This is a genomic window from Nocardia sp. CC227C (genome assembly GCF_030767025.1).
Classification (GTDB): Bacteria; Actinomycetota; Actinomycetes; order Mycobacteriales; family Mycobacteriaceae; genus Nocardia.
The window spans coordinates 283,075-339,449 of record NZ_JASITE010000004.1 but is presented as its reverse complement, the minus strand read 5'-3'; the positions used below and the strand labels follow the sequence as shown (position 1 = coordinate 339,449).

Here is a 56,375-nt window from a genome sequence, read left to right as displayed (position 1 = left end):
CTGGGCGACGGTTCCGGTGTGCGGGCGGCCTATTCGGCCGATATCGGCTGCGTGCGGATCACCGAGCGCTGCCTGCGCGGCGATCCGCCGACGCCGGAGGAGGTCGCGTCCGGGCGCTTCTTCGCCTCCGAGCGGCTGGCGCAGGCGTTCGGCGTGGTGCCGGTGGAGCGCGCCCGCACCTGGGTCGGCGTGGCCGGGACCATGACCACACTGGCGGCAGTCGCCCTCGATCTGCCCGAATACGATTCGGAGAAGGTGCATCTCACGCGCCTGACGCTGCCGGAGGTGCGGGCCGTCTGCGATCGGCTGATCGGTATGACGCACGACGAGCGGGCGGCGCTGGGCCCGATGCATCCGGGCCGGGTGGACGTCATCGGCGGCGGCGCGGTGATCACCGAGGTGCTGGCGGACGAGTTGGCGCGCCGCGCCGGAATCGACGCGCTGATCGTGAGCGAGCACGACATCCTGGACGGCATCGCGCTGTCGGTCGCACCCCGGCGATAGGATCGCTCTATGGCCGCGACCGCCCAGGTCGCGGCCCATTTGTGCGGTTGAACAAGCGGTGACGGGGGTGCGTCCCCGATGTTGCTGTTCAATTGCCCAATATGGGAGGGTGACGCACATGACAGCTACACCTCTCGCGAAGGAGGGATCCGAGCGCACCCTGTTCGGACACCCCATCGGCCTCGCGAATCTGTTCGGCGTGGAGCTCTGGGAACGCTTCTCGTTCTACGGCATGCTCACGATCCTGGGTTACTACCTGTACTACTCGACCACCGAGGGTGGTCTCGACATGCCGAAGGCGACCGCCACCGGCATCGTCGGGGCGTACGGCGGTCTCGTCTATCTCTCCACCGTGCTCGGCGGCTGGCTCGCCGACCGGGTGCTCGGCATGGAGCGCACCGTCTTCTACGGCGGCGTCGTCGTCGTGGCGGGCCATATCGCGCTGGCGATCATCCCGGACCTGGCGGGCGTCGCGGTCGGCCTGGTGCTGGTGGCGCTCGGTTCCGGCGCGCTCAAGGCCAATGCCTCCTCGCTGCTCGGCACCCTCTACGCCAAGGGTGACGCCCGCGCGGACGGCGGCTTCACCCTCTTCTATCTGGGCATCAATCTCGGTGCCTTCGCCGGCCCGCTCATCACCGGTCTGCTGCAATCGCATGTCGGCTTCCACTACGGCTTCGGTGCGGCCGCCATCGGCATGGCGCTGGGTCTGACGCAGTACGTGGTCTTCCGCCGCAATCTCGGCGACCACGGCCGCGAGGTGCCGAATCCGCTGCCGCGCCCCGAGATTCCGCGCACGGTGGGTGCGGTGGTCGTATTCGCCGTGGTGGTCGTGGTCGCGTGGGTGACCGGGCTGCTCACTCTCGGCAATCTGCCCGACGTCACCACCGGGGTGATCGTGCTGGCCTCCATCGCGTACTTCGTCATCATGCTCACCAGCGCCAAGGTGGAGCCGATCGAGCGGGTGCGGGTGCGGGCCTACATTCCGCTGTTCATCGCCAACGCGGTGTTCTGGTCGCTGTTCCAGCAGATCTTCACCGTGCTGGCGGTGTACTCCGACGAGCGCATCGACTGGAACGTCTTCGGCTGGACCGCGCCGTCGAACTGGGTCGGCTCCATGGAACCGGTGTGGATCATCGCGCTGTCGCCGCTGTTCGCCGTCATGTGGACGCGGCTGGGGAACCGCGCGCCGAGCACGCCGCGCAAGTTCGCCATCGGCGTGATCGGTATGGGCGCTGCCTTCATGCTCTTCACCCTCTTCTCCGGGACCGAGGGCAAGTCCGTGCCGATCCTGTTCGTCTTCGTGGTGCTGGGCGCGTTCGCGGTCTCCGAGTTGATGCTCTCGCCCATCGGCCTGTCGGTGACGACGAAGCTGGCCCCCAACGCCTTCCGCGCGCAGATGATGGCCCTGTACTTCTTCTCCGTCGGCATGGGCACCTCCATGTCGGGTGTGCTGTCGAAGTACTACGACCCCGCGCACGAACTGGCCTACTTCGGCATCACCGGTGTGATAACCATCGCCGTGGGTGTGGCCGTCTGGTTCATCGCACCCCGGGTGAGCCGCCTCATGGAGGGCGTGCACTGACCGATCCGGCGCCGGAGGTGACGATCGCGATCGCCACCTCCGGCCGAACGGATCGTTAATACCTGCGCAAAGCACTTTCGCGGGAAGCCTGAAGTTCGCTACGGTCGGTTCGGCCGTCGGCTGGGCGTGGATGTCCGCAATGTCGCGATCCACGCGGTGTGGATGTTTGATCCGCTGCGTGCGGAGAACTCGAGCAAGGAGTGTGGCCTTGTCGTTGCGAGCAACTGGGCTTCGGCGCGGAACGCGTGCGTTCCGTATGGCCGGTATCGCTGTCGCGGCCGCGGTGGCGGCGGGCATGGTGTGGGCGACGGGAGCACCCCGCGCGGAAGCCGCGCCGGGTGATTGCCCCGCCCTGAACGTCATCGCGGTGCCCGGCACCTGGGAGACCTCCCGGGAAGACCCGAAGCAGGGCATGTTGTCCCTGGTGACCAACGGCCTGCCCAGCAGCGTGCGCACCGACTACGTCAGCTACGCGGCCACCGCCCTGCCCTGGGAGGGCGAGGTCTACGGCCGCTCCAAGCGGGAGGCCGTCGATGCCGCACGTGCCCTGATCGCCGACCGGGCGGCCCGCTGCGGCGCAACACGTTTCGCCCTGCTCGGCTACAGCCAGGGCGCGGACGCCGCCGGTGACCTGGCCGCCGAGATCGGCACCGGCCTCGGCGTGATCCCGCCCGACCGCGTGGTCGCAGTCGGCCTGCTCTCCGACCCCCGCCGCTCACCCACCGACATCCTGATCGGCCCGCCCGTCCCCGGCGCCGGTGCGGGCGGCGCGCGCGTGGGCGGCTTCGGCTGGCTCGCCCCCAAGGTCCGCACCATCTGCGCCGCGGGCGATCTCTACTGCTCGGTCCCCACCGACGACCTGGCGGGCCGCTTCGCCGGCTTCCTCACCCAACTCTCCGCCCCCGACCCCCTCCAGTTCGGCAACTACGCCCTCACCCTGCAAGCCATCCTCGGCGAGGCCCTCACCCCCGGCTGGAACGCCATCCTCACCGCCCCCGCCGACGACCCCGCCAGCGAACAGTGGGCTCGCCAGGTGGAGGAGTTCTACCGCTCCGGAGTCCACCACTCCTACCCCGCCTACGTGGTGGACGCCAACGGCACCACCGCCACCACCTGGCTCCGCAACTGGCTCACCGGCATAGCCCGGACCGCCTGACCCGCGCACCCGTGCCGGGTGCCAGCCCGGCACGGGTCGGCACCCGGCTGGCGCACCCAACAACGCCCCCCGGCCGCGACCCCACGGCGCACCTGAGACACCCACCCGAATCCACCCCCAGAAGATTCCGGCACAACCGTACGGCTCGGTAGGCTGACCCCGCGCCCCCGTAGCCCAATTGGCAGAGGCAGCGGACTTAAAATCCGCCCAGTGTCGGTTCGAGCCCGACCGGGGGCACGAGACGGCTCTGGGAGACGCTCGAGTCAGCGGGCGTTCGTGTTCGTCGCGCCGTCGAACGACGCGACCGTACCTGCGCCCCTAGGCCACATCGGCCCGGCAGGTACGGTACCCCGTCGGTTTCGGCACGCCTCGACGGCCGCCTGCCTCGATCCGGAACGGGGATGCCCCGGGGTGGCGTAGGGTCGAGGCAACGAGGCCGTCGAGGCCTTCCGAACAAAGGACCAACCAGTTGTCCGACAAATCTCCGCGTAGCAAGATGTCCAAGGCTCAGGGCAAAACCCTGAAGGAGAAACGAGCGGAGAAGAAGGCCAAATCCACCAATCCGCAATCCGCGATCGAAGGCTTCGAGAAAAAGGGTGGTAAGCACCGCTGACCTGCGGTTGGCCGCGCAGAGGGGGCTGTCGTAGAACCCCGTTCGTCCCTGAATCTCATCACGGATTGGTGAACTGTGTGGCGAACTCCCCGACGGGCTCGATCTCGGTGATCACGTCGATCAGCACACCGTTGGGGTCGGCCACGATGAAGTGTCGCTGCCCGAATTCCTCGCTGCGCAACTCCAGTTCGGGATGGAGTCCTTCGTTGACGACGAGCCGTTCCCACTCCGCGTCCACGTCCTCGACCTCGAAGTTGAGGAGCAGCCCCTGTACGGGTTTGCGGTAGGCCTCGGGAACCGTCGGGTGGGTGTAGTCGAGCAGGGCCAGTTCGTACGGCTGCTCGCCCTGCCGACGCAGGCTCACATACCAGTCGGCTTCGAAGGTGACGTCGAACCCGAACAGCCTGGTGTAGAAGTCACGGGACTCCTGGATTCGCGATGTACCGATGACCGGATAGAAGCTGGTGAGTTTCATGAGGGTATCCCTTAGTTCGTAGGTGTATGGTGTTGCCGCCCTGCATGTCCGGGGCGGGGGTGTAGTTGATCCGGGTCCCGATCTGTCCCGCAGCGGATTTCGTGCGAGCCGAACTCGAGACTGCCCGCTACGCGTAGCCGGAACAACACGGAAATTCCGTAGCTGGTGATTACATCTGCTTATCCATCGTGCTCCCGGCGGCCGGGCCGAGACGACTGGGCCGTCGCCGAGCCGACGGCGGGCTGACGCCTGGTGCGGTAACAGTCGCGGATGTCGGCGAGCAGCAGGTCCGGCGCTTCCATGGCGGCGAAATGCCCGCCGCGGTCGTACTCGGTCCAGGCGACGATATTGTTGGCGCGTTCGTCGTAGTCGCGGATGGCGACATCCTGGATGGTGAACTGGGCAACGGCGGTCGGCACGGTCGACGGTTCGGGCAGGCCCCAACCCGCCCCCGAGTGCGCATCCTCGTAGTACGCGGCGGCCGATGAACCGGCGGTGCCGGTGAACCAGTAGATGCTCACCTGGGTGAGCAGCACATCGCGGCCGACCGCATCATGCGGCAGCTTGTCCAGATTGGTGAAGTCGTTGTACTTGTCCACGATCCACGCCAACTGCCCGATCGGTGAGTCGGTGAGCGCGTAGGCCAGCGTCTGCGGCCGGGTCGATTGGATGGCGAGGTAGCCGCTCGCCTCCTGCATGAATTCGTTCATCCGGTCGATACGCGCGCGTTCGGCATCGCTGAGCCGGGACACCTCCTCATCCGTCAGCTGCGGATAGGACAGGCCACCGTTGACATGCAGCGCCACCACATGTTCGGCATCGATCAGGCCGAGTTCGCGGCAGATTCCCGCACCGATGTCACCGCCCTGCGCGCCATAGGAGTCGTAGTCCAGGCGGTTCATCAGTTCGGCGAAGGCCGCCGCGATACGACGCGATGACCAACCGGGATCGGTAGCGGGACCGGAGAACCCGAATCCCGGAATCGAGGGCACGATGACGTGGAAGGCATCCGCGGCGTCACCGCCGTGCCGCACCGGATCGGTCAAAGGCCCTATGAGTTCTGTGAATTCGGCGATCGAGCCCGGCCAGCCGTGTACCAGAAGCAGCGGCAGCGCATCCGGTTCCGGCGATCGGACGTGCAGGAAATGCAGCTTCTGACCGTCGATTTCGGTGATGTACTGCGGGAAGGCGTTGAGCCGGGCCTCCTGCGCTCGCCAGTCGAATTCATCGCGCCAGTAGTCGGCTAGTTCGCGCAGATAGTCGGCGGGTACGCCCCGGCTCCAGCCGACGCCGGGAATCTCTGCGGGCAAACGGGTCCGAGCGAGGCGGTCGATGAGGTCATCGAGAGCGGGCTGTGAGATATCGATCTGGAACGGGAGGATCTGCGTTGTTTCGCTCATACCCCGATCCTGTTGATCAGCCGGCCGGTTACCCAGTACCCCGGTACACCCCGGTCGAAATATCCTAGGTCTGCCGGTACCAGGACGACGGCAACGGTTATGGTCGTCGCATGGAGCGGTGGGCGGAGTTGGGCGCGTTTCTGAGGTCTCGGCGCGGTCGCCTCACGCCCGAGGACCTGGGCATCCGGCCGACCGGAAATCGCAGGCGAGTCACCGGGTTACGCCGCGAGGAACTGGCGTCCCTGGCCAATATCGGCGTCGACTATTACACGCGGCTGGAACAGGGCCGCGTACACGGCGTCTCCCGGGAGGTGCTGGAGGGGGTGGCCGACGCGCTGCGGCTGAGCCGGGACGAGCGCGAGTACCTCAGCAATCTGAGCAGCCCGGCCCGGACGACCCCGCTGGGGCCGCGCACCGTCCGGCCCGCGCTACAGCATCTGCTCGACTCGACACCGGAGACACCCGCCTATGTCATCGGCCCATTGGCCGACGTCATAGCGTGGAACAGACTGGCGTGCACAATGTTCACCGATTTCGACGCACTGAAGGCCGAGGATCGGAACTGGTCGCATTTCCTGTTCATCGATGAGGACATGCAGGCGCTGTTCGACGACCCCATGATCGGCCGCAAGGAGAATGTCGCGTTCCTGCGACTACAGCTGAGCCGCCACCCGGGCGATCCCGACATCACCCACCTCATCGAGCACATGCTGGCGAGGAGCACGATGTTCCGAGATATCTGGGCCACCTACGATGTCGCCGACAAGGCGCACAATCACTTCCTGTTCCACCATCCCTTGGTCGGCGATCTGACCCTGGCCTTCCAGGCCGCCAGCCTGCCCGGGGAGCCCGGACAGATGCTGATCACCTACACCGCCGAACCCGAAACCCGATCCGCGGCGGCATTGCGCGAACTCGCCGAGATCGCGCATTAGCCCGGCACACAGCGCCCGCGCGGGGTGGCGCCGAGGAGCCCGCAGACGCGGGACTACGGTGCGGGTGTCGCCACCCGCACCGTAGAGACGAATTCGACCTCCTTGTTCAGCGGTCGCGCGGCCACGCCCTCACAGCACGACGAACGCCAGCGTCGTCGAGGTCGCCGCGGCGAGGGATGCGGCGGCGAGGGCGAGGGGGAGTTGGGTTCGCACGTGGTCCATGACGTCGCCGCCGCAGGCGAGGGCGGAGAGGATCGTCGTGTCGGAGATGGGGGAGGCCTGGTCGCCGAAGACCGCGCCGCCGACGACGGCCCCGAAGCACAGGTGCAGGTAGATCGGGTTCGGGTCGATGGCGTAGGCGAGCGGCATCGCGAGCGGGAAGACGACCGCGAAGGTGCCCCAGGAGGAGCCGATGGAGAATGCCACCACCATGCAGATCACCATGAGGATGGCGGGCAGCAGCGGATCCACCACCCAGCTCGAGGTGGTCTCGACGATGTAGTTCGCGGTGCCGAGCTGCTTGGACACGTAGCCGAGCGTCACCGCCAAAGCCAGGATCAGCGCGCCGACGGTCACGCCCTTGCAGCCGTCGACGAAGCCCTCGATGGCCTCGCCGAGAGGGAGCCCCTTGATCAGCGCCAGCACGATCGCGGTGATCACCGCAAGTCCGAATCCCTGCGCGATGAGCACCTTTCCGGTCAGGGCATAGGAGCCGACGACGACGGAGAGCAACACTCCCATCGGGACGGCGAAGTCGGCGACGCTCGGCGAGTAGTCCTTGGGCAGCTTCATGGTGACCAGCTCGTCGGAGGTGATCGGCTTGGCGGTCGGTGCGTTGAGCTGTCCGGTGGTGCGGGCGCGGTGGATGGCCTTCTTCATCGCGCCGCCGACCCAGGGCAGCTTCCCCCAGGCGAACAGCAGCGTCGCGATGAGCGCGAAGATCGCGTAGAAGTTGAAGGGGATCGAGCTGATGAAGAACGCGACGCCGTCGTCCTCGGTGGCGAACAGCGGCGTGGTCCCCACGATCAGGCCCGCCACGTAGAGCGGCCAGGCGTTGAACGGCAGCACGGTCGCGACCGGCGAGGCGGTGGAGTCGACGATGTAGGTCACCTCCTCCTTCGACACTTTGTGCTTGTCGGTGAGCGGGCGCACGGTGGTGCCGGCCAGGATGGTCGAGATGGTGCCGCCCTGGTGGAACAGCACGCCCACCAACCAGCCGAAGATCCGGGCACTGACGGGGCCGCGTACCAGGGTGCGGCCCGCCATCTCCGCGAAGGCCTGCGCGCCGCCGGTGCGCGTCCACAGGCCGATCAGCCCGCCCAGCGCCCACAGGTAGACCAGCAGGATGGTCGCGAACGAGACGGTGCCCAGCGACGGGAGCATGAAACCGTCGACGATGTTGTACTCCGCGCTCACGACGCCGCCGGTGACGACACCGAGGAACAGCGCGGCCACCACGTTCTTGGTGGCGAACACCACGACCAGCGTGACCAGGGCGGGCAGCAGGCTGAATGCGCCCACATGCTCGCCCTCACCGGGAAGCCTGCCGGGGGAGAGGAATCCGAGGGCGATCAGAACGACCGCGATCACGATCACCCCGATGAGGCCGCTCGATCCGCCGAGACGCCCGGCGAACGACGGCTTGCCCGGCGGCGCGTCGGTGCTCGGTTCGGGAACGGGCGCAGCGGAGTCCACGCTCGTTTCTCGGAGCTCGGACATCGAATCTATGGAATCCGTGGACATGGCGACCCTTCCGATGCGATCTGGGGCGGAGCCCCGCTGGGAGACGGCCGCTGTCCACGGATTCACCTTGTGCCGCAGTGATATCCGCGCCCGGGGAGGCCGCGCTGGTGCTATGCGACGGCCGAGGAAAGCTTCCCGCTGTATAACGTGCCGCCACATAGTGGCACGATATTTGGTGTGACAAAGGAGCGCGCGACCCACACTTCCCGCTCCTGGGAAAAGCCTGTTGCGGATATCACCCGTCGATTCGGTCAGCGCGTCGGAAGCCGCCGCTCACGTAGCACGATCGTGAGCGGCTCCCTCATCGCAGACAGCGGAGGCGCGCGGCCGTCCCGGCGGCGCTGACCGAGCCGAATGTGCTGGGATGCGGGCGATTACGCGCCGTCCGGTGATCCGAACCAGTGCGTGAGCGCCGCGCGCAGCGTGTTCGCGGCGGTGGCGGCGGGTTCGTCGATCGCCGCCACCCAGGCCAGATGGCCGTCCGGACGGATCAGCAGGGCGTCGGCGGGCTGGTCTTCGGCTTTCCCGCTGCGGATCTCCGCGACATCACCCCACTCCTGAGCGATCGCGCGCAACTCCGGCCGGTCGGCGAGTTCGAGGAATACCGGCCGCGCGTTGTGCATGAGTTCGGCGACACTGGTGACGCCGGCTTCGGTGTGCAGGGTGAGATCGGGTGCGAAGGTCCCGGCCAGCGGGTGTTCGATGCCCGGCATCGGATAGCGAATGTCGCTGTGGCCGACCAGTTCACCCATCCGGCGCAGCGCCGGCTCGTCGCGCAGCAACTCCTGCATGAGCTGGCGCAGCGCTTCGTCGGCGTCGTCGCGGCCGCGACGCAGCGCCACCTGCGCCCGGGTCTGCAGCCGGGCCCGGCCACCGGCCATGTGCCGCTCGTGGTGGTAGCTGTCCACCAGACCTTCCGGTGCCCGGCCCCGCACGGCCGCCGCCAGTTTCCAGCCCAGGTTCACCGCATCGAGCATCCCGACATTGAGCGCCGTGCCGGTGGCGGGCAGCAGGTGTGCCGCATCGCCGGCCAGCAGAATCCGGCCGTGGCGATACCGCTCCGCCTGCCGATCCTTGAAAGTGAAGCGCGAGAGCCGCTTCGGGTCCGTCATCGGGAGGTCGACGCCGAGCACCCGGCGCACACTGTCGCTCAGCTCGGCCAGGGTCGGCGGCTCCTCGTCGTCGTATTCGGTGGTCTCGTTCTCGGTGGCCATCAGGCTCGTCGTCCCCGATTCGGGGTCGATCGCGAACGCGAACACGCCCCGTTCGTTGCGGGTGAAGCCCGCGGCGACCCGGCCCAACCCGGGCACCTCGATATCGCCGTTGTCGAGCACGGTGACCGCGTCGCCCAACCGGACCTGTCCCAGCCGATTGACCTCGGGATAGGTGGTGCCCGGGAACGGAATTCCGGCCAGATCACGGATCCTGCTGCGGCCGCCGTCGCAACCGACCAGGTAGCCGGCGCGAAGCTGGTACATCCCTTCCGGACCGCGGACCGCCGCGGTGACCTCGGCCGCGTCCTGGGTCACGTCGAGCACCTCGTGCCCACGGCGAATCTCGGCACCCAGTTCGCGAGCGCGTTCGTCGAGTAGCCGCTCGATGACGTGCTGCGGGATCGGCATCGCGCGCATCGGCGGATCGGCGAGCTGCGTGAAGTCCAGTTGCAGCGTGCCGAACGGGAACCGGGGCGCGATATTCGGGTCGCTGCTGGCAGCTTCGAAGCGCTCCAGCAGCCCGCGGTAGCGCAGCAGGTCCAGGATTCGCCCGCCGATTCCGCTGGCCTTCTGGGTTTCCCGGGGCACCAGATGCTTCTCCAGCACCAAGGGGCGCACGCCGGCCAAGCTCAGTTCGGTGGCCAGGGTCAGCCCGGCCGGACCGGCACCCACGATGATCACGTCATAATCCGGCATTCGGACAAGTCCCTCTTTCCACAGGCGTTGGCGTAGCCGGGCAATTCTGCGGCATGAGCCGGGTCTTGCCGCAAGCCCCCGGGCACGCTATACCTTGAGAAGGGCAAACGATCGGGCGGCCGGGAAGATCATTTCTCCGAACCTTTCCGAGTGGTGTTCTCGGATGGCTCGAGCACCACTTTGCCGACGACAGTGCCGGATTCGGCGAGTCGCATTGCCTCGGCCACCTCCGACAGCGGGAATCGAGCAGCCACCCGGGTCCGTATCCGGCCCGTGACGGCCAGGTCGAAGACACGGCCGAGATCCTCCCGCAGCCGTGCTCGATACCGCGCGATGTTCCTGTGGCCCTGCCAGAGGTTGAAGAAGTGCGCCTTCCTGTTGTTGGGCAACGCATTCCACCACAGCAGCCGGGCGAACAGCTTCAGCACCGGAAGCCGGGAGTTGCCCCGGTCGTCCTTGGTCGACGCGGTGCCGTAGGCCACCAGCGTGCCGCCCGGTGCCAGCAGCCGGAACGAATCGACGATGCCGGGCCCGCCCACGTGGTCGAAGACCGCGTCGACACCTCCGGGAGCCACCGCGCGGACCTGCGCGGGGATATCGCCGCGATAGTCGACCCAGTGCGCGCCCAGTGCGCGCACCGCCTCGGCATGGCGTTCGGACGCGGTGCCGACCACGGTGATTCCGGCCGCCCGCGCCAGCTGGACCAGGGTGGAGCCGACCCCGCCGTTGGCGCCGTGCACCAGAATCGTTTGTCCACTTCGAGTTTCGGCGACCCGGTGCAGCATCCGCCAGGCGGTGACCCCGTTGACGATGAGTGTTTCCGCCGTGGCGGCGTCGAGGCCGTCGGGCACCGGAACCAGGTCGGCGGCGTCGAGCAGGATGTGGCTGCGCCATCCGCCGACCTTCGTCAGCGCCGCGACGCGCCGGCCGAGCAGGGCGGGTGCCACCCCCTCGCCGACAGCGACGATCTCACCGACGAGGTCGTAGCCCGGCACGAACGGGAACGGCGGCTGGTCGAAATACTTTCCGCGACGCATCTGCTGCTCGGCAAAGGAAATACCCGTGGCCTGCACGCGAACCAGCGTCTGACCGGTGCCGGGAGCCGAGAGCTGACGTGTGACCAGCTTAAGACCGTCCGGTTCGACTCGACCGGGCAGGACGACCTCCTCGGTGGTGACCGTCCGTGTGGTTTCGGGATTCATGGGCTCTTCCTCCTGCGGTGTGTGACTGGTCAATCACTCTGAGTGAATGGGAGAAGCTCGAGTTCGCAGAGTCGTCGAGCGGCTAGTTCTGGTGGCGGGTGCCGGGCCTGTTGGGATGGCGGATCCCGGCGGAGAGGATCTCCGCCCAGGTGCCCTGGTGGTCGTCGATGTCCAGCGTCGTGATGAGGTGGCAGAGTTGTCCGAAGGCGATGAACCGCTGGACCTGTTCGTCTTCGGCGCCCGAGCGCGCCTTGGCGAGTTCGGTGACTCGCGCGAGCCCCCGGCGCATGGCGTCGGCGATTTCGGGGACCTCGGCGACCGACTGCGCGTGGACCTGGAGCATCAGCAGCTTGTTGTCCGCAATGAGGTCGGCGTAGGCGCCGCCCATCCGGTACAGGATCTCCTCCGGAGCGTGGCCCGCGGATGTCGCGGCCGCGGCGGCCAGGGCCTGCTCCACCAGTTCGAAACACCGATCCAGCGCCGCGACGAACAGTGCGATCTTGCCGGGAAACAGCTTGAACACATAAGCGGGGGAAATCCCGGCCCGGGTCGCGACGTCGGCGATGGGCGTGCCGTGGTAGCCGGCACGCGCGAACTCCTCGATCGCCGCGTCGACAACAGCCGCACGCCGCATCTCGGCTGTGGAGAGAGTGGCTCGCCTGGTCATGTGAGTGACTGTACACTCACTCTTGGTCGCTGTCACTCCCGCTGTGTCCACCGGGTGATCGACAACGCCGGTCGTGCGCTCGGAGTACTCCGGTCAGGGGCCCTCCGGCGCGATCGGGAGATCGGCGCAGGGCTGACGGTATTCGATGTCCACGGAAACCCATTCGCGCCAGGCTTTTCGGCTCATATTCTCGGACAGCTTGCCGCAGAGTTCCGCCGGGACGGATTCGAACACCGGCCATTCGCGGACGATCCCCTCGATATCGGTCGCCACGAAGGCATTGCCTTCCGGGCGGAAGGCAAGGACGTTCGACAGCGAGTCGAGGATGTAGCGGGAGCTACCTTGGGAACTGCCCCTGGCGCTGCCCGTTTCGGCGTCCCAGAGCCGAGCGGCTCCATCCTGGTCGACCGTAACCAGCCACTTGCCGTTCGGGCTGAACGCGGCGTTCACCACGCCGCCGCGATGGCCGGACATCGGTCCGGCAACGGTCTCACCGGTCTCCACCTGCCAGATCCATACCCTGCCATCGCTCCCACCGGTGGCAACGCGCTCACCGTCCGCGCTGATGGCGAGCGTGCCCAGTGGGGCCTCCGGGGTGATCGGCTGTCCCCGACCGCGACCGCTCTCGGCATCCCAGATTCGGATGAGGGCGTCGCCATCGGCGGTGGCGAGCCATCGGCCACCGGGACTGAGATATGCCCTAGACGGGGCTCACCATCCACATGTTCGCCTTCGGAAGACTGTCGCCCTTGATCGAGTCGCAGTCGGAGTCCAGCCGTATGCCACCGACGGTGCCGCTCGGTCCGTCCGCGGAGGAGAACGCACTCCAGCACTTGAGGGCGCCGCGTCCGAAGTTGCGCTGGTGGATCACGCCCCGATCCGAGTACCCCTGGACGTGGACATATCGCCACTCCTGATTGCCGAGCCTGGTGTCGCGGCAGTCGACGGTCCGGAAGGTCACGCCGTTATCGGTCTCGTACAACAGGCAGGTGCGGGTCGCCGGGTTCCCGAGACGGGTCGAACTCGTGCCGTCGAGCGCCGTCCAGGTCTGGTCGGCGCTGACCGGTGTCGTGCACGGCTTCAGCCCCACCTGGTCGCCCACCACGCTCACGCATGCGTCGGCGACACCCACACTCGCGATACGGAAACTCTGCTGGGAGGCCGGCCAATCCGCCGCCGCCGGACCGGCCGTCACCATCCCGCCGAGCATGATCGCCCCGGCAGCGGACGCCACCACCCAGCGCCGCGTGAGCCTACGAACCGAGCGCACCATGAACAACCTCCAACCCTCGTCGACGGGCAAGCCACTTCCAGAGCATTCGATGCACACCCCACCCCGGGATGGGAACCGGAATCGACACGATCGCGCCGCCCGCCGCGGATAGAACGTGTTCCCTGAGGACGCCGATGTGAAGCCCGCCCGGGGCGCGGATCGTGTTCCGGGGCGAGCTAGCCGGTGCGGCGCAGGGGAAGGCTTCGCCGCGCGGTGCCGAGCGCCGAGCATGTCGTGGTGGATGTTCCTACACCGACATCGGATGCGATGTGTAGATTCCACTAGGTGTTGACCATCAGCCGACTTGTCGCCGACCCCGCCCTGGGATTGCGGGTGGTGACACCGGAACTCGCCGAGGCGCTGGTGGCGGAGATCCACTGGTTGCACACCACGGAGTTGCCGGATCCGTCGCCGTACGTGCGGTCCGGGGAACTGGTTTTGACCAATGGGCTGTGGCTGCCGCACGTTTCGGCGGAGCGGTTCGTGGCGGCGGTGGCTCGGGCGGGCGCGGCCGGACTGGTGTTCGGGCTGACGGCGCAGACCCCGGAGCTGCCCGAAGGGCTTGCCGCGCTGTGTCTTTCACACGGTCTGCCGCTCGCCGAACTGTGTATCGGGGTGCCGTTCGCGGCGCTCACCCGCGCCGCCGCCCGCATCCAGAACGAGGTGTTGCAGACCGAGTTGACCGCCACCGTCCACCGCGGTGACGCGCTCGCGACCGCTCTGTCCCGGGGCGGCGGCGCCGCGAGCGTGCTCGAAATCCTGCGTGGGGAAACGGAATTGCCGCTGCTGGTGGTGGACCGCAAGGGTCGTCTGCTGGCGAGCATCGGCTGTGAGCCGACCGACGAGCAGGTGCGGCTGGCCGCCGCCGCGCTCCATCGCACGCCACCGCCGATCGAGGTGGAGCTGGGGACCGGATCGGCGGCGCTGTACCTCGTGGCGGGCGCGATGGGGGAGATCGACGCCGGACTGTACTGCCTGGAACCGGCCGCCACGCTGGCCGCGGCCGACCGGGAGGCGCTGGCGCAGGCGGCCCGCTTTCTCAGCCTGGAGGTCACCAAACAGCAGGCCGTGCACGCCATCGAGGCGCGGTTCGCCGCCGAGCTGTTGGAGATGATTCTCTCCGGACCGCGCAGCGGCGGTGAGGTGATCCGGCGGTTGCGCGCCTACGGGATTCCGCCGGACCGGCGGTTGGGGGTGCTGGTCGCGGCGCCGACCGCGGCCGACGCCCCGCCCGATGACATCGCGCACGCGGTCGGCGCGGTCTTCGCCACCCACGGGATACCCGTGTTCACCGCGGCGGGCAGCCGGGATGTGGTGTCCATCTTTCTCTGGGAGCGCTCGGCCGACGAATTGGCGCGCTTCGCCCGCGAGTTGGGGGCCGAGGTCGGCAGGCGTACGTCCGGCGAACGTGTGGTGATCGGCGTCGGCGACATAGCCGCGGCCGGTGCGCTGCGGGAATCGCTGGTGCGCGCCCGGGAGGTGTGCCAGGTGCTGCGGACGCGACCCGGCCCCGTCACCGCAACATTCGCCGATGTCGCGACCTTCCGGATGCTGCTGGGCCTGCTCGACGATCAAGTGCGGCAACGGTTCTCGGAGCAGGTGCTGGGCGTGATCCGCGAGCACGACGCCCGGGCCCACACCGAACTCGAACACACCCTGCGCATCTTCCTCGCCCATGACGGACAGTGGGCGGTCACGGCTGCCGCCCTGCACGTCCACGTCAACACCCTGCGCAACCGCATGGCCCGAATCACCGAGCTGACCGGCCGCTCGGTGGGCCGCCTCGAGGACACCGTCGACCTGTACCTGGCCCTGGCGGCGGAATCGCCGGACCCCGCCACCGGCGCGGTCACTCGCTGACCGGCCGCGAGCGGTCACGGGGTCGTAGGTCGCGTCGGTGCGCCGGGCCGGACCCCGCCGTGCGCGCGGTACCGCGCGGCTGGCGCCGAATGCTCGGTTCGGGTCGCGCCCGTCGGATGTCGTCGGTGCCTGACACCGGACGCCCGCCAGGCGAACACTCCCTCGCCAGGGTGGCGCCGTGCACACATCGCCCACCACGCGGCCGGGCCATCTCGGTGGCGGCTCACGTCAGCGTGGATAGACGTCCGCGTCCACGTCGTAGATCGGCAGCGGACGGCTCGGGGTGCCGGTGTCCGCCCGCGCCCACGCCGCCACATCCCGGCAGCGGGCGAAGGTGACGTCGCCGCACTCCAGGGCGTAGGTGATCAGGTTGCGCAGGGCGAGCATGCGGCCGGGGCGGCCGGTGAGGAACGGATGCATGCACACGTTGAACAGGCAGCCGTAGTGGCGCATGCCGTCGAGTTCGGCCCGCCACATCCGCTCGACCTTGACCGGCGATTCGATGACCGAGCCGATGCGGGGTGCGGGCAGGTACGCGTACTGCTCCCAGTCGTCCAGCGACCAGTGCACCGGCAGTTCCACCACCGCACCGTCCACCAGGTACGGCCGGTCGTCTCCCATCAGCGAGGAGTCGTAGGCCAGGCCGTACTCCGCTATCAGGGACAGGGTTTCGCGGGTGGCGCTCCACAGCGCGGCGCGATGCCCGGCGATCTCGATGCCCTGGGCCGCGAAAACGTCCAGGGCACGCGTGAAGTCGGCGCGTTCGGCGCCGGCGGGCAGCGAGGTGGGCGGCCGGTGGCTGTAGGAGTGGTGTGCGACCTCGTGTCCGCGCTCGACGATCGAGGCGGCCAGCTTCGGCCGCTGCTCGGCGACCCAGCCGGGTACGAAGAAGGTCGCGGGAACGCCCATCTCGTCGAGCAGGTCGAGAATGCGCGGCACGCCCACATCCGGTCCGTACGCCTGATGCGACATCACCATGGGCTGCTCGGCGTAGTGCCGGCCTTCGGCGAGGACGGGCGTTTCCGCGTCCACGTCGAAGGTCAGCGTCGCCACCGCGGCCGCGCCGCGGGTCCAGGTCCGTTCGCTCATTCGCCGGATCGTTCGCGCCAGGCGGCGGCGCAGTCCAGGGTTGCCATGGGGTGCAGCATCTCACGGTCGAACGGTGCGAGCGCGGCCCCGGTCTCGACCCGGCGCGGCAGGTCCGGATTGGCCAGCGCGCCGGTACCCAGCGAGAGCACGTCGGCGTGCGCGCCGGTCAGCACGGCGGCGGCCTGCGGCAGCTGGTGCATTCCGCCGTTGGCGATGACCGGGCGGCCGGATACCTCGCGGGCCAGCTTGGTGACGGTGGTGCCGCTCGGGAGGGTCGCGGTCTCCAGGAAGTCGCGGCCCTCGCTGGCGATGTGCAGGTAACTGGCCTCGGTCAGGGCCGCGAAGATGGTTCGCGCGTCGGCCTCGCCGCCCGGCCAGCGATAGGTGAAGTCGTTGACCTTGGTCTGCGACAGCCGCACGCCGACCGGGAAGTCGTCCAAGGCATTTCGTATCTCGTGCAGAACCCGAGCGGTGAGTCTGATGCGGTTGCCCACCGTTCCGCCGTATTCGTCGGTGCGTCGATTGGTGTAGTCGGTGAGGAACTGATCGAGCAGATAGCCGTTCGCCCCGTGGATCTCGACACCGTCGAATCCGGCGGCACGGGCATTCTCGGCCGCGGCGACGAAACCCGCGACGGCGGTGTCGATGTCGGCGGCGGTCATCTCGCGGGGCGCGCTCCACGGTCCGCCCGCGCCGCCGTAGTCGACCATCATCTGCCCGCGCGGCCGCACCGCGGACGGTCCGATGGTCTCGAAGCCGTACGCATTGCCCTGCGAGATGGCCCCGGCGTGCATCAGCTGCGCCACGATGGGGGCTCCGGCCGCGTGCACCGCGTCCACCACCCGCCGCCAGCCCGCGACGTGCGCCGCGGTGACCAGGCCCGGCTGATTGAAATAGCTCTGGCTGTGCGTGGCGTCGGAGTAGATGCCCTCGGTGATGATCAGGCCGAATCCGCCGACCGCGTACGCACGGTAGTAGTCGGCCATCTGTTCGGTGGGTGTGCCGTCGGGGGTGGCCGATATCCGGCTCATCGGTGCGACCGCGAATCGATTGCGCAGCGCAAGGGTGTCGAGCGTGTACGGCTCCAGTGCGGGGTGGGTCAGTTCGGTGCTGGTCATCGGTGGTTCTCCTCGGTGGGCAGGGTGTGCGATGGAAGGATGGTCAGGGCCAAGGGGGTCGGTGCGGCCCCGTTGATGGCGTTGTGGTCCTGCGGGCAGGCGGAAACGACTATCAGGCAGTCCATTTCGGCACGGAAGGTGATCGCGTCGCCGGGTGCGGTCGCGGCGGCGAGCCAGCTCAGGCTGTCGTCCGCGGCGACCGGAATGCGCATGAACACATTGATCGGCTGCGGAATGAACGGCGGCGCATCGTATCCCAGTTCGGTCAGCGCCCGGCACAGGTTCTCCGCGCAGCTGGCGTGATCCAGATCGCCGTATGCCGCATAGCGTTCCGGGTCGCACGCGGCGATCAGCATGTCGTGCATGCCCGGCGAGGTGTCGGCCAGGTAGGTGAGGATGGGCCGCCGCCGGTTGGTCACGAAGCTCTGGCCGAGTGCCGGAAACAGCCGCTCGGTGTGCGTGCGGGTGTGCGAGGCGCTGTGGTGTTCGGTGAGGTCGTGGCGGTTGTAGGCGAACACATCGCCTACCTGGCCGCCGTCGACGTCGGTGATCCGCAGTCCCGCTCCGGCGCGCAGCGTCACCGCGCGGCCCTGCCCGGCCGGGATGGTGACCGGCTCCGGATAACTCAATGTTGTCATGAGTGCCAGTCAACCGAACGATCACGCTCGGCGAAATGGATGAATACACACTCCTGATCGCCTGTCATGGATGTTCATACATGACGAGTGGGGAATGGTGATCGGTAGCGTCGTCCCCATGACAACCGCCATCGCCATGGCCCGGGCTCTCGCGGCGGGCGAACCGATCGCGCCGCGGCTGACCGCGGCAGCCATCGACCGCGCGCGGCAGCCGGATTCGGCCGCGACCCTGATCGCCGTCACCGCCGAGCGCGCCCGATACCAGGCCGAGGCCGCCCAACGCCGTCGGCTGCGCGGTGCCCGGCGCGGCGCGCTCGACGGGGTCCCGATCGTCTGGAAGGACGTCTTCGACATCCAGGGCACCGTCACCACCCTCGGGTCGGCCAGCCACCTGCACGACGAACCCGCCGTCGTGGACAGCCGCCTCGTGCGGCGCGCGCACGACAGCGGGCTGGTCACCGTCGGCAAGGCCAACCTCAGCGAATTCGCCTTCTCCGGTCTCGGGATCAACCGCTGTTTCGGCACCCCGATCAACCCGGTCGATCCGGAGCGGATCCCGGGCGGATCGTCGAGTGGCTCGGCGGTGGCGGTGGCACGCGGCATCGTGCCGCTCGCGGTCGGCACCGACACCTCGGGTTCGGTGCGGGTGCCCGCCGCCTACTGCGGCATCGTCGGCTACCGCGCCAGTCCGGGGCGCTACGGCGCGCACGACTTCGCGCCCCTGTCCGGGACCCTCGACAGTGTGGGGCTGTTCGCGACCACGGTGGCCGACATTCGCGCTCTCGACCGGATATTCGCCCCCGCGCGAGCGGCGGCCGATCCCGCGCCGGGCCCGCGCTACGTCGTGCCCGCGGGGGAATGGACCGAGGACGTGGCCCCCGAGATCGCCGCCGCCTTCACCGCCTCCGCCGATGAACTCCGTCGTGCCGGAGCCGATATTCGCATCGATGACGTGGCCTCGCTGACGGCCGCCCAGCGGTTGCTGGACCGCTACGGCACCATTGTCGGCGCGGAGGCGTACCGGGAGCACGGCCACCGCCTCGACTCCGCCATGCCGATCGAGCCGGCCACCCGCCGCAGACTCGAAAGCAACGCGCACACAGCGCATTCCATCGAACCCGTGTACGCGGCGATGGCCGGACTGCGTGAGCGGTTCGTGGCCGAACTCGACGGCGCGATCCTGCTGTGCCCCACCGTGCGCCACCCGCCGCCGCGCCTGGCCGAACTCGGTGACCCGGCAGCGTACGACCGCGCCAACGCCAGCACGCTGCGCACCACCATGGCGCTCAGCTATCTGGGCAGCTGTGGAATCACGCTGCCGGTACGGGGGTCGGCGTCGGGACCGGCGAGCGGACTGCTGCTGTCGTCGCCGTCCGGGGGTGATGACGGTCTGTTGGCGCGCGCGGAATGGGTGCGGCGTCGACTGGCCGGGGCGGCGGTCGGCTAGGTCGGCGTCGCACCGGGCGGCGATCGGCGCGCACCGGCCGATAGTGCACCGGGAGTCGGCCCCCGCCGCCGAACCCCCGTCGCCGAACTCAGACCGCCGAACTCAGACCGCGGCCGGGGCCGGGACGGGCAGGGTGCGCGCCCATTCGCGCGCCATGTCCTTGGCCCGCACCCCGGTCGAGGCGTCGTGGCGGCCGTGCTCGCCGATCTGGGTCGCCCCGCACGCGGTCAACTTCTCGGCCGCGATCTCGCCGCCGCGGTTGTAGGTGTCGCCGTACACGGTGTCGCCGAGTCCGAAGACCGCGAAGCGCAGCCCGGTGAGGTCGGGTGTGGTGGCGTCGAGTCGGTCGAAGAAGGGTTCCGCGCCGGTGGGCAGGTCGCCGTCGCCGTAGGTGGAGCAGACGATGACGTGGAAGTCGTCGGCGGTCAGGTCGCCGGGGTCGAAGTCGGTCATGTCGTAGACCGAGACGTCGTACGCCGACAGTTCATCGGCGACGCACTCCGCGACCGCCTCGGACGTGCCCATTTCGGAACCGAACAGAATGACGACGCGCACCGACGTCTCCCTTCTCGATTAAGTAAGCCTAGCCTAGGCTAACTTAGTCGATGGGGGTCTTCCGGCGACGCAGCAGGAAGGGCAGACTCGCCAGCCCCACCGGAATGAGCAGCACCAGGATCGAATCCCGGAAGGCGGAGACGAACACCGTCCCGGCCAGGCTCTCCGAGGACTCGCGGACCGCCGTCGCCACCTGCTCGCGCAGCGCCGAATCGCCCTGCTGTTGCGTCGATTCGGAATGATCGCAGCCCGCCGGAGTGCGCTCCGGCGTCGGCGACTGGAGTTGCAGCGTCGCACACCGGGAGAACTCGTCGGCAATGGTGGGCGCGAAGGGCGTCACCGCCGTCAGCCGCTGCTGGAGTTGGTCCCGCTCGGTGCTTACCGCGGCCGGCGCGCCGGTGGCGACGGAGTGGAAGAACAGAATGCCGATCAGCGCCACCCCCAGTGAATTCCCGACCTGCTGCGCCGTGGGCACCAGCCCGGACGCCGAATCGATCGACCGCGGCGGCACCGCCGCCACGACCGCGATCTGCAATCGGGCCGCCGCCACCCCGACGCCGAAGCCGCCGAGCAGCAGCGGAACCAGCAGCACCGGCCACGACAGCCCGGCCGGGGACGGATCCAGGGCCAGCAGCCAGCCCACCAGCAGCACCCCGAACAGCACGCATCCCACGCCGACCATCCGATTGCCCAGTGCCCGCGCGAATTTCGGTGCGATCAAGGCCCCGGCCACCGCTCCGGCCGAGAAGGGCAGGGTGGTCACACCGGTGCGCAGCGCCGTATACCCGAGCCCGAACTGGAGGGATACCGACATGGTGAACAGGTAGGCCGCGAACACCCCGTACACCACCAGACAGGCCACGATCCAGTAGGCGAAGCGCGCCGAGACGAACAGTCCCGGATCGACCAGCGGCGAACCACCCCGGGCGGCCGTCCGGCGTTCGTGGCCGACGAAGGCCGCCAGCACCGCCACCGATGCCGCCAGCATGACGAGGATCGGTGTCGACCAACTGTGTTCGCGGCCGATCGACAGGCCGTAGACCAGCAGGAAGAGGCCGATCGCCGCCAGTATCGCACCGCCGACGTCCACGGTGCAGCGCTCGGAGGCCACCGAGCCGCGCAGTTGCCGGGCGGCCAGCACCAGCGCCACCGCGCCGGGAATCAGATTCACCAGGAAGATCGACCGCCAGGACAGGTCGAGCGGATTCGCGCCCAGCAGCAGCCCGCCGGCCAGCGGTCCGAGCATGGCCGCCGTACCCGCGGTCGCGCCGTAGAGCGCGAAGGCCAGATTGCGGCGGCCGGTATCGGCGAACCGCGCGCTGATGATCGCGATGGGCTGGGCGGAGACCGCCCCGGCGGCCGCGCCCTGGAGCACGCGCGCCGCGATGAGCGTGAGCGGGGTGGGTGCGATGCCGCAGAGCACCGACGCCCCCACGAAGACCGCGAGCGCCGCGGTGAAGAAGCCGCCGCGCCCCCACCGCATCCCCAGCCGCGCGCTCGGCAGCAGCGAGCAGGCCAGCGCGACGGTGTAACCCGTGAGCATCAGCGAGGATTCGGCCGAACTCGCGCCGAGTTCGCGCACGATATCCGGAATCGCGACCGTCACGATGGTCGCGTCCAGCATCTGCATGAACACGGCGATGAAGACGGCCGTCACCGCGAGCCAGGCCGAGGAGTGCGCCGCGGGGGCGGCGGCGTCCCGCGATACGCGCAGTGCGCTCATGGGCTGCCCCTACGCGACATCGAGTGAGAGCGGGGCGGTCTCGGAGTGCGTGATCGACTCCATGACCTCGGTCAGCGCATCGCAGTAGCGGGTCATCGAGCGGGCGGCGATATCGGTCTCCGGGAACAGCGACGCCATCCAGATCATGTCGTGCGTGCGCTGCACCCAGGAGTACACCTCCTCGGAGGTGCCGCGGCTGCCGAAGAAGGAGAAGTTGAGCGCGGTGAACAGCTCCGCCCCCGGCAGCTTGCGCATATCCAGGAACGACAGCATCGGGGCGACCCAACCGCGCTCGACCTCGAATCCCGCTTGGGATTCCAGCAATTCGACGACCCGGTGCAGTGACACCTCGGACAGGCAGCGGCCGTCGGTGAAGGCGGCATCGGCGCGGCGGGCGGTATCGACGAAGCTCTCGGCGGGATCGAAGTCGAAGGCGATCGGGATCAGGCTCGCGTACCAGCCCACCGATCGGCGTTCGGCCGCGCTGACCCGGGTGTTCTTCGGCGACAGTGTGAAATACCGGGTACGACCGGACAATTCGTATTCGGCGCGGGCCGCGGCGGCGAAGATGCCGGACACCAGGCGCACACCCGCCCGCCCGCATTCGGCCTCGAAGCGGTCGGCCGCACCGCCCGACAGCAGTACCCGGCGGTCCGAGGCGGCCGACGCCGACTCCCGCGTACCGGGTTCGCGCAGCGGCAGCGGGAAGCTGGGCAGCCTGCCGCCATTGGCCATGATCCGATCGGCCCAGGCCACGATCTGCGGGGAGCGTGCGTCCAGCGCCGCCGCCCGGGACCGCTCCCGGCCGCAGTGTTCGCGGTAGCTCGCCGCGGGCACGGCGTCCAGGTGCTGCACACCGCCGGTGTCGTAGTAGAGCTGGACGAGTTCACCGCTGATGATCCCGCCGGAGACGGCATCGCAGTTGATGTGATCGGAGGCGACGACGAAGGTGAACGAGGTGCCGTGGTCGATCACCGCGAAGGTGAAGCAGTCCCAGCTGGTCGGCCCCGGGGTCAGCCGCTGGAGAATGCGGCTCACCAGCGGGCCGTCGATCTCACCCCAGGAATCGGCGGTGAGCTCGATGTCGCCGGGCTCCAGCACGCGGCGCTGAATGCCGAAATCGCCGTCGATTTCGAACCAGCTGTGGAAGGAGTCGTGCCGGCGCACGATCGTGGTCGCGGCGCGGACCAGCGCCGGAATATCGGGAGCGCCGTCGAGGGTGAAGGCGCACAGCACCAGCCGATCGAATCGGCGACCCGACCGTTTCGCGGTGCGCGCCATTTCCAGGTACGCGTCCTGCTGGAAGGACGGCGGGGTGGCGTCGGTGCGGGCGCGGAATGCCGCCGCCCGCGAGGTTTCGCTGGGACGGATGACGGTCAACTGGCCGCCTTTCGGCCGCCAATCGTCGATGAGTCCGCTCTGCATCATGGCAAGGAATCCTCTGAAATGGTGGAAGTCGAATTCAGGACGCGATTTTCAACAGCGATCCGATGGGCGGCCGCTGTTGCGCGTGCAGGTCGAATTCGCGGGGTACGAATCCGTCCACACCGAGTGGGAACTGGACGATGCCGGCACCGGAATCGGGGAGGCCGCAGCGTCCGAGCGCGGTCGCGACGATCTGCCGGCTCATGACGCCGAGTTCGTGCAGGGGCCGGTTGCGGTGCTTGCGCACGCCCAGGTCGACCTGCCCGATGCCCTCCGCGCCGTACTGGTCGAAGATGTCGATCAGCAGGCCGATCTCGACGCCGTAGTGCGGCGCGAAGGCCAGCCGCTCGAGCGCCTGCCGGGTGGCGGCGTACTCCCCGCCCAGCGGCTGCACCACGTGGCGCAGCCCCGGGCGCAGCGCGGCCAGCAGCGGGCGGGCCACGAGTTCGGTGACCCGGCCACCGCCGGATTCGTCGAACGACTCGCCCACCAGCAGCGGTCGGCGGTAGTAGCCCTTGGAGAAGACCAGCGCCGGGTCGAGCAGCAGCGGGCCGATGAGCTTGGGGACGAATTGCGGATCGGGATCGATGAGATCGGAATCCATGAACATCACAATGTCGCCGGAGGCGACGGCGAGGGAGCGCCACAGCACCTCCCCCTTCCCCGGGACGGGGGGATGGTCGGGCAGTACCGATTCCCGGCTGACCACGGTGGCGCCGGCTTCGGCGGCGACGCGCATGGTGGCATCGGTGGACCCGGAGTCCATGACGATCAACTCGTCGACCAGGCCGATCGGCAGGCGCCGCACGGCCCGGACCACCTCACCCACGGTGGCTTCCTCGTTCAGTGCGGGAAGCACTACGGAGACGGTCCGCCCGTCCTTGGCGGCGATCAGGTCGCGCGCCGTCCACTCCGGGTTTGCCCAGGTGCGGATGCCCTCATCAGATTTCGCGAACAGACCGGTCATGTCGACCACCTCTTCTGGTGCTCGGAATGCGTTGACACTGCGAATCGCGGCGTTGCGATGAGGAGAAGCTACAACGCCGCTGAGCGACTGACCAGATTTAGGTAATAGGTTTCAGGAGGCAGTAACCGAGCATTAACTTATTTAGGGGTAGACCTCGCAAAACAGGCATGCTCGGAATCCAATTCGGTGATCTGCCTCGCATTTCTGCAATTTAGTGACGGGCGTCGCTGTGGCGCAAGTATTTTTCGTCAGGTAATTCCGATGTTTTTCAGCATAACGCGTGAATTGCTTATTGTGCTAAATGGAGCGTCAGCGCCTTCCCGATATTAACTGAAAGATTGCTGAGCCGAATCGAAAGAGACCGCCTCTGACGTCACGTCCCGGCGCGCTACGGCGCGCGACCCGGCGCTCCCGGCCGACACCTGCGTTCCGGGTGGGTCGCGATTCCCCCTTGTGGCGCGCCCGTTATCGAAATGTAACGTGGAGAGAGGACCGAGACGCCGAGGCAAGGAGTCCTGACACCTTGGAAGATGTATTGCGGCCGCTCATAGTCTTCGGCGGCACCCTCGCCGTCAGCATCATGGCCGGACTGTTGATCGACCGGATCCTGCGGTACAGCGCGAACCGGCACCCCGGTTCGGGCGCGGCCACGCTGCTGCGCCGGATACAGCTGCCACTGCAGGCGTTACTGGCCAGTGCCGGACTGCATTTCACGTACCCGCTCGCGGAACTGGAACTGCGGCAGGACGCGGTGATCCGCAACGTGCTCGCCACCCTGGCCATCCTCGCCACCGCGTGGCTGGCCATGCGCGCCGCCGACACCGTGGCCGGGAACACTCTCGACAAGTACGCCAACCGGACCGCCGACACCGCGCGGGTGCGGCGGCTGCACACCCAGCTCGGCATGGTGCGCCGGATCGTCACCACGGTGCTGGTGGTGACGACGGCCGCGGTGGCCATGCTGATCCTGTTCCCCAACCTGCGCACCCTCGGCACGTCGCTGCTGGCGTCGGCCGGTGTCATCGGCATCATCGCCGGTGTGGCGGCACAGTCCACGCTCGGCAATCTCATGGCCGGATTGCAGATCGCGTTCGGCGATTCGGTGAAGATCGGTGACACCGTCGTGGTCGAGGGCGAATGGGGCACCGTCGAGGAGATCACCCTGGCCTTCCTCACCGTGCGCATCTGGGACGACCGCCGCCTCACCATGCCCATCTCGTACTTCAACAGCAAGCCCTACGAGAACTGGTCCAAGGGCGGCCCGCAGATCACCGGCACCGTCTTCCTGTACCTGGACCACAGCACCCCGGTACCGGAACTGCGCCAGCACCTGTACGACTTCCTGCGTGGCCGCGAGGACTGGGACGGCCGCAAGTGGAACCTGCTGGTCACCGACAGCACCCCGACCGCCATCGTGGTCCGTGCCTCCATGTCGGCCCGCAATGCCGACGACGTGTGGGATCTGCGCTGCGCGGTGCGCGAGGAACTGCTCGGCTGGCTCGCCCGCTACCACCCGTACGCCCTCCCGAAGATCCCGACCGCCATGGTGGCCGGAACGCCCGCCATGGCGGAATAGCGGACGGCGCGGCGAACCTCCGGCCATCGCGCCGATCGGCGTGGGCGCGGCCTCACCGCCTGGCGTTCACGGTCGGGACAGCTGGCTTTACAGACGGTCACGCGGATGCCATGTGCGTGTCATCACACCGGCAAACTCCCGGGCGCACACTGGGTCCCGCGCACCGCTCGTCGCTCGGAGGTCCCGATGTTCGAATCCTGCCGTTCCCCACACGAATCCGCCCATCTGCTGCGCGTGCGCTACGGATTTCCCGTGGAGCTGTTCGCCGATCGGCCCTACCTCACGGTGGGGCGGGCGGTGGAGGCCATCGGGCTGCCGCAGCGGCTGGGCCGTCACGTACGAGATCAATTGGCGGGATTGCCCGCCACACCCGCGGTGGCCGACCCGCGCGGGCGGAACTGGTGGTTCCTCGTAGCCCCGCCGACGCCGTATCACGCTGTGCCGCAGCGGCTTCTCGGTCGGCTGCGGGCGCACGGCGTGAACGTGCCCGATACCGGCGGCAAGGTGATGCTGCCGGTATCGGACTATCGGCTCGGTTGGCACTGGGCCTGTGAGCCCGAGCCCGGCCGACTGTCGCTGCCGCATCGGGCGGCGGTGCTGACCGCGGTGCGTTCGGCCATTCTGCGCGGAGCCGACCATGTTCCCGCGTGAACGCGCCGTCGCGGTCGCGGCCCGGGTACCGCTGCCGAGGTGGCAGGAGCTGCTGGCCGCGTTCGGCGCGGCCGCTGCGGACCGAACGGATGGCCATCCGCTGCTCGACGCCGCCGCGGCGCTGGCCGATCTGCATCGGCTGCGCCGCACCCAGCCCGGCCACGCCGCCGAAATCGACTGCCGTCGTGCCGAATTGGTTGCCACCATCGACGGCTGGGTGAGCGCGGAGCCGCTGTCGCGACGCCCGCGCCCGGATTCGGTCGGCGGGTTCGTCGACCGGATGGCCGCCGCCCACGCGCACGCCGATCGGCTGCTGCACTCCGAGATCGACATCGCCGACGACCGGGTGCACGCCGCCTGGCACCGACTGGCCGCCCTCGCCGACGCCTGGACCGATCTGACCGGGCACGGCACCGTCGCACGCCGGTGAGGGCCGCGCAGCGCGAATCCCCGCAGCCATGAGGGGATTGCGGGGATTCGTGCTGCGCGCGGGTCTGTACATCCCGGCTCGGCGACACGGACCGGATCGAGCGCACCGACCGCGGGCACCGGCGGAACCGGATGGTGCGACCGAGCCCTGCTCGGTGCCCGCCGGTTCAGTCCTTGACCAGCAGGGGCGTGGTCGGCTCCGCCTTGTCCCCGGCATCCTCGCCCGCCTCCTCCGGAGCGGGCGCCCGGCTCGGGAGCAGGATCGCCGTGACGATGACGAGCACCGACACGGCCGCGGAGACGGCGAAGGCCAAGCGCATGCCGTCGAGTTGGGCGGTCACCGGTTCGGCGCCGGTCTCGATGAGCTGGGTCGCCCGCGCGGACATGACGGTCACCACCAGGGCGGTGCCGAAGGCCGCCGCGACCTGCTGGAGCGTGCCCAGCATCGAGCTGCCGTGCGAGTACAGGTGCGGCGGCAGCGCGCCCAGGCCCAGCGTGAACACCGGGGTGAACAGGCCCGCGAGCGAGATCATCAGCAGGATGTGCAGCGCCAGCAGCTGCCAGTACGGCATGGACATGGAGATCCGGGTGAAACCGGCCAGCGCCACGGTGACGCCGATGGCGCCGGGAATCACCAGCGGCCGTCCGCCGAAGCGGTCGAACAGACGGCCGACGGTCGGACCGAGCAGACCCATGGCCAGGCCGCCGGGCATGACCAGCAGTCCCGTCTCCAGCGGTGACAGGTGGCGCAGGTTCTGCAGGTACAGCGGCAGCAGGATCATCGAGCCGAGCATGGCCAGGAAGGCCACCGACATGAGGACCAGTGCCTTGGTGTAGGTGCCCGACAACAGGATTCGCAGATCCAGCAGCGGCGCCCCGGAACGCTGCAGGCGCAGCTGCCGGAACGCGAACACCGCGATGAGCGCCAGTCCGGCGGCGACGGTCAGAGCCGGAACCGCGACATGGTCGGTCTCGAACTTGCTCAGGCCGTACACCAGCCCGCCGAAGCCGAAGGCCGCGAATGCCACACTGAACCAGTCGATATCGCCGGTCTGCGGCTCCCCGATGTTTTCCAGGCGGCGCAGGCCCAGCCAGGTGACCGCACCGGCGATCGGCAGCACCAGCACGAAAAGCCAACGCCACGAACCGACCTGGAGCACCAGCCCGGAGACGACCGGACCCATGGCGGGAGCCACCGAGATGGCGAGGGTGACATTGCCCATCACCCGGCCGCGGTCCTGTTCGGGCACCACCGTCATGAGCGTGGTCATCAGCAGCGGCATCATGACCGCGGTGCCACCGGCCTGGATGACGCGGCCCAGCAGCAGCACCGCGAAGGTCGGCGCGACGGCGGAGAGCGCGGTGCCCGCGAGGAACACGCCCATGGCGATGGCGTACGCCTGCCGGGTGCTCACCCGTTGCAGGAACCAGCCCGTCACGGGGATGACCGCCGCCATGGTGAGCATGAACGCGGTGGACACCCACTGCGCCGCGCGCTCGGTGACATCGAGATCGTGCATGAGGCGCGGAATCGCGTTGATCATGATGGTCTCGTTCAGGATCACCACGAAGGTCGCGAGCACCAGCAGCCGGATGACCGTCGGCGTCTTTCCGTTCGTCGGGGCCGATCCGCGCGACGGCGGTGCGGATATGTCGGCGGGCATACGGATACCTCCGGGCGTTCGTGAGCGGAAGACGGTGCGGCCGGATGTCGAGGTGATGTCGTCCGGGCGCTACACCTGAGCAGACGAGAACAGTCGGCACAACTCATCGGCCGGGCGTCAGTATTCCTGCCTACGCCGCGACGATTCATCCGATTATTCGCGCCCTCGGCCCCGGGGGCGCCGTGAAATTCCCTGATTACCAGGTGTTTTCGCGAACCGATCCGGCGCTGTGACCCTGCTCACGCCGCTGTGGAATTTCAGGCGGACGGGGTTGCCGACAGGAAATCCACCACTGCCTCGAAGGCGTCGTCCACGCGGGCGCGATCCCCGGTGGTGATCAGGTCCAGTTGCAGTCCGCGCACCTGGGCCAGGATCAGGGTCGCGGTCCGGGCGACGCTCTCCGGCGGCCAGCCGTACCGCTCCAGTTGGCGTTCGATCACCGTCAGCCAGTCGGTGACGAGCCGGGCATCGGGATGGTTCGGCGTGCGCGCGGCGGTGGCGACCAGCTCGAAGAGGACGAGGAACTGCCGCTGCTCGCGCGGCTGGCACAGATGCCGCCACGCCGCCCGCAGCAGGTCGACCGCCGACTCGACGCGCAGGATCTCCGCGGAGAGGATGCGCTGTTCGAAATCGGCGCGGATATGTTCGAGCACCTCCGCCAGCAGGGCGTCCTTGGTGGCGAAGTGCCGGATGAGGGTGGCGTGGCTGACGCCGAGGGCTTGCGCGGCCCGGCGCAGCGTGAGGTCGCGCACGCCGTTGTCGAGGACGTACTCGGTGGCGGCGGCGAGCAGTTCCGGGCGGCGATGTCGAAACCGCAGTGCCCGGCCGTCGATCCTCTTCTCGGTCATCGCGGGCAGCTTATCGGTATCGGCCATGAGGAAATTTTACCGTTCCAAGTGGTTACGTAACCGGTTGGTACGCCTACTATCGGTGGGGAGGCCCGGGAAGGAGACGAGTATGCGATTCGAGGAGTACCGCGCCCACGACGCGGTCGGCCTGGCGGAACTGGTCGAGCGGGGGGAGGTGCACCCGACCGACCTGCTGGAGCTGGCGCTGGACCGCTGTGCCGCGATCGACCCGGTGATCAACGCCGTGAGCCTGCTGATGGAACGCAATGGCCGACAGCTCGCCGCGGGACCGCTCGGCGGCACGCTGGCCGGGGTGCCGTTCCTGATCAAGGATCTCGGGCAGGACTACGCCGGATACCCCACCTCCGGCGGCACCGGACCACTGCGCCGAGTCACCGCCCGACGGCACAGCACGGTCGTACAGCGCTGGCTCGACGCCGGTCTCGTCATCTTCGGCAAGACCACCACCTCGGAATTCGGCAGCAAGGCGGTCGTGGAGACCCGCACCTTCGGGTCCACCCGCAATCCTTGGGACCCCACCCGCACCCCCGGCGGTTCATCCGGCGGCTCGGCGGCGGCGGTCGCGGCGGGCATCGTCCCGGTGGCCGGGGCCAGCGACGGCGGCGGTTCGATCCGCATTCCCGCCGCCTGCACCGGATTGTTCGGCCTCAAGGCGGGTCGCGGGCTCATCTCCAGCGGACCGCTCTACGGAGACCTGCTGTTCGGCGCGGTCACCGATGGCGTCGTGGCGCGCAGCGTCCGCGATTCGGCGGTCATGCTCGACATCCTGAGTCGGCCCGATCGCGGCGCGCCGTACACGGTGGCCCGCCCGGATCGGCCCTATCGCGACGCCGTCGCCGAACCGCCGCGTCGGCTGCGCATCGGCTACACCTGCGAATCACCCACGGGCTCACCGGTGGACGCCGAGGCCCTGCGAGCGGTGGCGGACGCCGCGCGCCTGCTGGAGGGCCTCGGGCACACCGTCGAACCCGCCGCGCCCGCGATCGACGGCACGCGGATGGCCATGGATTTCATGACCGCCTGGACCGCCATGGCCGCCGCGGAGCTGGCGGTCGCCTGCGAGGTGAGCGGGGCGTCGCCGACGGAGTTCGATATCGACACCCAGGTGCTCGCCGCCGTCGGCCGTGCGGTGACCGGCCCGGAACTCATGGCGGCGCACGCGCGCTGGAACACCTACACCCGCGCGCTCGCCGACTTCCACGACACCTACGACCTGCTGCTCACCCCAACCCTCGCCACGCCGCCGCTGCGGATCGGGCAGCATCGCACGCCCGCGCTCGCCGACACCGTGCTGCCGCCGCTGTTGCGCCTCGGCGCGGGAAAGCTGCTCTCCCGCACCGATTTCTACGTCGATCTGGTGACCTCTAACCTGTCGGCGGTGCCGTTCACACAACTGGCCAACATCACCGGCCGCCCCGCCATGAGCGTGCCGACGCACTGGACGGAAACCGGCGTGCCGCTGGGCGTCCAGTTCGTCGGACCCACGGGAGCCGAGTACCTGCTGCTGCAACTGGCGGCCGAAATCGAAACCGCCCGACCGTGGTTCGACCGGCATCCGGACAACCTCGGCGTCGTGACCGCCGCCGACTAGCCGCGCCTCAACGCCGCCGGACCGGATCCTCGCGTTCGAGATCGGGAACCACGGTGTGCGGGAAGACGTATCGGCGCATGGCCCACCAGCGGAACACCGTGGCGAGCAGGGTGCCGATAATCGAGGCGCTGATGAAATCGGCGATGTTCTCCACCAGCAGGGAGACGTGCGGGGTGCGCAGTTGGAAGACATAGCTGGACACCGCCAGCGGCAGCTGGTTGATCACCATGCCGATTCCGGCCACCAGGAAGAACAGCGCCGCCTCGTGGCGGCGCTCCCGGCCGCCCCGCGCGGTGAAGGCCCATTCGCGGTTGAGGATGTAGGACAGCACCGTGGCGAGCAGGACCGCGATCACATTCGCGGTGACCGGCTTCTCCTGTAGGACGGTCCACTTCAGGCCGAAGAAGAGCACGACCGTGGTGACGAAGGCGATCGCGCCGACGGACAGGAACTTCAGCAGTTCCGCGTGGCGAACCAACAGCGACAGCATTCGGCTCGGCACGCGTGCGACGACAGCCTGGACCAGGAACACGCCGCCAGGCTAGCCGACGACCGCGGGGGTCGCGCGGCCGATGCCGGTCCGCCGGGGGCTCGGCCGGATTCGGGAGTCGAATCGGCCCGAGACGACAGCGCGGTAATGAAACACGTTCTAGACAGAATTGGCAATCTGTCTTACCGTCGATTCATGAGTTCAATGGCGTCTCAGGCGGTCCGGTTCGAGCTGATGTCGGGAGCGAGCTGGCGCGATCCCTGGCCGATGTACACCGCGCTGCGGGACCGCGATCCCGTGCACCGGGTGCTTCCGGCGGGACGTGAGTCGGAGGACTTCTACGTGCTCTCGCGCCACGCCGACGTGTACGCGGCGGCCCGCGATCCGCAGACCTACTCTTCCGCCTCCGGGCTGACCGTGGACTATCTGAACCTCGAGGCCGCGGGCATACCGATCAAGCCGTTCGTCTTCATGGATCCACCCGAGCACACCGACTTCCGACGGCGGGTCGCGGGCGGATTCACACCGCGCCAGGTCAATTCGGTGGAACCCGCGGTGCGGGCCTTCGTGGTGGAACGGATCGAGCGACTGCGGGCGGCCGGGTCCGGAGACATTGTCGCGGAACTGTTCAAACCACTGCCGACCATGGTGGTCGCCCACTATCTCGGTGTGCCGGAGGCGGATCGGGAGAAGTTCGACGAATGGACCCACGCCATCGTCGGCGGTGCGGTGGACGGCGCGAAGCTCGCCGCCGGTGCGGAAATGCCCTCGGCGCTGGGCGAAATGGTGGGCTACTTCGCCGAACTCATCGCTCGCCGCCGCGGCCGGCCCGAGGACGACACCATCTCGCACCTGCTGGCCTCCGGGCTGGGGGCGGACGGGGACGACGAAGGCGTCCTCGCGATTCTCGGCTTCGCCTTCACCATGATCACCGGTGGCAACGACACCACCACGGGCAATCTCGGCGGGGCCGTCCAACTGCTGCACCGGTATCCGGAGCAGCGCGCCCGGCTCGCGGCGAATCCGGAGCTGATTCCGGACGCGGTGGAGGAATTCCTCCGGATGACCTCGCCCGTACAGGGTCTGGCGCGGACCGCCACCCGGGACGTCGAACTGCACGGCACCACCATCCCGGCCGGGCGCAAGGTGCTGCTGCTCTACGCGTCCGCCAATCGGGACGAGCGCGAATTCGGACCCACCGCGGGCGAACTCGACATCCGTCGCCAGCCCAAGCGCATCCTGACCTTCAGCCACGGCCACCATCACTGCCTCGGCGCGGCCGCCGCGCGCATGCAGGCCCGGGTCGCGCTCGAGGAGCTGCTGGCGCGCTGCCCGGAGTTCGGCGTCGACCTGGACGGGGTGCGGTGGTCGGACGGCAACTACGTGCGCTGGCCGGTCAGTGTGCCGTTCCGGGCCGTGTGACCGGACGGTGCCGATGAGCGATCGCATACGCTCGGCGGCTATGGCGAAGGACAACCGCGCAGGCCGGGACTGGCTGTCGGAGCAGCGGGCCGATCTGGCGGCCGAGCGCATACTCGACGCCGCGGCGCGACTGTTCGCCGAGCGCGGGCCGGGAGCCGTGGGCATGGGGGACATCGCCAAGGCGGCCGGATGTTCGCGGGCCACGCTGTACCGGTACTTCGAGAATCGGCAGGCGGTGCGGCTGGCGTTCGTGCACCGGGAGGCGCGGCGGATCGCCGCGCGGGTGTTCGCCGAGGTGAAAACGGTCGACGATGCCGCCGAACAGGTCGTGACCGCCATGCTGACGGCGGTGCGGGAGGTGCGTGCGGATCCGGTGCTGATGGCGTGGTTCCGGCCCGGGGAGTCCGGTTCCACCGGTCGGATCAGCCAGGACTCGGAGGTGATCGAGGCCATCGCCGGTGGGCTGTTCGCGACCGCGGTCATCGATCTCGAGGAGCGCGGACGCCTGGCGCGCTGGCTGACCCGCGTGATCGTGTCGCTGCTGGCCGCGCCCGGCCGGGACGAGGCCGATGAGCGCGCCATGCTCGAGGAATTCGTGGCCCCGCTGGTGAGTCGCGTGGTCGCGGGGCATTAGGGTCGCCCATCATGTCCGATCTCGAATCGCTCGACCAGGTCCGTGCCCGCATCGACACGCTCGATGCGGAGCTGATCGGATTGCTCGCCGAACGTCAGCGGCTGGTGCGAACCGCCGCGCGCTTCAAAACCGACGAACAGGCCGTACGCGCGCCCGACCGGGTGGAGCGGGTGGTGGGGCTGGCCCGGGAGCGGGCGCGCGCGGGCGGGCTCGCGCCCGAGGTGGCGGAGTCGGTGTGGCGGGCCATGATCGGGGCGTTCATCGAGTTGGAACTCGGGGAGCACGCGGAGATCGCCGGGCGGAGTGCGGGATAGCAGTGGTTGCCGGGCAGCCGGATGGGTGCCGGGCGGGGCGTGTCAGCGGCTCCGGAGGTCTCGTTGAAGCTGCGCCTGGTCGGACTGTGCTGCGCTTGTCCACCCTGCGCCCTGGCGCGGGCTGCACGAGCGCAGCGGTCCGGGTGCGGTGGGGCCGGTTGTCCGAGCGGTCTGGCTCGCGCGGGTGGGTGTCGTTCGAGCCCTAGCGCTCGCCCGTGGCGCTCGCCGCTGGCGGGTGGGGCCTGTAGCGGTGGGAAGCTCGGTGTGGTGGCGGGATCGGTACCGGCCGCCTCGCTGGTTCACTGCCGACTCATCGCGGGATTCAGTACGTAGTCGGTTGCGGTGGGTGTGCGGCGGATGAGTTTCTCGTAGGCTCCGGGGCTGCCCGGCCACACTTCGGGGAGGCCGTCCTCGCCGAGGTACCAGCTGCGGCAGCCGGTGGTCCAGACCGTGCCGGGCGCGGCGGCGCGCAGGCGGGCGTTGTAGCGGTCGGTGGCCGCCGGAGTCGGCGCGACGGCGGTGAATTCGCCTGCGCGCCAGCGGCGCAGCCAGTGCACGATGCGGTCGGACTGGGCCTCGGCGACCGCGGTGAGCGGGTGGTTCGCGACGGGGCTGTGCGGGCCGACGAGCATGAACAGATTCGGGAAGTCGGGCAGCATCATGCCCTCGAAGGCGCGTGGACCCCGCTCCCAGACCTGGTCCAGGGTACGTCCGCCGTGGCCGGTGATCGCCATCGGGCGCATATAGGCGTGCGCGTCGAATCCCGTTGCCAGCACCAGGATGTCGAGGCGGTGTTCGGAACCGTCGGTGGTGCGCACGCCGTCCGGCAGAATCCGGTCGATACCGGCGGTGACCAGTTCGACGTCCGCCCGCTGCACGGCCGCGTAGAAGCGGTCGGAGACCACCAGGCGCTTGCACATGGCCTGGTAGTCGGGGGTCAGCCGCCGCCGCAGTTCCGGATCGTGCACCGTGCGCAGATTGCGCGCCGCCACCCACTGGACCAACCGCCGCACCGGCCCGGGCCGCACCAGACCGCGCGAGAACAGCGCGAAGACAGCGCGATTGCCGCCGTACGCGAGCCTGCCGAGGGCGGGCACGCGCCGGTACACCGCCTTGGCCGCCGCCGAGTACTCGCGATTCACGGTCGGCAGAATCCACTGCGGCGTGCGCTGGAACAGCACCACGCGCGGCACCCGCCCGGCCAGCGCGCTCACCAATTGGGTTCCGGTGGAGCCGGTTCCGATCACGCCGATGTGCTTGCCGGTCAGGTCGACGCCGTGATCCCAACGCGCCGAATGCATGACGGGGCCGGTGAACGACGCCAGTCCGGGGATGTCCGGCACGTTCGGGTCGCGCAGAAACCCGGTGGCGCACAGCACGAAGTCGCAGTGGTCGACCTCACCGGTCGACAGCGTGACCCGCCAGCCCGCTCCGGTGTACTCCGCACCGGTCACCTCGACGCCGAACCGGGTGCGGCGGTCCAGGTCTCGTTCCCGCGCTACACGGCACAGGTATGCCTTGATCTCCGCCCCGGTCGAATACAGCCGCGTCCATTCGGGATTCAGGGCGAAGGTGAACTGGTAGTACCGCGACGGCACGTCACACACCAGGCCCGGATAGGTGTTGTCGCGCCAGGTGCCGCCGTAGTCGGGGCCCTTCTCGTAGATGGTGAAGTTCTCGAATCCGGCCCGCCGCAGCGTGACGGCCGCGGCGATACCGGAGATCCCGGCTCCGACGACTGCAATGCGCGGACTGGCAAAACCCTTGTCGACAAGGTGTTTCGGCACGTAGACACTCCTCGCTGGACACTGAGTCACTCGCTGGACGCAGTGTATAGCGAATGCTACGGTGTGCGCCAGATCACGCTCGAAACCCCGAAGGAATCACCATGCGCGCATTGCAGTGGACCGGCCCCGAGAATGTGGCCGTCCGCGACATCCCCGTCCCCGAGATCGGCCCGAGCGACCTGCTGCTGCGCGTCGGCGCGGCCGGGGTCTGCCATTCGGACCTGACCCTGGTGAACTTCCCGGTCCGGCTGAGTGCGGAGCCGCTCACCCTCGGCCACGAGATCGCGGGCACCATCGAGGCCGTCGGCGCGGACGTCGCCGGTCGCGAGATCGGTGAGCGCGGCGTGGTGTACCTGTTCTGGACCTGCGGCGTATGCCGGGAATGCGTGAGCGGCAACGAGAATGTGTGCCTCGCCGCCGGGCGCACCGCCATGCCGCCGTGCCCGGGGCTCACCATCGAGGGCGGGATGGCGGAATACGTTCGGGTACCGGCGACCTCGTTCGTGCCCATCGGAGATCTCGACTTCGTGCAGGCCGCACCGGTGGCCGATGCCGCGCTCACCGCGTATCACGCCATTCGGGGGGCGCGGGAGCAATTGCGGCCCGGCGGAACGGCCGTCGCCATCGGCATCGGCGGACTCGGGCATGTGGCGGTGCAGATCCTGCGGGCGGTCAGCGGGGTGCGGGTGGTCGCCGTGGACGTGGCGAAGGAGAAGCTGGAGTTGGCCGCCGACTGTGGTGCCGATATCGGCATCCTCGCCGAGGACGATGCCGCCCAGCAGATTCTCGACCTCACCGGGGGGCGCGGCGCGGATGCGGTATTCGACTTCGTCGGGGCCGACGCCACCGCCACGCTCGCGGTGCGGACAATCGCGCCCAATGGCGCGTACCGGATGGTCGGCATCGGCGACGGCGCGCCGGAGATCACCGCCGGACCGGCGGGCGGACCCGGCTGGCCCTGGGGCGCGTCGGTGCGCAAGTCCCTGGGCGGCACCCGTCGCGACCTGCACGACTGCATCGCGCTCGCGCAGGCGGGCAGGCTGCGCATGGAGGTCGAGCGCTTCGACCTCGCCGACGGTCCGGAAGCGCTGCGTCGCTTGGACGCCGGGCAGATTCGGGGCCGCGCGGTGCTCGTACCGTAGCGGCACGGTTGCTCGGCTTCCGGCTCACGAGAGACGCGCATGCCGGGCGAGCCGCCGGGTAGTCCGGTCGAGTGAGTTCGCGCAACCTGTGTGCCGCCGCCGGTAGTGACGGTCGGCCATTCCGGCGTGACGCGGTGACGCCGCAGGTGCGTCCGGGAGGGGGTCTGTATCACGGTGCACGTGCCGGGCCGCTCCCGGTCGCCCGCGACCGACGGCCCGCGCCGTAGACCAGCTCATGTTGACTCGGCGGTTGCTGCACTGGTACGTACCAGCCAGTGCTACCGTTCCGTGTGACGCCGACAACTCTTGTCTCGCCCCGAGACCGGAAGCAGCGATCGGGGCATGACCGGCAGTTGTGCCCTCAGGTCGCGGTGACGGCGAACGACACAGGCATCGGGCGGACATCCGCCCGGTGCCGAACTGCATTGTTGCCGAGAAGCCAGACATAGGAGAGACCATGGCGCTATCGGGCCCTGATCGGAACACGACCGGGCAGGGGGCGGGCCGCGGCAGCGGACTGTTCCGCACCAAATCGGTCGAACAATCCATCCGTGACACCGATGAACCCGATGCCAAGCTCCGCAAGGAACTGACCGCCTGGGACCTCACCATCTTCGGCGTCGCCGTGGTGGTGGGCGCGGGCATCTTCACCCTCACCGCCCGCACCGCGGGCAACCTCGCCGGACCCTCGGTCTCGCTGGCCTTCGTGCTCGCCGCCGTCGCCTGCGGCCTGGCCGCGCTCTGCTACGCCGAATTCGCCTCCACCGTGCCGGTGGCGGGCAGCGCGTACACCTTCTCCTATGCCACCTTCGGCGAACTCGCCGCCTGGATCATCGGCTGGGACCTCATCCTGGAATTCGCCCTGGCCGCCGCGGTGGTCGCCAAGGGCTGGTCGCAGTACCTCGGCGTGGTGCTGGGCGGCCACACCCCGGTCGTCGATCTGGGTCCGGTCACCTTCGACTGGGGCGCGGTGCTGCTCATCGCCATACTGGGCATCCTGCTCGCGCGCGGCACCAAGCTGTCCTCGCGGGTCTCGGCGGTGGCCGTGGCGATCAAGCTCGCCGTCATCGCCCTGGTGATCGTGGTGGGCGCGACCTACTTCGACAAGGCCAACCTGACCCCCTACATTCCGCCGTCGCAGGACGGTGAAGCCGCCAACGAGGGGCTGCGGCAGTCGCTGTTCTCCTTCGTCACCGGCGCGGGCCACAGCACCTTCGGCTGGTACGGCCTGCTCGCCGCCGCGTCCATCGTGTTCTTCGCCTTCATCGGCTTCGACGTGGTCGCCACCGCCGCCGAGGAGACCAAGAACCCGCAGCGCAATGTGCCGCGCGGCATTCTCGGCTCGCTGGTCATCGTGACCGTGCTGTACGTGGGCGTCTCGCTCGTGCTGACCGGCATGGTGCCCTACACCGAGTTGGAGGGGAACTCCACGCTGGCCACCGCCTTCGCGGTGCACGGCGTCGACTGGGCCAAGAACCTCATCTCCATCGGCGCGCTGGCCGGTCTGACCACGGTCGTCATGGTCATGTACCTGGGACAGACCCGCGTGCTGTTCGCCATGGCGCGTGACGGGCTGCTGCCGCGCCAGCTCGCCCACACCGGCACGCAGGGCACGCCGGTGCGGCTGACCGCCATCGTCGGCGTGGTGTGCGCGGTGCTGGCCGGATTCGTCGACTTCGGCACGCTCGAGGAGATGGTGAACATCGGCACGCTGTTCGCGTTCGTGCTGGTGTCGGTGGGTGTGATCGTGCTGCGGCGCAACCGGCCCGACCTGCCGCGCGGCTTCAAGGTGCCGCTGGTGCCGCTGCTGCCGATCCTGTCGGTGCTGGCGTGCGCCTGGCTCATGTTCAACCTGTCGGTGGAGACCTGGCTGCGATTCGTGGTCTGGATGGCGATCGGCATCGTCGTGTACTTCCTCTACGGTCGTCGGCACTCACTGCTGGGGAAGTCCGCTACCGACAAGTAGCTAACTTTCGGTTCCGTCTCCGAGGTCGCGGCGGTGGTGTGTCGTCATGACGCCACCACCGCGTGTGATGTTCAATGGCTCTGATAATCGAGATAAGCGTCACATGCCACACCAGCATCACCTCAGCATCCGAGAGGAACCGATTGTGAGCATGCTTCTCGCCGCCGTACACGACACGTATACGACGGTCTTCGCGCAGGTCGGTAACCCGACGCCGGAAACGCCGCCGGTCGCCGACAAACTCATGAAGCTGGTCCGCTATTTCAACTGGTTCGTGCTGCTGTCGGGCGTCACCGCCATCACCTACGGCGGCGGCCGGTTCGCCTGGGAGAAGTGGAGCGGTGGCGGACTCGAATCCCCGAAGATGGTGGCCGGGGCCATGATCGGCGGCGCCACCGCCACCAGTGCGGGCACCATCATGAACTCGGTCATCGGGACGTAGCACCCGGGTCGAGTGCAACCCTCAGGGCGGGCGGGTCGACATCGACCCGCCCGCCGCGTGTTGTCCAGGTGCACCGCCGTACCTCGGCTTGGTGGTACGTGGGCCGGTGCGTCGGTCATGGGACCGCGCATGGGCCGCGCGTTCGGGCACCTCCCACCCCGCGCCCCGCGGCCGTCAGGCAGCGGGGCGCTGACCACCTACTGCCCCAGCATCCCCCGCATCTGGTCGATCTCGGTCCGCTGGGCCGTGATGATCGCCTGCGCCAGCTGCTTGGCGTCGGCGTTCACGCCCTGGGCGAGTTCGGTCTCGGCCATGGCGATCGCACCCTGGTGGTGTTCGATCATCATGGTCATCCACTTCTCGTCGAACGCGTCGCCGCTGGCCAGTCCCAGCGCCACCATCTGCTCCGGCGACATCATGCCCTGCATGCCGCCGTGCCCCGCGTGACCGCCGTCCTCGGTGGGTTCGGGTTCGCCGAAGCTCACCAGCAGCGTGGAGAACTGCCGCATCTCAGGGGCCTGCGCCTGCTCCACGGCCCGCGCGAGCGCGATGAGCTCCGCGTTCTCCGTGCGGCCCGGCACCAGCTTCGCCATCTCCACGGCCTGGGCGTGATGCGGGTACATCATCTGGAGGAACTCCACGTCGGCGGCATTGAAATCGCTGCGCGTGGCGGCCGCGACCGAGGTGGTGGCATCGCCGCCGACCGCCTGAACCGTCGCGGCGTCGTTCCCGCCGCACCCGGCGGCGACGAGGGCGGCCGACGAGAGGCCGGTGAGAATGGCGAGCTTCACCCGGGTGGTTTCGAACATGTCTGTACTCCTTGGTAATTGGCGTGTGAATGTGATGAAGACAGAGGTGATCGCGCTGCCGCGCCCGTACGACGCGGAAGCGGCGCTGCCCATCAGATTCGGAGAATCGCCAACTCGGCCAGAGTGAGGACCGTCCACGGCGGCGGCCGGGCGCGTCGCGCACGCCACCAACGCGGGCGTGAGGCAGTGCATCCGGGGCGCGTCCAACCCACCCAGTACAAGGCCGCCAGCACCAGCGTCAGCGCGAGCGCCGTCAGCACGAAGACGCAGCCGTGCGATCCGGCAATGTTCGGCGTGCAGTCACCACTCGTGCAGGGCGAGGCGCTCGACGACGTCGCGAACGCCCCCGCCCCGAGAACGACGTGGTCACCGCTGGCGGTCTGGCGGGACCGATCCGGATGCGTGCGGTGGGCAGCCGGATCGTCCGACGCGGGTACGGTCGCTGGCGCGGCGATGCCTGGACTCGGGGCGACCAGCTGCCCGAAGCCCGAAGCCGACCGGCCGTGTGTCGCCGTGTGCGTCGAGGCCGGTTCGGTTGCCCCGTGGTGGCCGCCGCCGCTGGGTGCGAAGGCTCCCGAGTGCATGATGATGACCCCGGCCAGCAGGACGAACAGGGCCAGCGCGCGGGCGTACCCGGCGGCGCGCGGCGTTTGCTGTTCGTCCACGCGGCCAGTGTAGCGGCGCGATTTCGGATCTACCGCATACCCCCTGTTGGTATTTGGGTGGGCGATTCGAGGCCGCGTGGCCGTGCCGATTCCGGCCGGGGCGGGGGCCGGTGGCCGGAACGCGCGGTGCGCTCCGACTCGGGTTCGGCGGCCGTAGGCGGTAGCGTGGCGCGCGTGTCACAGCGCGAACTGGTCATTCTCGGAACCGCGAGCCAGGTGCCGACCAAGCAGCGCAACCACAACGGCTATCTGCTGAGGTGGGACGGGGAGGGGTTGCTGTTCGATCCGGGGGAGGGGACGCAGCGGCAGATGATCTACGCGGGCCTGTCGGCGACCGACATCACCCGCATCGGCATCACGCACTTCCACGGCGACCACAGCCTGGGACTGGCGGGCGTCGTGCAGCGCATCAGCCTGGACCGGGTGCCCCACGCGGTGGACGTGTACTACCCGGCCTCCGGGGAACGGTTCTATCAGCGGCTCTGCGATTCCACCGCCTACCGCCACCATGCCGAACTCCGTCCGCGCCCCATTGCCGCCGCGGGCGAATTGCCCGTCCCCGACGCCGGTTTCACCCTGCGCACCGAACCGCTGTCGCATCCGGTGGAAGCCTTCGGCTACCGCATCGACGAACCCGACGGGCGGCGCATCGTCCCGGACCTGCTGCGCGAATTCGGTTTGGAGGGGCCGATCGTCGGCGAGTTGCAGCACGCCGGAAGCATCGAGATCGACGGTCGCACAATCACTCTCGACCAGGTGAGCGAACCGCGCCCGGGGCAGAGCTTCGCCTTCGTCATGGACACCCGGCTCTGCGACGGCGTCCACGCCCTGGCCGAGGGGGTGGACATGCTGGTCATCGAGGCCACCTTCCTCGACGCGGAGATGGACCTCGCCGAGGAGTACGGCCACCTGACCGCCGGCCAGGCAGGCAAGGTGGCCGCCGCCGCGGGTGTGCGCACCCTGGTGCTCACCCACTTCTCCCAGCGCTACGGCACCCTCGACGACCACCTCGACCAGGCGCGCGCCAACTTCGACGGCGATATCGTGGTGGCGACCGATTTGGCGCGGATTCCGGTGCCGCCGAGGCGATAACGGCTCCAGGGCGCTCATGCCGAGCCGAGCGCACTTCCGGCAGGCGGGCTCGCGATGGCCCGAGTCCGAGATTCCGGCACACTCGCGGCGGCGAGCATTGCTCGGAGTCCCGGCAGATTCGTGGCCGGGTGTGTCTCACGATCCTCGGTGAGCCGCTGGTCGGGTGTTCCCCGTGATCACTGCGCTGGTGGCCGGTGATCACCCTTTTCAAGTCGCTCCAGGCTCGGCGAGTCGAGTCGCTCCGGGCTCGGCGAGCCCGCGCGCATTGTGAGCGCGGGCCCGCAACTTTGCCCTGTCGGTGGATGAGCGTGCGGCATGATGATTCGCATGGACGCACACGACGAGCTGATCGAGTTGGCGGACCGCTTCTGGGATGCGTTCCTGGAATCCTCGCCGAGTGAGGCAACCCTGTTGGGGGACAGGCGCTTCGACGACCGCATCGAGGATCTCTCCGCCGACGCGGACGCCCGGCTGCTCGGCACCTGGCAGGCCCTGCTGGGTGAGGTCGACGCCCTCGACCCGCAGCGGCTGTCCGACACCGACCGGATCACCCGCAGCCTGCTGCGCACCGAACTCGCCTCCGCCATCGACCAGTTGGGCTGGCGGCCCGCGGAAATGGCCTCCGACCAGATGACGGGCGTGCACGCGGCCATGCTCACCATGGCGCCGCAGCTCAACGCCCCGCGACCGGAGAACGCGACCGGACTGCTCGAACGCTACCGGCGGTTCGGCGAGCTGATGGAGCAGGCGGTGCAGCGCTTCCGCGACGGTGTGGCCGCCGGGCGCACGCCCGCCCGCATCACCATCGAGCGTTCGCTCAACCAGCTCGACGGCTACCTGGCCTCCGATCTCGCCGCCGACCCCTTCGTCACCTTCCCGGGCCCGCCCGACTGGGACGGCGAAACCGCTTGGCGCGCAGCGCTGACCGAGGTGGCGCGCGATGTCATCCGCCCCGCGTTCGCCGCCTACCGTGCGGCGCTCGCCACCGAACTGCTGCCGGTGGCGCGCCCCGACGACCGCCCCGGCCTGACCTGGCTCGGCGACGACGGAGCCGATATCTACGCGCGCCTGCTGCGCCACCACACCACCCTGCCCGACCTCGGCGCGGAGGAGATCCACGAGCTCGGGCTCGCCGAATTGGCCACGCTGCGCACCGAATACGGCGAGGTCGGCGCGCGGCTGTTCGGCACCGGTGACCTCGGCGAGATCTTCACCCGGCTGCGTGAGGATCCGGAGCTGCGCTACCGCGACGGCGACGAGATCATGGCCGACGCCCGGCGCTGTCTGGCGGCGGCCGGCGCGGTGATGGGGGAGTGGTTCGGCAGGCTGCCCCGGCAGTCCTGCGATATCCTCCCCGTCCCCGAATTCCTGGCCGCCGACGCGCCCGCCGCCTACTATTTCCCGCCCGCCGCCGACGGCTCCCGCAATGGGGCGTACTACGTCAACCAGCACGACGCCAAGGGCCGCAACCGGTACGAGACCGCATCGGTCGCCTTCCACGAGGCCATTCCGGGCCATCATCTCCAGCTCACCATCGCCAACGAGCTCGAGCACCTGCCGCGCTTCCAGCGGCAGTCCTTCGCCAATACCGCCTTCGTGGAGGGCTGGGCGCTCTACACCGAACGTTTGGCCGACGAGATGGGGCTGTACCCGGACGATCTCGGCCGGGTCGGCATGCTGGCCGGCGACTCCTGGCGTTCCTGCCGGCTGGTGGTCGACACCGGGCTGCACGCCAAGGGCTGGACGCGGCAGCAGGCCATCGACTTCATGGTGGAGAACGCGCCGGTCGGTGTGGAGGAGATCCGCATCGAGGTGGACCGCTATATCGCCATGCCGGGGCAGGCGGTCGCCTACAAGGTCGGACAGCTCGAGATCCAGCGCCAGCGCGAGCAGGTGCGGCAGCGGCTCGGGGCCGCCTTCGACATCAAGGCGTTCCACGATGTGGTGCTCGGCTCGGGTTCGGTGAGCCTGCCGGTGCTGCGGGAGCTGGCCGCGACGCTGTAGCCGGATAACCGGGTGAGGGAATAGCGGCCCTTCGAATATGTTCGACCCAGTTGATGAGTCGAGCTAACGAGGAGGGGTGCCGATGACAGCCACCGGGGTGCGGCCCGACATCGGCTTCCGGTCCGAGCGGGGGCCGCTGCTCGCCTCCCTCATGTTGGCGACCTCGCTGGTGGCGCTGGATTCCACCATCATCGCCACCGCCGTGCTCACCATCACCGATCAACTCGGCGGGTTCGCGCAGTTCCCGTGGTTGTTCTCCATCTACCTGCTGGCGCAGGCGGTGACCGTGCCGATCTACGGCAAGCTCGCCGATATGCTCGGCCGCAAACCGGTCATGCTGTTCGGCATCGCGGTCTTCGCCCTCGGCTCGCTGCTGTGCGGGCTTGCCACCAGCATGGTGGCGCTCATCGCCTTCCGGGCCGTGCAGGGCATCGGCGCGGGCGCGGTCGCGCCGATGTCCATGACCATCGCCGGGGATGTGTACACCGTCGCCGAACGCGCCAAGGTGCAGGGCTATCTGGCCAGCGTGTGGGCCGCCTCGTCGGTGCTCGGGCCGGTGCTGGGCGGGGTCTTCGCCGAGTACGTGAGCTGGCGCTGGATCTTCCTGATCAACCTGCCGCTCGCCGCACTGGCCGCGTGGATGCTGATGCGCCATTTCACCGAGAGCGCGCCCCGGCGCTCGCATCGCATCGACTACCTCGGTGCGGCCCTGCTCACGGTGGGCGCTGGCGCACTCATCCTCGCCCTGCTCGAGGGCGGGCACGCCTGGGCGTGGGGGTCGCCGACGAGTCTGGCGCTCTTCGGTGGCGGGGCGCTGGCGCTCGTGCTGTTCGGCCTGGTCGAGCGGCGGGCCGCCAGTCCGATTCTGCCGCTGTGGGTTTTCACGCGTCGCGTGGTGGTGGCGAGCAGCCTGGTGTCGCTGCTCATCGGCGCGGTGATCCTCGGATTGACCTCGTATGTGCCGACTTTCGCGCAGGGTGTGCTCGGCGCGGGGGCGCTGCTGGCGGGACTCACCGTCGGCGCGCTCACCATGGGCTGGCCGTTGGCGGCCTCCCAGGCCGGAAAGCTGTACCTGCGCATCGGTTTCCGGCGGACCGCCCTTATCGGCAGCTCCCTCGGCTCGGTCGGGGCGGCGACGCTGCTGCTCGTCGACGCCGATTCCGGACTGCTCCGGGTGGCCGTCGGCTGCTTCATCGTCGGCACCGGCATGGGCCTGGTGGCGACGCCGACCCTGATCGCCGCACAGGCCAGCGTCGACTGGACCGAGCGCGGGGTGGTGACCGCGACCAATATGTTCGCCCGCTCGCTCGGCAGCGCCGTCGGCGTGGCGGTGTTCGGCGCACTGGTGAACTCCCGGGTCGGGGGCAGCGATCAGCCCGCGCCGGAGGTGCTGGCCCCGGCCATCCATCTGGTATTCCTCGGCGTCGCCGGGATGGCGGTGGTCATGGTCGCCGCCTCGGCCATGATGCCGCGGGCGCGCGAAGCCTCAGCAACCCGGTGATTCGCAAGTCCGCTGTGAGAATTGCGAGTAGTTTGCGAGGTATCGCCGGTTGGTTCAGGTGATTCTGTAACGACATAGCACAATGAACCGGCCGAATGGGACAGCGTGGCAATGATCTAGCACACTGTAGGTGTGGTTGAGGTCGAGGACGTGTTGAGCCGGTTGCGGCGGTACCCCGATGTGGAGGCGGTGAACCTCTACGCGGTGGACGCCGCCGACCGGCTGATGCTGGATGTGGCGGCCGAATCGCTCGCCGCCGCGGGCGACGGGCGGGTCGCCGTGATCGACGACGGCTATGGGGCGCTCACCCTCGGGGCCATCGCCGCCCACGATCTACGCGGCGTGCGCGTGCACCAGGATCTGCTCACCAGTGAGCAGGCCCTGGCCCACAATGCCCGCGTGGTCGGACTCGCGGACCGCTACACGGCGCACGAACTCGGCCGCCGCCTGCTCGCGGACGTGCGGGTGGTGCTGCTGCGGCTGCCGCGCGCCCTGTCGGGGCTGGCGGAGATCGCCGACGCCATCGCCCGCTACGCCGATCCGGAGGTGGAGGTGTTCGCGGGCGGTCGCGACAAGTACCTGACCCCCGCCATGAACGATGTGCTGGGCGAATCCTTCGGCTCGGTGCGGGCCAGCCGGGGCAGGCAGAAGTCCCGCATTCTCACCGCCACCGAGCCCAAACCCGTTGGCGAGCCGCCGTTCCCGGTGCGCAACCGGCTCGACGACCGCGAGCTCGAGGTGGTGGCGCACGGGGCGGCCTTCTCCGGGCCGCGACTCGATATCGGGACTCGGTACCTGCTGGATTTCCTGAAGCGCATGAAACCGGATGCCCGCGAGGCCATCGACCTCGGTTGCGGCACCGGCATTCTCGCGGTGGCGCTGGCCAAAGCCCGTCCGGGACTGCGGGTCACGGCCACCGACCAGTCCGCCGCCGCGGTCGCCTCCAGCCGGGCCACCGCGGCCGTCAACGCGGTCGACGACCGGGTGGCAGTGCTGCGCGACGACGCCATGTCCAACGCGCCCGACAACAGCGCCGATCTGGTGCTGTGCAATCCGCCCTTCCATGTGGGTGCGGCCGTGCACACCGGCTCGGCCATCAAGATGTTCCAGCAGACCGGGCGGGTGCTGCGGCCGGGCGGTGAGCTGTGGACGGTCTACAACTCGCATCTGAACTATCGCGGGGTGATGGAGCGCATGGTCGGCAAGACCGATGTGATCGGGCGCAACCGGAAGTTCACCGTCACGCGGTCGGTGCGCGGCCTGCACGACAGCGGCCGGTAAATCGACCGCTCGGCTCACCGAGCACAATGGGACGCATGGCCCGAATCGATCTTCGAATCTTCACCGAACCGCAGCAGGGCGCGTCCTACGACACCCTCCTCACCGTGGCCAAGGCCACCGAGGACCTCGGCTACGACGCGTTCTTCCGCTCCGACCACTACCTGAAGATGGGCGACGCCGACGGCCTGCCCGGCCCCACCGACGCCTGGACCACCCTCGCCGGACTGGCCCGCGAGACCTCCCGCATCCGGCTCGGCACCCTCATGACCTCGGCCACCTTCCGCTACCCGGGCGTGCTCGCCATCCAGGTCGCCCAGGTGGACGCCATGTCCGGCGGCCGCGTCGAATTCGGTTTCGGCGCGGGCTGGTTCGCCGAGGAGCACACCGCCTACGGCATCCCGTTCCCGGCCGACAAGTTCCCGCGCTTCGAGGAACAGCTCGCCGTGCTCACCGGCCTGTGGGGCACCCCGGCGGGGGAGACGTTCAGCTTCAGCGGCGAGCACTACACCCTGGTGGACTCGCCCGCCCTGCCCAAGCCGGTCCAGCCCAAGATCCCCGTCATCATCGGCGGCCACGGCGCCAAGCGCACCCCGCGCCTCACCGCCCGCTACGCCGACGAATTCAACATGCCCTTCTCCTCCATCCCCGACACCGCCGCCCAGTTCGAGCGGGTCCGCGCCGCCGTCGAGGACGCCGGACGCGACCCGAACGAACTCGTCTACTCCAACGCCCTCATCGCCTGCGTGGGCCGCGACGACGCCGAGGCAGCCCGCCGCGCCGCCACCATCGGCCGCGAAGTGGACGAACTGAAGGCCAACGGCCTGGCGGGCAGCCCCGACGAGGTGGTCGACAAACTCGGCCGCTACGCCACCGAAGCGGGCACGAGCCGGGTGTATCTCCAGATCTTGGATCTGGGTGACCTGGACCATCTGGAATTGATCGCGGACAAGGTCATGAGCCAGCTGTAGTCGGCTATGCCTCACGGTTGGTGGCGCCTGACTCTATCGATGGTAGGCGCCACCATCAATGGCCGCTATTCGGGTAGCTCGATGAAAGGGAATACCTTTCGGAATTTTCTCTTTACATCGGGGCTTTCGCCGAGTGCAGTCAGCGACTCGCTTCTGGACAGCGGTGGGTCGTATACCGTACGGCCTCGAAGATGCGCTATACCATATAGCGCGCGTTCCTCCCTGGGGGATGGCACGCACGAGGGTGTGAATCCGATGCAATCGAATAGCTTTGACAAGCTGTCGTCGAAACTGACCAGCTCGAACATGTAGTCGGGTATCGATTCAAATTCATTCACAGTGATAACATGTTCGCACCATTTTCGCAGTTCAGGTAGATCTATTGTCTGGCAGAAGAGGCTGGCGAGTACAAAGCCGATTGTGTCGCAATCATCCCCGGTCAGTCCTCGAATGTGTGACACGTGTAATCATCTCCCTGTGCTCGCGGCTACCGACTGCTTTATTCTAGAGCGCAAAATCTTCGGGCGAATCCAAAGGCCAGGGGATTCTTGCGCGCCTACCGCACCATTCCTCGAATTTCTGAACGTCGATCGTCAAGCGCTCGCTCAGGCCGATTTCGAGCAAGCAACGCCAGTACTGGGCGATTACTTCAACTAGCAGGTTGTAGGAAATCAACCTCGGTTCTATGTGGGCGCTATATAAGTTCTCGAGCCAAATTCCTTGGGATTCCATGGTCGCTGACCAGGCATTTCCAGTAAATTCTTGCGGGTCAGCGTCGCTCAGCCCGTTCATGCCGACAGCGTAGTCTATAATTTCGATCAATAAGGTTGTGTCAGATTGAACATCCTGGTAGATCCACGAAGCTATTGCGAATGCGTCCCCATTACCGGATTCTGACTGCCAGATTTCGCCATCGGAAACAATAAATAGACTCGTGCGCGCCACTATCGAGCGCCTTTCTTGATTGGAAATTCTGTTATTATCTGTCCCGTTCTACTATCATAGTAGCCACCGATCCTTATTCCACGGAACCTGCCTTGCCAGTAGCCATCCGCGCGAACTGTGTGCGGATTCGCGCCAGCGCGTTCAATCCCCCTGTGCTCGCCACTGGTCCGGACGCTACCGGTTCGGCGTCTTTGGTGTTCTGGCACAGCGACAAACTCGGCGAAGGCCAGGAATAGCGCGTAACCCTAAAGACTTCGACGGCCGTCCACGGCAAGCTCTGCTGACGTTTGAATTAGTGGCTCGTCAGCTCACGCGTTACAGGCTTTCAATATCCGCATTATCAATACCTGCCATTCGCAGCACTTCGAGTGCGCGTTCGGATATAATTAAGGTTGCGCTATCGTCGAGATAGAAGTCGGATTCGCCTGGGGAGCCGATAACCTTCATCCATCGCCATTCGGGAAGGGGGTGATCAATGAGTTCCTCTCCTTCGGGAGACAATGATGTTTCCACCTCGTCGAAAGTAACGCCGGTTAGTCCTATTTGCTCTATCTGTCGTGAGAGGTCAACCGTGGCAATGAAGCAGGGCGCGCTCTCCAATAATGAATCCCCAAGCCAGTCGGAGAATTCATAATGCAATCGCGAGACCGCAGCAGGCGTCACTGCGTAGTCGTATACAGTTCCTCGCCCATGGCCACCCGCGACTTCAGGCTCGATTGAGTAATATCTCATGATAGGCATCCTACTTGATCAGAGTGGAGGATTGAAGAAGTGTCCGAAGGTTCGATCGATATATGTAGCGTGGTCCAATAGTTCCTGCTGGGTTGGGTTTCTGCCCAACGTGTCGACTTCTTCTAGAAACGATTCCATGCCTTTCTGATCAGGCTGAGATGTATTCGGCCATTGATTCTCCCCTTTGGAATACCGCGAAGGTTCGCCAATGAGTGAATCTCAGCCTCGGTAACAAGACCTGGATACCTTCCGAGTGTTTGTTGTTCTACGGCATGATGTACGACCACCTTCCCTTCAGCGTGGGATGCGCCGCAAAGAAGGTGTCTTTGTAGTTGTTTGAAACGGCACTACCAAATTTGGCTGTGATGGAACCGTTGGTAGCCGAGTGCGGTGGCATTGCAATAGGCAGGGGCGGGCCCCCGGGTTTACCACTTGTGGCGCCCGTCGTCATTTGAATCGTGTGGCAGCGAACGGGCCTGCAGCGGCGGGTGGGTTTGGTATTCCTGCAAAGGAAAGAGGGCGGCCGAAGGTTGCAGATATTTCATGCAGAATTGATACTTTTGATGTAGTGAAATCGTCGACTCTTGACAGCAGCTGCCGCGGAATTTGTCCGGTTTTTGCGATCCCTGTGCGGGCGAAGCTCGGAATCCATGGCCCTGAGTGCCGTAGTAGCTGTGGCAGTGCTGATCGAGTGCTGGATATCGGAAGGTTCCGGCTGCGGGTCTCTCCAGTTGTCGTCTGTGAAGCGCGGGGAGGATGAAAGGGCTCGCCCTTGCTTGGGTTCGTTGCCCGTGGGCTTAGGCGGGGTGGTCTGGTGCCCGTGATTGGTCCGCCGGGTTTTCCGGTGAGTCCTTGGGCGATGGTTTCGAGGATTCGGATGGCTCCTGTTGTCCATCCTTCGGCGGGTTGGGCGGGGATGGGGTCGAGCGTGACCGAGACGCAGTTGTACCGCTGACAGAAGTCTCACCTAAGAGGTCGCCGGTGTTAAGATCGCAGGTGGAAGTTCTCGAGAAGCAGCGCGTCACAGGCTCGTCAGCAGGTCGATAGCGGCTGTCCGGTGGTCCGGACACGGCTAGATTCTCAGGGAGGCATGACAACATGGCGCCGGACTCGCCCGCGGTCGATCGCTGACGGGAACTTCGATCGCGGCTTACTGTTGGCTCATGACAGCGGCAAGGGTGTGGTCGGTTACGTCGACAACTCCGACTGAGGAAGACGCGCAGCAGATCGCGCGGACCGTAGTGGCTGAACGGCTCGCCGCTGGCGCGGAGGTGACCGGACCGGCGTTCTCGGTGTTCTGGCACAACGATGAACTCGGTGAGGGGCAGGAATGGCGCGTGACCCTCAAAACCTCGGCGACTCTTCGCGACAAACTGGCCACCCGGATTCTGGAACTGCACCCGTGGGCACCCGGTCCTGAAATTCTCGCTTCGCCCGTCGAGTGGGCTACCGACCACTACGCCGACTGGGTCGAGAAGTTCACAGCTGCAAAGGAATAGGCGAACGTGCGGCGGCGGTGCGGCGCACGAGATCCTCGGCCCCGGCCACCTCAACCGCCAACGCACGCTGGGCGCACTCGCGCACACGCGCCAGCGGCCGCACCGACGAGACTTCCCTGGCGAGGGTGAAAGCCTGTTCGGTCGCTGCTAGTGCCTGCTCCCGGTCGCCGATGTCGAGATAGGCGTCGGCCAGCCACGTCAAGTACAGCGCCTTGTCCCGAGCCCAGATGTCCGGGTACGCGGCGAGTGACTGCTGTAGAGGTGGTATGGCACGCTCCGGTTCGTGCAGCACGGACCAGACACGACCCGCCATGATGTCGAGCTCCGCATGGTTCATCCATGAGCACCAGCTCGGCGAATCGTCCATGGCCTCCAAGCCGGCATGAGCGGAGTCGAGCGCGCGGGCGGCAGCTGCCTTGTCCCCAACGGTGGCGAAGGACCATGCCCGGCGTGATTGCAGCATCGCGACCGCTTTGCCTGGTGCACCCGGGCTGAGCGCGACACACGCGGCGTCTGCCGCCTCGATCGACTCGGATTCTCCAGTCGCGTAGGCGATATGAATGAGGGAGTTTGCCTCCAGCTCGCGGCTGCCTACTTCGCGTGCGGCGCTGTAGCCGTAGTCGAACAGGGCGACCGCGATCTTATTGAATCCGGCGTCGAAGGCCGCCCATCCTGCCTGCTGGGCCTGCTGCGCGGCCAGGCCGACGAGGCTTTCCGACACGGCGAGCCGCCGAGTGGTGCTCCTAAGAAGCTGCTCGGTGCGGGCAAGTTCGGTGAAGTACAGGTGGAAGGTATCGCCGCCGCCGTATTCGCTGTCCAGTGCTTCGAGTCTGGTGAACTTCCGGCGCATGTGGTCGACGTCGATCGCTCCGACATGAGCGGGCGGCCGGTTGCCCAGCAATGGGGCAGTTAGCCCGGCTACGGCGAGGAATGCTCTGCGCTTCGTGGCTTCGTCCTTGTCCGCGTCGCGTGTGGTTCGCTTCGGGTACAGCCCGAGGGCGGCTTCCGTTTCACTGTCCAAGACTGCCATGAGGGCTTGGCGTGTCGCACGGCGAGGCCAGGTGATTTCGCCGCATTCGATTCGGCTGATCGCCTGGGCGTCGGTACCGGGTCGGTGGCCGGTCGCCCGTTCGACGTGATCGCACACCAACTCGGCCAGCTTGGGTTGTGACAAGCCCTTGGCCAGCCGAAATGCCCGGAAGTTCGTGTTGATCGGCTCTCCCCAGTCCGATGTCCTTATTTGCCTATAGTTTTGCGCTGTTCGCCAGCTCGGATAACCGGAACGCTGATATTCAGCCCCGGCGCCAGGCCGAAGCCCCTCCATCCCTGGCGTCGGGTGCACTCCAACCATTCCAGGGACCTGGAGGCACCCGACATGGAAATCATCCTCGCAATCGTGGTCACCGCGCTGCTCCTGGTCGTGGCCACAGCCGCCGCGCTCGACCATGCGCCCCACGCCCGTCACCACCGCGGCCCCACCGTCGCGGAGATCCAGGCACGCCTCGACGCCGAGGCCACGCGCACGCTCGTTCCGTTGCGGGAGTTATCATGACGATTCATCTCCCCGCAGGCATCGACGCCGCGACCATCGCCACGATCATCAGCCACGCGAGTTTCCGATGGGCGGCTGAGCATCCGCACGAGGCCATGCAAGCTCACCGCGAATGCCGTGTGGGCCAATGTCTTACGAAGACGATCGCGTACAAGCAGCTCGTCGGCGACGGCACGCTGGTACCGGCGGGATGGCCGGAGTGAGCGCACCGGCCCCACCGACGATGTACGTCACCACGCACGCGAGCGGCACCGCACGTTGGGCGATCATCGACGGCGTCGCAACCGTTTTCACGGTGCGCGGCGACCAGCGCGACTTGCCCATGCCGCCCACCGAGAACGGTGTCGACCTCGGCGAGTGTTTCGACTTGTTCCCCGCACAGCGCGAGCTGTTTTGGCAGATCCTCGCCGAGCGCGAGGCCAGGCGCCCCGGCGGACCCACCTGCGGCCGCATCTCCGGCCGGTGAGACTTGTCTGCGATCTTGGCTGCAATCGAGCCGCATCGGAAGGGTACGAGGTGCAATGACGACCTGGTTTCGACGCACACCGGAAGCAGATGCGCTGCTCGCCGAAGAGCGGCTGTTGCTCGCGGCCACGGAGATGGTTCATGAAGCCCTGGCTGCCACCGGCACGAGCATGGAAGAACTCGCTGCCAGACTGGGAGTGCGGCCAGCGGAGATACGTCGACAACTCCGTGGCGGGCGGACCCTCACCCTCCGGAGCCTTGCACGGATGATGCATGAGCTCGGGTACGGCATCAGGATCGAGGCGAACGGGTCCGACGATCGTGGGACGGCCTGCGGCCGGTGACCCGGCCGGGGAAAGCGGCTGGATTTCGGTGGGGTCTGGACCATCGGGAGCGGATCGCGGATATGGTCATGAGCCATGTCGGTCGTTGTGGGCTCTGCCATGAGTCGGTCAACAGACCGACCACGCGGTAAAGTCCGATTTGTCTGATACGTGGTGGGTGTCGGGAACTGACAGCCGCCGCCGGACGTTGGAGACTGTAGAACGAGGCCACGAGTGTCGTGAGCCACGACTCCAGAAAGGGACGCGCCTTGCGCACCACAAGCAACCCGGTCTTCCGGAACCTGTCGCCGCAACAGCAGCAGGGCGGCGGCTACGCCGGATTTGGTTCGGCGGCCGCTGGAGCCGGACAGTTCGCACAGCAGCAGCCGTACGGGTACGGCCAGCCTCCGGGCGGCTACCCGCCGCAGGGTTACCAGCAGATGCCGGTGCCGACCACCCGGCCGATGACCATCGACGACGTGGTCACCAAGACCGGTATCACGCTGGGTGTGGTCACCCTCGGCGCGATCCTGTCGTACGGCCTCACCTCCTACAACCACAATCTGGCCCCGCTGTTCGTCATCGTCGGCGGCCTGGTGGGCCTGGGTCTGGTGCTGGTCGCCAGCTTCGGGCGCAAACAGGACAACCCGGCCATCGTGCTGAGCTACGCGGCGTTCGAGGGCCTGTTCCTCGGCGCGCTGTCGTACATGTTCACCGGCGTCGAATTCGGCGGCGTGGGCGGTGCGGGCATGATCGCGCAGGCGGTGCTGGGCACCTTCGGCGTGTTCTTCGGCATGCTGGTCGTGTACAAGACCGGAGCCATCCGCGTCACCCCGCGCTTCACCCGCATGATCGTCGGCGCCATGATCGGCATCCTGGTGCTGATGCTGGGCAACTTCGTCGCCGCCTTCTTCACCCCCGGCGGCTTCGGCCTGCGCGACGGCGGCCCCATCGCCATCATCTTCAGCCTGGTGGTCATCGCCATCGCCGCGTTCAGCTTCCTGCTGGACTTCGACGCGGCCGACCAGCTCATCCGCGCCAACGCCCCGGCGAAGGCGGCCTGGGGCGTCGCCCTCGGCCTGACCGTCACCCTGGTGTGGCTCTACATCGAGATCCTGCGCCTGCTGTCGTACTTCCAGAACGACTAGCGCATAGACGAATGAGGGGCGGGCACCGGAGCACGGTGTCCGCCCCTCATCGCGTCTGGACTCTCCCGTTACGGGAGGGCGCATGCTGGAGCGGCCGCGTGAGCGATGCCCATTACCCGGCGGGTAATCGCCTTCGCGGCCCGCACCGGGAAGTATCGGGTGCGGTAACCGAAATCTCCTCCAGGAGCCCGCCATGACCGCCTACGCCGTCGCCCACATTCACGACCTGGACCTCAATGCCGACATCGTCGAGTACCTCGAGCGGATCGACGAAACCCTCGCCCCCTTCGGCGGCCGCTTCCTGGTGCACGGCGGCCGTCAGCAGGCCACGGAGGGCCCGGAGGAGGCTTTCATCGTCATCCTCGAATTCCCGGAGTACGACCGGGCCGTGCAGTGGTACGACTCCCCGGCCTACCAGGCGATCCTTCCGCTCCGGCTGAAGAACTCCGTCAGCGTGGCGGTACTCGCCGACGGCTGCCGCGCCGACCACCGCTCCACCGATCTGCTCACCGAGCTAGGTCTTCGCTGACCCGTCCGGCCGCACATCGACCGTCCGCGCGGCGTGCATGCCCGCGCGGCGGCCGGAGAAGACGCAGTCCGCGATCGACAGTCCGCTGACGTAGCCGTTCGAGCAGACGCCGACGGCGGCGCGGCCCGCGGCGAACAGCCCAGGGACGGGTGCGCCTGTGTCGGTGAGCACCGCGCCGGTGGATTCGTCGACGCGGACGCCGCCCAGGGTGAGCATCGGCGTCGGATAGGTGAGCGCCGCACGGATCGAGATGTCCAGCAGTGTGAACGGCCCCCGCTGAATCGGGCGGCGGATATCGGCGGGCTTGCCCATGGGATCGGGACGATCGTCGGCGATCGCGGCATTGTGCGCGTCCACGGTGCGGCGCAGCCCGGCCGGGTCGATGCCTGCCCGAGCGGCGACCTCCTCGAGCGAACCCCCGGTGATCCGGCCGAACCGCAGCAGGCGTTCGGTCTGCATGCGCTGGAACCACACCGACTGCGCGGCGAGCTGCCCGCGGGCCTCGGCGAGCAGGTCGACGTCGAGAACCAGCCAGGCCCGTTGGCCGGGGCGGGTGACGATGGCACCGCCGAGGGCGGCGCCGTAGCGGGATTCGTCGATCATGCGCGCACCGTCGACGTCCACCGCGAGCGCGCTGAAGAAGGCGCTGGACGGCGCGATGAACCGCCAGGTCGAGATGGTGCCCATCTTGTCGGTGGCGGCGCCGAGTTCCTGCGCCATGCGGATACCGCTGCCGTCGTCCCCGGCGGTGCCCAACGGCAGGCCCGAGTCCCACGGATACTCCGGTGCGTACCGCCGCACCATCTCGCCGTCGGCGATGAAACCGCCGGTGGTCATGATGACCGCCGAGCGGGCGCGCAGCCGCGTCACGGTGCCGTAGCGCTGTTCGAGGCGGTCGAGGCGGCGCTGCGCGATGCGTCGCAAACCCGGGTGGTAGACACCGGGTTTCGCCGAGATCCGGGCCAGTGCCGCGAACTGTCGCCGCACCGCGCGGGGCGCGTGCGCGAGCGTCACGGCTTCCACGCCGACGACCTGCCCGTCGTCCACCACGAGCCGCGTCGCCTTGGTGCCGGTCCGCACCTCGACCCCGTGCGCCGCAGCGGACGCCGCCAGCGGGGCGAATACCTTCTTGCCCGAGACACCCGGCCCGTGGGCGCGGTGTCCGCGCTGTGCCGGAGTCGCCAATTCCCGGAAGCCCCCGGCGATTTCGCTGCCCGAGTAGTACAGGTAATGGTCGTCGGTCGGATACGAGGTCTTGTACGGGCACAGTGATGCCTCGAAGGGAACACCGTGTCGGGTCAGCCAGTCGACCATGGCGGGCGATTCCGCACAGAACCGGCGCAGGGTCGCTTCGCTGACCGCGTCGCCGACCTCGGCGCGCAGGTAGGCGAACATGGCGTCGACATCATCGGCCACCCCGGCGGCCCGCTGCACCCAGGTGCCGCCGCCCGCGTAGATGATGCCGCCGGACAGCGCGGTCGCCCCGCCCCCGCCGAACCGGTCGATGGCCAGTACCCCCGCCCCGGCTTCCCGAGCCGCCAGCGCCGCCGTGACGCCCGCCCCGCCGTACCCGACGACCACCACATCCGCGGTCTCGCCCCAG

The 56,375-nt window shown here is 68.1% G+C and carries 54 protein-coding genes, 1 tRNA gene and 1 pseudogene (2 of these 56 only partly in view); 30 read left to right on the top strand and 26 right to left on the bottom strand.

The annotated features are described in order from the left end of the window. The 5 genes from QMO76_RS10145 to QMO76_RS10125 form a co-directional block, all read left to right on the top strand. Positions 1–504: the 3' portion of a Ppx/GppA phosphatase family protein gene (locus QMO76_RS10145; RefSeq protein WP_306360946.1), read on the top strand. Its footprint begins 471 nt before the window's first position; only the last 504 of its 975 coding nucleotides appear in the window; the start codon falls outside the window, past its left edge; the stop codon is at positions 502–504. A 118-nt stretch (positions 505–622) separates the two neighbouring features. Then, positions 623–2,086 (top strand): peptide MFS transporter, encoded by a 1,464-nt coding sequence (locus tag QMO76_RS10140; protein ID WP_306360945.1) that lies wholly within the window; start codon positions 623–625, stop codon positions 2,084–2,086. 256 nt (positions 2,087–2,342) lie between these two features. Then, the gene (locus QMO76_RS10135; RefSeq protein WP_306360944.1) at positions 2,343–3,242 is read left to right on the top strand and encodes a cutinase family protein; all 900 of its coding nucleotides are present in this window, start codon (positions 2,343–2,345) and stop codon (positions 3,240–3,242) included. A 163-nt stretch (positions 3,243–3,405) separates the two neighbouring features. Continuing rightward, positions 3,406–3,479: transfer RNA gene (locus QMO76_RS10130), tRNA-Leu, on the top strand. 232 nt (positions 3,480–3,711) lie between these two features. Further along, complete coding sequence (locus QMO76_RS10125) at positions 3,712–3,855, top strand: hypothetical protein (protein WP_306360943.1); 144 nt, start codon at positions 3,712–3,714, stop codon at positions 3,853–3,855. A 58-nt stretch (positions 3,856–3,913) separates the two neighbouring features. Here QMO76_RS10125 and QMO76_RS10120 read toward each other — a convergent pair whose 3' ends face one another. Together QMO76_RS10120 and QMO76_RS10115 are read right to left on the bottom strand one after the other, a co-directional pair. Continuing rightward, positions 3,914–4,330: a VOC family protein gene (locus tag QMO76_RS10120; protein ID WP_306360942.1), complete on the bottom strand. Its 417-nt coding sequence runs from the start codon at positions 4,328–4,330 to the stop codon at positions 3,914–3,916. A gap of 179 nt (positions 4,331–4,509) precedes the next feature. After that, positions 4,510–5,730 (bottom strand): epoxide hydrolase family protein, encoded by a 1,221-nt coding sequence (locus QMO76_RS10115; RefSeq protein ID WP_306360941.1) that lies wholly within the window; start codon positions 5,728–5,730, stop codon positions 4,510–4,512. A gap of 110 nt (positions 5,731–5,840) precedes the next feature. Here QMO76_RS10115 and QMO76_RS10110 point away from each other — a divergent pair, with 110 nt between their 5' ends. Then, a complete protein-coding gene (locus QMO76_RS10110) occupies positions 5,841–6,665 on the top strand; it encodes a helix-turn-helix transcriptional regulator (RefSeq protein ID WP_306360940.1) in 825 nt (274 codons plus the stop codon). Positions 6,666–6,794: 129 nt separating this feature from the next. Here the strand turns inward: QMO76_RS10110 and QMO76_RS10105 are convergent, their stop codons facing one another. From QMO76_RS10105 to QMO76_RS10080, 7 genes and pseudogenes are all read right to left on the bottom strand, one after another. After that, entirely contained in the window at positions 6,795–8,384 is a 1,590-nt protein-coding gene (locus QMO76_RS10105; RefSeq protein WP_306360939.1) for a Na+/H+ antiporter NhaC family protein, read from the bottom strand. Between the two features lie 398 nt (positions 8,385–8,782). Then, on the bottom strand, positions 8,783–10,318 hold the full coding sequence (locus QMO76_RS10100) for an FAD-dependent monooxygenase (protein ID WP_306360938.1): 1,536 nt from the start codon (positions 10,316–10,318) through the stop codon (positions 8,783–8,785). Between the two features lie 128 nt (positions 10,319–10,446). Beyond that, positions 10,447–11,520 carry a medium chain dehydrogenase/reductase family protein gene (locus QMO76_RS10095; RefSeq protein ID WP_306360937.1) on the bottom strand — a complete coding sequence of 358 codons (1,074 nt, stop codon included), beginning with the start codon at positions 11,518–11,520 and terminating at the stop codon, positions 10,447–10,449. A gap of 82 nt (positions 11,521–11,602) precedes the next feature. Further along, on the bottom strand, positions 11,603–12,187 hold the full coding sequence (locus tag QMO76_RS10090; protein WP_306360936.1) for a TetR/AcrR family transcriptional regulator: 585 nt from the start codon (positions 12,185–12,187) through the stop codon (positions 11,603–11,605). Positions 12,188–12,280: 93 nt separating this feature from the next. Continuing rightward, the gene (locus QMO76_RS10085) at positions 12,281–12,691 is read right to left on the bottom strand and encodes a WD40 repeat domain-containing protein (RefSeq protein ID WP_306360935.1); all 411 of its coding nucleotides are present in this window, start codon (positions 12,689–12,691) and stop codon (positions 12,281–12,283) included. A 9-nt stretch (positions 12,692–12,700) separates the two neighbouring features. Continuing rightward, positions 12,701–12,877, bottom strand: a pseudogene (locus tag QMO76_RS35330) (hypothetical protein); the annotation flags it as partial. Positions 12,878–12,887: 10 nt separating this feature from the next. Next, positions 12,888–13,460, bottom strand: coding sequence for a hypothetical protein (locus QMO76_RS10080; RefSeq protein ID WP_306360934.1), 573 nt, complete (start codon positions 13,458–13,460; stop codon positions 12,888–12,890). A 285-nt stretch (positions 13,461–13,745) separates the two neighbouring features. Here QMO76_RS10080 and QMO76_RS10075 point away from each other — a divergent pair, with 285 nt between their 5' ends. Beyond that, entirely contained in the window at positions 13,746–15,320 is a 1,575-nt protein-coding gene (locus tag QMO76_RS10075; RefSeq protein ID WP_306360933.1) for a PucR family transcriptional regulator ligand-binding domain-containing protein, read from the top strand. A gap of 228 nt (positions 15,321–15,548) precedes the next feature. Here the strand turns inward: QMO76_RS10075 and QMO76_RS10070 are convergent, their stop codons facing one another. Genes QMO76_RS10070 through QMO76_RS10060 form a run of 3 tightly spaced genes read right to left on the bottom strand, consistent with a single transcriptional unit; the run spans position 15,549 to position 18,165 of the window. Further along, positions 15,549–16,409: a polysaccharide deacetylase gene (locus tag QMO76_RS10070; protein WP_306360932.1), complete on the bottom strand. Its 861-nt coding sequence runs from the start codon at positions 16,407–16,409 to the stop codon at positions 15,549–15,551. Beyond that, positions 16,406–17,527 carry an NADH:flavin oxidoreductase gene (locus QMO76_RS10065; protein WP_306360931.1) on the bottom strand — a complete coding sequence of 374 codons (1,122 nt, stop codon included), beginning with the start codon at positions 17,525–17,527 and terminating at the stop codon, positions 16,406–16,408. The genes QMO76_RS10070 and QMO76_RS10065 overlap by 4 nt, the downstream gene beginning before the upstream one ends. Continuing rightward, a complete protein-coding gene (locus QMO76_RS10060; protein WP_306360930.1) occupies positions 17,524–18,165 on the bottom strand; it encodes an urea carboxylase-associated family protein in 642 nt (213 codons plus the stop codon). Before QMO76_RS10060 ends, QMO76_RS10065 begins: the two co-directional genes overlap by 4 nt. 118 nt (positions 18,166–18,283) lie before the next feature. On the opposite strand from QMO76_RS10060, the gene QMO76_RS10055 reads away from it, so the two are divergent. Next, complete coding sequence (locus QMO76_RS10055; RefSeq protein ID WP_306360929.1) at positions 18,284–19,612, top strand: amidase family protein; 1,329 nt, start codon at positions 18,284–18,286, stop codon at positions 19,610–19,612. A 102-nt stretch (positions 19,613–19,714) separates the two neighbouring features. Here the strand turns inward: QMO76_RS10055 and QMO76_RS10050 are convergent, their stop codons facing one another. The 4 genes from QMO76_RS10050 to QMO76_RS10035 are packed head-to-tail and all read right to left on the bottom strand — an operon-like array spanning position 19,715 to position 24,282. Continuing rightward, positions 19,715–20,167, bottom strand: coding sequence for a flavodoxin domain-containing protein (locus QMO76_RS10050; protein WP_306360928.1), 453 nt, complete (start codon positions 20,165–20,167; stop codon positions 19,715–19,717). A 43-nt stretch (positions 20,168–20,210) separates the two neighbouring features. Beyond that, entirely contained in the window at positions 20,211–21,890 is a 1,680-nt protein-coding gene (locus QMO76_RS10045; protein WP_306360927.1) for an MFS transporter, read from the bottom strand. 9 nt (positions 21,891–21,899) lie between these two features. Next, a complete protein-coding gene (locus QMO76_RS10040; RefSeq protein ID WP_306360926.1) occupies positions 21,900–23,318 on the bottom strand; it encodes a condensation domain-containing protein in 1,419 nt (472 codons plus the stop codon). Between the two features lie 34 nt (positions 23,319–23,352). Then, positions 23,353–24,282 (bottom strand): glucosyl-3-phosphoglycerate synthase, encoded by a 930-nt coding sequence (locus QMO76_RS10035; RefSeq protein ID WP_306360925.1) that lies wholly within the window; start codon positions 24,280–24,282, stop codon positions 23,353–23,355. 523 nt (positions 24,283–24,805) lie between these two features. Here QMO76_RS10035 and QMO76_RS10030 point away from each other — a divergent pair. The 3 genes from QMO76_RS10030 to QMO76_RS10020 all read left to right on the top strand — a co-directional run bounded on the left by QMO76_RS10030 (position 24,806) and on the right by QMO76_RS10020 (position 26,939). Continuing rightward, on the top strand, positions 24,806–25,858 hold the full coding sequence (locus QMO76_RS10030) for a mechanosensitive ion channel family protein (RefSeq protein WP_306360924.1): 1,053 nt from the start codon (positions 24,806–24,808) through the stop codon (positions 25,856–25,858). A 186-nt stretch (positions 25,859–26,044) separates the two neighbouring features. After that, positions 26,045–26,509: a hypothetical protein gene (locus tag QMO76_RS10025; RefSeq protein ID WP_306360923.1), complete on the top strand. Its 465-nt coding sequence runs from the start codon at positions 26,045–26,047 to the stop codon at positions 26,507–26,509. Continuing rightward, on the top strand, positions 26,496–26,939 hold the full coding sequence (locus QMO76_RS10020) for a DUF4254 domain-containing protein (protein WP_306360922.1): 444 nt from the start codon (positions 26,496–26,498) through the stop codon (positions 26,937–26,939). The genes QMO76_RS10025 and QMO76_RS10020 overlap by 14 nt, the downstream gene beginning before the upstream one ends. A gap of 166 nt (positions 26,940–27,105) precedes the next feature. On the opposite strand, the gene QMO76_RS10015 is transcribed toward QMO76_RS10020, so the two are convergent. Both QMO76_RS10015 and QMO76_RS10010 read right to left on the bottom strand, forming a co-directional pair. Continuing rightward, positions 27,106–28,602: an MDR family MFS transporter gene (locus QMO76_RS10015; RefSeq protein ID WP_306360921.1), complete on the bottom strand. Its 1,497-nt coding sequence runs from the start codon at positions 28,600–28,602 to the stop codon at positions 27,106–27,108. A 257-nt stretch (positions 28,603–28,859) separates the two neighbouring features. Further along, positions 28,860–29,477, bottom strand: coding sequence for a TetR/AcrR family transcriptional regulator (locus QMO76_RS10010; protein WP_306360920.1), 618 nt, complete (start codon positions 29,475–29,477; stop codon positions 28,860–28,862). 82 nt (positions 29,478–29,559) lie between these two features. On the opposite strand from QMO76_RS10010, the gene QMO76_RS10005 reads away from it, so the two are divergent. Then, positions 29,560–31,062: an amidase gene (locus QMO76_RS10005; protein ID WP_306360919.1), complete on the top strand. Its 1,503-nt coding sequence runs from the start codon at positions 29,560–29,562 to the stop codon at positions 31,060–31,062. A 7-nt stretch (positions 31,063–31,069) separates the two neighbouring features. Here the strand turns inward: QMO76_RS10005 and QMO76_RS10000 are convergent, their stop codons facing one another. Then, entirely contained in the window at positions 31,070–31,594 is a 525-nt protein-coding gene (locus QMO76_RS10000) for a GtrA family protein (protein WP_306360918.1), read from the bottom strand. A gap of 153 nt (positions 31,595–31,747) precedes the next feature. On the opposite strand from QMO76_RS10000, the gene QMO76_RS09995 reads away from it, so the two are divergent. From QMO76_RS09995 to QMO76_RS09985, 3 genes are read left to right on the top strand one after another with little or no spacing between them, the layout of a single operon-like run. Then, positions 31,748–32,974: a cytochrome P450 gene (locus QMO76_RS09995; protein ID WP_306360917.1), complete on the top strand. Its 1,227-nt coding sequence runs from the start codon at positions 31,748–31,750 to the stop codon at positions 32,972–32,974. A 40-nt stretch (positions 32,975–33,014) separates the two neighbouring features. Beyond that, positions 33,015–33,608 (top strand): TetR/AcrR family transcriptional regulator, encoded by a 594-nt coding sequence (locus tag QMO76_RS09990; RefSeq protein ID WP_306360916.1) that lies wholly within the window; start codon positions 33,015–33,017, stop codon positions 33,606–33,608. An 11-nt stretch (positions 33,609–33,619) separates the two neighbouring features. Continuing rightward, a complete protein-coding gene (locus QMO76_RS09985) occupies positions 33,620–33,922 on the top strand; it encodes a chorismate mutase (RefSeq protein ID WP_306360915.1) in 303 nt (100 codons plus the stop codon). A 299-nt stretch (positions 33,923–34,221) separates the two neighbouring features. Here QMO76_RS09985 and QMO76_RS09980 read toward each other — a convergent pair whose 3' ends face one another. Beyond that, positions 34,222–35,709: an NAD(P)/FAD-dependent oxidoreductase gene (locus QMO76_RS09980; protein ID WP_306360914.1), complete on the bottom strand. Its 1,488-nt coding sequence runs from the start codon at positions 35,707–35,709 to the stop codon at positions 34,222–34,224. Between the two features lie 101 nt (positions 35,710–35,810). Between QMO76_RS09980 and QMO76_RS09975 the strand changes: the two genes are divergently transcribed. From QMO76_RS09975 to QMO76_RS09965, 3 genes are all read left to right on the top strand, one after another. Next, positions 35,811–36,851: an NAD(P)-dependent alcohol dehydrogenase gene (locus QMO76_RS09975; protein ID WP_306360913.1), complete on the top strand. Its 1,041-nt coding sequence runs from the start codon at positions 35,811–35,813 to the stop codon at positions 36,849–36,851. Positions 36,852–37,308: 457 nt separating this feature from the next. Further along, positions 37,309–38,817 carry an APC family permease gene (locus tag QMO76_RS09970; protein WP_306360912.1) on the top strand — a complete coding sequence of 503 codons (1,509 nt, stop codon included), beginning with the start codon at positions 37,309–37,311 and terminating at the stop codon, positions 38,815–38,817. 151 nt (positions 38,818–38,968) lie between these two features. Then, positions 38,969–39,259 (top strand): hypothetical protein, encoded by a 291-nt coding sequence (locus tag QMO76_RS09965; protein ID WP_306358160.1) that lies wholly within the window; start codon positions 38,969–38,971, stop codon positions 39,257–39,259. A 197-nt stretch (positions 39,260–39,456) separates the two neighbouring features. Here QMO76_RS09965 and QMO76_RS09960 read toward each other — a convergent pair whose 3' ends face one another. Together QMO76_RS09960 and QMO76_RS09955 are read right to left on the bottom strand one after the other, a co-directional pair. Continuing rightward, on the bottom strand, positions 39,457–40,068 hold the full coding sequence (locus tag QMO76_RS09960; protein WP_306360911.1) for a DUF305 domain-containing protein: 612 nt from the start codon (positions 40,066–40,068) through the stop codon (positions 39,457–39,459). 92 nt (positions 40,069–40,160) lie between these two features. Then, a complete protein-coding gene (locus tag QMO76_RS09955) occupies positions 40,161–40,733 on the bottom strand; it encodes a hypothetical protein (protein WP_306360910.1) in 573 nt (190 codons plus the stop codon). A gap of 174 nt (positions 40,734–40,907) precedes the next feature. Between QMO76_RS09955 and QMO76_RS09950 the strand changes: the two genes are divergently transcribed. The 5 genes from QMO76_RS09950 to QMO76_RS09930 all read left to right on the top strand — a co-directional run bounded on the left by QMO76_RS09950 (position 40,908) and on the right by QMO76_RS09930 (position 47,579). Then, a complete protein-coding gene (locus QMO76_RS09950; protein ID WP_306360909.1) occupies positions 40,908–41,825 on the top strand; it encodes a ribonuclease Z in 918 nt (305 codons plus the stop codon). Between the two features lie 327 nt (positions 41,826–42,152). Beyond that, a complete protein-coding gene (locus QMO76_RS09945; protein ID WP_306360908.1) occupies positions 42,153–43,829 on the top strand; it encodes a DUF885 family protein in 1,677 nt (558 codons plus the stop codon). Positions 43,830–43,911: 82 nt separating this feature from the next. Continuing rightward, positions 43,912–45,330 carry an MDR family MFS transporter gene (locus QMO76_RS09940; RefSeq protein ID WP_306360907.1) on the top strand — a complete coding sequence of 473 codons (1,419 nt, stop codon included), beginning with the start codon at positions 43,912–43,914 and terminating at the stop codon, positions 45,328–45,330. A gap of 132 nt (positions 45,331–45,462) precedes the next feature. After that, a complete protein-coding gene (locus tag QMO76_RS09935) occupies positions 45,463–46,611 on the top strand; it encodes a class I SAM-dependent methyltransferase (RefSeq protein WP_306360906.1) in 1,149 nt (382 codons plus the stop codon). A gap of 44 nt (positions 46,612–46,655) precedes the next feature. Beyond that, positions 46,656–47,579: an LLM class F420-dependent oxidoreductase gene (locus QMO76_RS09930; protein ID WP_306361141.1), complete on the top strand. Its 924-nt coding sequence runs from the start codon at positions 46,656–46,658 to the stop codon at positions 47,577–47,579. Positions 47,580–48,083: 504 nt separating this feature from the next. Here QMO76_RS09930 and QMO76_RS09925 read toward each other — a convergent pair. Continuing rightward, on the bottom strand, positions 48,084–48,524 hold the full coding sequence (locus QMO76_RS09925) for a hypothetical protein (RefSeq protein WP_306360905.1): 441 nt from the start codon (positions 48,522–48,524) through the stop codon (positions 48,084–48,086). Between the two features lie 315 nt (positions 48,525–48,839). Beyond that, on the bottom strand, positions 48,840–49,256 hold the full coding sequence (locus tag QMO76_RS09920; RefSeq protein WP_306360904.1) for a hypothetical protein: 417 nt from the start codon (positions 49,254–49,256) through the stop codon (positions 48,840–48,842). Between the two features lie 1,163 nt (positions 49,257–50,419). Here QMO76_RS09920 and cutA point away from each other — a divergent pair. Continuing rightward, complete coding sequence (gene cutA / locus QMO76_RS09915) at positions 50,420–50,755, top strand: divalent-cation tolerance protein CutA (protein WP_306360903.1); 336 nt, start codon at positions 50,420–50,422, stop codon at positions 50,753–50,755. On the opposite strand, the gene QMO76_RS09910 is transcribed toward cutA, so the two are convergent. Then, complete coding sequence (locus QMO76_RS09910) at positions 50,736–52,106, bottom strand: helix-turn-helix domain-containing protein (protein ID WP_306360902.1); 1,371 nt, start codon at positions 52,104–52,106, stop codon at positions 50,736–50,738. The two genes, cutA and QMO76_RS09910, sit on opposite strands and share 20 nt — an antisense overlap. Before the next feature lie 24 nt (positions 52,107–52,130). Here QMO76_RS09910 and QMO76_RS09905 point away from each other — a divergent pair, with 24 nt between their 5' ends. The 6 genes from QMO76_RS09905 (at position 52,131) to QMO76_RS09885 (ending at position 54,772) form a co-directional block, all read left to right on the top strand. Next, positions 52,131–52,307: a hypothetical protein gene (locus QMO76_RS09905; protein ID WP_306360901.1), complete on the top strand. Its 177-nt coding sequence runs from the start codon at positions 52,131–52,133 to the stop codon at positions 52,305–52,307. Beyond that, positions 52,304–52,510: a hypothetical protein gene (locus QMO76_RS09900; protein ID WP_306360900.1), complete on the top strand. Its 207-nt coding sequence runs from the start codon at positions 52,304–52,306 to the stop codon at positions 52,508–52,510. Before QMO76_RS09905 ends, QMO76_RS09900 begins: the two co-directional genes overlap by 4 nt. Then, positions 52,507–52,773 carry a hypothetical protein gene (locus tag QMO76_RS09895; protein ID WP_306360899.1) on the top strand — a complete coding sequence of 89 codons (267 nt, stop codon included), beginning with the start codon at positions 52,507–52,509 and terminating at the stop codon, positions 52,771–52,773. The genes QMO76_RS09900 and QMO76_RS09895 overlap by 4 nt, the downstream gene beginning before the upstream one ends. Before the next feature lie 55 nt (positions 52,774–52,828). Beyond that, positions 52,829–53,116 carry a helix-turn-helix domain-containing protein gene (locus tag QMO76_RS35325; protein ID WP_372341939.1) on the top strand — a complete coding sequence of 96 codons (288 nt, stop codon included), beginning with the start codon at positions 52,829–52,831 and terminating at the stop codon, positions 53,114–53,116. A gap of 248 nt (positions 53,117–53,364) precedes the next feature. Beyond that, positions 53,365–54,243: a Bax inhibitor-1/YccA family protein gene (locus tag QMO76_RS09890; RefSeq protein WP_306360898.1), complete on the top strand. Its 879-nt coding sequence runs from the start codon at positions 53,365–53,367 to the stop codon at positions 54,241–54,243. 193 nt (positions 54,244–54,436) lie between these two features. Then, a complete protein-coding gene (locus tag QMO76_RS09885; RefSeq protein ID WP_306360897.1) occupies positions 54,437–54,772 on the top strand; it encodes a DUF1330 domain-containing protein in 336 nt (111 codons plus the stop codon). Here QMO76_RS09885 and QMO76_RS09880 read toward each other — a convergent pair. Then, a protein-coding gene (locus QMO76_RS09880; RefSeq protein WP_306360896.1) for an FAD-binding protein crosses the window boundary here: on the bottom strand, positions 54,758–56,375 show its 3' portion. The gene runs 11 nt beyond the window's last position; only the last 1,618 of its 1,629 coding nucleotides appear in the window; its start codon lies off the right edge, out of view; it ends in the stop codon at positions 54,758–54,760. The two genes, QMO76_RS09885 and QMO76_RS09880, sit on opposite strands and share 15 nt — an antisense overlap.

Excerpts from the sequence above, each read along its gene's own strand:
- QMO76_RS10140 (WP_306360945.1), top strand. The coding sequence starts at position 623 with ATGACAGCTACACCTCTCGCGAAGGAGGGATCCGAGCGCACCCTGTTC.
- QMO76_RS10135 (WP_306360944.1), top strand. The coding sequence starts at position 2,343 with ATGGCCGGTATCGCTGTCGCGGCCGCGGTGGCGGCGGGCATGGTGTGG.
- QMO76_RS10120 (WP_306360942.1), bottom strand. The coding sequence starts at position 4,330 with ATGAAACTCACCAGCTTCTATCCGGTCATCGGTACATCGCGAATCCAG.
- QMO76_RS10115 (WP_306360941.1), bottom strand. The coding sequence starts at position 5,730 with ATGAGCGAAACAACGCAGATCCTCCCGTTCCAGATCGATATCTCACAG.
- QMO76_RS10110 (WP_306360940.1), top strand. The coding sequence starts at position 5,841 with ATGGAGCGGTGGGCGGAGTTGGGCGCGTTTCTGAGGTCTCGGCGCGGT.
- QMO76_RS10105 (WP_306360939.1), bottom strand. The coding sequence starts at position 8,384 with ATGTCCGAGCTCCGAGAAACGAGCGTGGACTCCGCTGCGCCCGTTCCC.
- QMO76_RS10100 (WP_306360938.1), bottom strand. The coding sequence starts at position 10,318 with ATGCCGGATTATGACGTGATCATCGTGGGTGCCGGTCCGGCCGGGCTG.
- QMO76_RS10095 (WP_306360937.1), bottom strand. The coding sequence starts at position 11,520 with ATGAATCCCGAAACCACACGGACGGTCACCACCGAGGAGGTCGTCCTG.
- QMO76_RS10090 (WP_306360936.1), bottom strand. The coding sequence starts at position 12,187 with ATGACCAGGCGAGCCACTCTCTCCACAGCCGAGATGCGGCGTGCGGCT.
- QMO76_RS10080 (WP_306360934.1), bottom strand. The coding sequence starts at position 13,460 with ATGGTGCGCTCGGTTCGTAGGCTCACGCGGCGCTGGGTGGTGGCGTCC.
- QMO76_RS10070 (WP_306360932.1), bottom strand. The coding sequence starts at position 16,409 with ATGAGCGAACGGACCTGGACCCGCGGCGCGGCCGCGGTGGCGACGCTG.
- QMO76_RS10065 (WP_306360931.1), bottom strand. The coding sequence starts at position 17,527 with ATGACCAGCACCGAACTGACCCACCCCGCACTGGAGCCGTACACGCTC.
- QMO76_RS10060 (WP_306360930.1), bottom strand. The coding sequence starts at position 18,165 with ATGACAACATTGAGTTATCCGGAGCCGGTCACCATCCCGGCCGGGCAG.
- QMO76_RS10055 (WP_306360929.1), top strand. The coding sequence starts at position 18,284 with ATGACAACCGCCATCGCCATGGCCCGGGCTCTCGCGGCGGGCGAACCG.
- QMO76_RS10045 (WP_306360927.1), bottom strand. The coding sequence starts at position 21,890 with ATGAGCGCACTGCGCGTATCGCGGGACGCCGCCGCCCCCGCGGCGCAC.
- QMO76_RS10040 (WP_306360926.1), bottom strand. The coding sequence starts at position 23,318 with ATGATGCAGAGCGGACTCATCGACGATTGGCGGCCGAAAGGCGGCCAG.
- QMO76_RS10035 (WP_306360925.1), bottom strand. The coding sequence starts at position 24,282 with ATGACCGGTCTGTTCGCGAAATCTGATGAGGGCATCCGCACCTGGGCA.
- QMO76_RS10025 (WP_306360923.1), top strand. The coding sequence starts at position 26,045 with ATGTTCGAATCCTGCCGTTCCCCACACGAATCCGCCCATCTGCTGCGC.
- QMO76_RS10020 (WP_306360922.1), top strand. The coding sequence starts at position 26,496 with ATGTTCCCGCGTGAACGCGCCGTCGCGGTCGCGGCCCGGGTACCGCTG.
- QMO76_RS10015 (WP_306360921.1), bottom strand. The coding sequence starts at position 28,602 with ATGCCCGCCGACATATCCGCACCGCCGTCGCGCGGATCGGCCCCGACG.
- QMO76_RS10010 (WP_306360920.1), bottom strand. The coding sequence starts at position 29,477 with ATGGCCGATACCGATAAGCTGCCCGCGATGACCGAGAAGAGGATCGAC.
- QMO76_RS10005 (WP_306360919.1), top strand. The coding sequence starts at position 29,560 with ATGCGATTCGAGGAGTACCGCGCCCACGACGCGGTCGGCCTGGCGGAA.
- QMO76_RS09995 (WP_306360917.1), top strand. The coding sequence starts at position 31,748 with ATGAGTTCAATGGCGTCTCAGGCGGTCCGGTTCGAGCTGATGTCGGGA.
- QMO76_RS09990 (WP_306360916.1), top strand. The coding sequence starts at position 33,015 with ATGGCGAAGGACAACCGCGCAGGCCGGGACTGGCTGTCGGAGCAGCGG.
- QMO76_RS09985 (WP_306360915.1), top strand. The coding sequence starts at position 33,620 with ATGTCCGATCTCGAATCGCTCGACCAGGTCCGTGCCCGCATCGACACG.
- QMO76_RS09975 (WP_306360913.1), top strand. The coding sequence starts at position 35,811 with ATGCGCGCATTGCAGTGGACCGGCCCCGAGAATGTGGCCGTCCGCGAC.
- QMO76_RS09970 (WP_306360912.1), top strand. The coding sequence starts at position 37,309 with ATGGCGCTATCGGGCCCTGATCGGAACACGACCGGGCAGGGGGCGGGC.
- QMO76_RS09965 (WP_306358160.1), top strand. The coding sequence starts at position 38,969 with ATGCTTCTCGCCGCCGTACACGACACGTATACGACGGTCTTCGCGCAG.
- QMO76_RS09960 (WP_306360911.1), bottom strand. The coding sequence starts at position 40,068 with ATGTTCGAAACCACCCGGGTGAAGCTCGCCATTCTCACCGGCCTCTCG.
- QMO76_RS09945 (WP_306360908.1), top strand. The coding sequence starts at position 42,153 with ATGGACGCACACGACGAGCTGATCGAGTTGGCGGACCGCTTCTGGGAT.
- QMO76_RS09940 (WP_306360907.1), top strand. The coding sequence starts at position 43,912 with ATGACAGCCACCGGGGTGCGGCCCGACATCGGCTTCCGGTCCGAGCGG.
- QMO76_RS09920 (WP_306360904.1), bottom strand. The coding sequence starts at position 49,256 with ATGAGATATTACTCAATCGAGCCTGAAGTCGCGGGTGGCCATGGGCGA.
- cutA (WP_306360903.1), top strand. The coding sequence starts at position 50,420 with ATGACAGCGGCAAGGGTGTGGTCGGTTACGTCGACAACTCCGACTGAG.
- QMO76_RS09910 (WP_306360902.1), bottom strand. The coding sequence starts at position 52,106 with ATGGTTGGAGTGCACCCGACGCCAGGGATGGAGGGGCTTCGGCCTGGC.
- QMO76_RS09905 (WP_306360901.1), top strand. The coding sequence starts at position 52,131 with ATGGAAATCATCCTCGCAATCGTGGTCACCGCGCTGCTCCTGGTCGTG.
- QMO76_RS09900 (WP_306360900.1), top strand. The coding sequence starts at position 52,304 with ATGACGATTCATCTCCCCGCAGGCATCGACGCCGCGACCATCGCCACG.
- QMO76_RS35325 (WP_372341939.1), top strand. The coding sequence starts at position 52,829 with ATGACGACCTGGTTTCGACGCACACCGGAAGCAGATGCGCTGCTCGCC.
- QMO76_RS09885 (WP_306360897.1), top strand. The coding sequence starts at position 54,437 with ATGACCGCCTACGCCGTCGCCCACATTCACGACCTGGACCTCAATGCC.